This is a genomic window from Nocardiopsis sp. CNZ308, from assembly GCF_004217075.1.
On sequence record NZ_SHKJ01000001.1, the window covers coordinates 4,195,822 to 4,253,492 of the forward strand.

46 protein-coding genes, 3 tRNA genes and 1 riboswitch (2 of these 50 only partly in view) are annotated in these 57,671 nt (G+C 72.5%); of the genes, 27 read left to right on the top strand and 22 right to left on the bottom strand.

Annotation, left to right across the window (positions count from 1 at the left end):
- A protein-coding gene (locus EV372_RS18100; protein ID WP_130396936.1) for an endo alpha-1,4 polygalactosaminidase crosses the window boundary here: on the top strand, window positions 1–169 show its final stretch. 719 nt of this gene lie to the left of the window's left edge; only the last 169 of its 888 coding nucleotides appear in the window; its start codon lies beyond the left edge, outside the window; the stop codon is at window positions 167–169.
- 82 nt (window positions 170–251) lie between these two features.
- Here EV372_RS18100 and EV372_RS18105 read toward each other — a convergent pair whose 3' ends face one another.
- Both EV372_RS18105 and EV372_RS18110 read right to left on the bottom strand, forming a co-directional pair.
- Window positions 252–773, bottom strand: a complete 522-nt coding sequence (locus tag EV372_RS18105; RefSeq protein WP_130396937.1) for a hypothetical protein — start codon at window positions 771–773, stop codon at window positions 252–254.
- A complete protein-coding gene (locus EV372_RS18110; protein WP_013151819.1) occupies window positions 773–1,114 on the bottom strand; it encodes a hypothetical protein in 342 nt (113 codons plus the stop codon). Before EV372_RS18110 ends, EV372_RS18105 begins: the two co-directional genes overlap by 1 nt.
- 156 nt (window positions 1,115–1,270) lie before the next feature.
- Between EV372_RS18110 and EV372_RS18115 the strand changes: the two genes are divergently transcribed.
- From EV372_RS18115 to EV372_RS18125, 3 genes are all read left to right on the top strand, one after another.
- Window positions 1,271–1,343 (top strand) — tRNA-Asn (locus tag EV372_RS18115).
- A gap of 166 nt (window positions 1,344–1,509) precedes the next feature.
- A tRNA-Asn gene (locus tag EV372_RS18120) sits at window positions 1,510–1,582 on the top strand.
- A gap of 424 nt (window positions 1,583–2,006) precedes the next feature.
- Window positions 2,007–3,593, top strand: a complete 1,587-nt coding sequence (locus tag EV372_RS18125; RefSeq protein ID WP_130396938.1) for a glucuronyl esterase domain-containing protein — start codon at window positions 2,007–2,009, stop codon at window positions 3,591–3,593.
- Window positions 3,594–4,153: 560 nt separating this feature from the next.
- Here the strand turns inward: EV372_RS18125 and EV372_RS18130 are convergent.
- Window positions 4,154–5,041, bottom strand: a complete 888-nt coding sequence (locus tag EV372_RS18130) for an SAM-dependent methyltransferase (protein WP_130396939.1) — start codon at window positions 5,039–5,041, stop codon at window positions 4,154–4,156.
- Window positions 5,042–5,652: 611 nt separating this feature from the next.
- Between EV372_RS18130 and EV372_RS18135 the strand changes: the two genes are divergently transcribed.
- Complete coding sequence (locus EV372_RS18135; RefSeq protein ID WP_130396940.1) at window positions 5,653–6,357, top strand: RibD family protein; 705 nt, start codon at window positions 5,653–5,655, stop codon at window positions 6,355–6,357.
- The gene (locus EV372_RS18140; RefSeq protein ID WP_013151822.1) at window positions 6,354–6,824 is read left to right on the top strand and encodes a cytidine/deoxycytidylate deaminase family protein; all 471 of its coding nucleotides are present in this window, start codon (window positions 6,354–6,356) and stop codon (window positions 6,822–6,824) included. The genes EV372_RS18135 and EV372_RS18140 overlap by 4 nt, the downstream gene beginning before the upstream one ends.
- A 21-nt stretch (window positions 6,825–6,845) precedes the next feature.
- Here EV372_RS18140 and EV372_RS18145 read toward each other — a convergent pair whose 3' ends face one another.
- From EV372_RS18145 to EV372_RS18155, 3 genes are all read right to left on the bottom strand, one after another.
- Window positions 6,846–7,190: a hypothetical protein gene (locus tag EV372_RS18145; RefSeq protein WP_130396941.1), complete on the bottom strand. Its 345-nt coding sequence runs from the start codon at window positions 7,188–7,190 to the stop codon at window positions 6,846–6,848.
- A gap of 395 nt (window positions 7,191–7,585) precedes the next feature.
- The gene (locus EV372_RS18150) at window positions 7,586–10,078 is read right to left on the bottom strand and encodes a DEAD/DEAH box helicase (RefSeq protein WP_130398984.1); all 2,493 of its coding nucleotides are present in this window, start codon (window positions 10,076–10,078) and stop codon (window positions 7,586–7,588) included.
- A 156-nt stretch (window positions 10,079–10,234) separates the two neighbouring features.
- Entirely contained in the window at window positions 10,235–11,224 is a 990-nt protein-coding gene (locus EV372_RS18155; RefSeq protein ID WP_130396942.1) for a malate dehydrogenase, read from the bottom strand.
- A gap of 267 nt (window positions 11,225–11,491) precedes the next feature.
- Here EV372_RS18155 and EV372_RS18160 point away from each other — a divergent pair.
- Both EV372_RS18160 and EV372_RS18165 read left to right on the top strand, forming a co-directional pair.
- Window positions 11,492–11,565: transfer RNA gene (locus EV372_RS18160), tRNA-Ile, on the top strand.
- A 655-nt stretch (window positions 11,566–12,220) separates the two neighbouring features.
- Entirely contained in the window at window positions 12,221–14,161 is a 1,941-nt protein-coding gene (locus EV372_RS18165) for an SGNH/GDSL hydrolase family protein (protein ID WP_130396943.1), read from the top strand.
- Between the two features lie 47 nt (window positions 14,162–14,208).
- Here EV372_RS18165 and EV372_RS18170 read toward each other — a convergent pair whose 3' ends face one another.
- On the bottom strand, window positions 14,209–14,829 hold the full coding sequence (locus EV372_RS18170; protein WP_130396944.1) for a TetR/AcrR family transcriptional regulator: 621 nt from the start codon (window positions 14,827–14,829) through the stop codon (window positions 14,209–14,211).
- Window positions 14,830–14,912: 83 nt separating this feature from the next.
- Window positions 14,913–15,632: a glycerophosphodiester phosphodiesterase gene (locus tag EV372_RS18175; protein ID WP_130396945.1), complete on the bottom strand. Its 720-nt coding sequence runs from the start codon at window positions 15,630–15,632 to the stop codon at window positions 14,913–14,915.
- Between the two features lie 245 nt (window positions 15,633–15,877).
- On the opposite strand from EV372_RS18175, the gene EV372_RS18180 reads away from it, so the two are divergent.
- On the top strand, window positions 15,878–16,648 hold the full coding sequence (locus EV372_RS18180) for a DeoR/GlpR family DNA-binding transcription regulator (protein WP_013151829.1): 771 nt from the start codon (window positions 15,878–15,880) through the stop codon (window positions 16,646–16,648).
- Window positions 16,649–16,756: 108 nt separating this feature from the next.
- Here the strand turns inward: EV372_RS18180 and EV372_RS18185 are convergent, their stop codons facing one another.
- Window positions 16,757–17,224, bottom strand: coding sequence for a VOC family protein (locus tag EV372_RS18185; protein ID WP_130396946.1), 468 nt, complete (start codon window positions 17,222–17,224; stop codon window positions 16,757–16,759).
- A gap of 108 nt (window positions 17,225–17,332) precedes the next feature.
- Window positions 17,333–18,586: an MFS transporter gene (locus EV372_RS18190; RefSeq protein WP_130396947.1), complete on the bottom strand. Its 1,254-nt coding sequence runs from the start codon at window positions 18,584–18,586 to the stop codon at window positions 17,333–17,335.
- A 334-nt stretch (window positions 18,587–18,920) separates the two neighbouring features.
- On the opposite strand from EV372_RS18190, the gene EV372_RS18195 reads away from it, so the two are divergent.
- Genes EV372_RS18195 through EV372_RS18205 form a run of 3 tightly spaced genes read left to right on the top strand, consistent with a single transcriptional unit; the run spans window position 18,921 to window position 21,934 of the window.
- Window positions 18,921–20,531, top strand: a complete 1,611-nt coding sequence (locus EV372_RS18195) for a histidine kinase (protein WP_130396948.1) — start codon at window positions 18,921–18,923, stop codon at window positions 20,529–20,531.
- A gap of 40 nt (window positions 20,532–20,571) precedes the next feature.
- On the top strand, window positions 20,572–21,234 hold the full coding sequence (locus EV372_RS18200; protein ID WP_130396949.1) for a response regulator transcription factor: 663 nt from the start codon (window positions 20,572–20,574) through the stop codon (window positions 21,232–21,234).
- Between the two features lie 43 nt (window positions 21,235–21,277).
- Complete coding sequence (locus tag EV372_RS18205) at window positions 21,278–21,934, top strand: HD domain-containing protein (protein ID WP_130396950.1); 657 nt, start codon at window positions 21,278–21,280, stop codon at window positions 21,932–21,934.
- Between the two features lie 10 nt (window positions 21,935–21,944).
- On the opposite strand, the gene EV372_RS18210 is transcribed toward EV372_RS18205, so the two are convergent.
- Window positions 21,945–22,226: a DUF4031 domain-containing protein gene (locus tag EV372_RS18210; RefSeq protein ID WP_130396951.1), complete on the bottom strand. Its 282-nt coding sequence runs from the start codon at window positions 22,224–22,226 to the stop codon at window positions 21,945–21,947.
- A gap of 133 nt (window positions 22,227–22,359) precedes the next feature.
- The gene (locus EV372_RS18215) at window positions 22,360–22,833 is read right to left on the bottom strand and encodes an Lrp/AsnC family transcriptional regulator (RefSeq protein WP_061078383.1); all 474 of its coding nucleotides are present in this window, start codon (window positions 22,831–22,833) and stop codon (window positions 22,360–22,362) included.
- A gap of 208 nt (window positions 22,834–23,041) precedes the next feature.
- Here EV372_RS18215 and EV372_RS18220 point away from each other — a divergent pair, with 208 nt between their 5' ends.
- From EV372_RS18220 to EV372_RS18240, 5 genes are all read left to right on the top strand, one after another.
- Complete coding sequence (locus EV372_RS18220; protein ID WP_130396952.1) at window positions 23,042–23,929, top strand: tryptophan 2,3-dioxygenase family protein; 888 nt, start codon at window positions 23,042–23,044, stop codon at window positions 23,927–23,929.
- Between the two features lie 36 nt (window positions 23,930–23,965).
- Window positions 23,966–25,204, top strand: a complete 1,239-nt coding sequence (gene kynU, locus EV372_RS18225) for a kynureninase (protein ID WP_130396953.1) — start codon at window positions 23,966–23,968, stop codon at window positions 25,202–25,204.
- A gap of 725 nt (window positions 25,205–25,929) precedes the next feature.
- Window positions 25,930–26,814 (top strand): hypothetical protein, encoded by an 885-nt coding sequence (locus tag EV372_RS18230; RefSeq protein WP_130396954.1) that lies wholly within the window; start codon window positions 25,930–25,932, stop codon window positions 26,812–26,814.
- A 494-nt stretch (window positions 26,815–27,308) separates the two neighbouring features.
- Window positions 27,309–27,746, top strand: a complete 438-nt coding sequence (locus EV372_RS18235) for an Lrp/AsnC family transcriptional regulator (protein WP_130396955.1) — start codon at window positions 27,309–27,311, stop codon at window positions 27,744–27,746.
- Window positions 27,747–27,830: 84 nt separating this feature from the next.
- A complete protein-coding gene (locus EV372_RS18240) occupies window positions 27,831–28,622 on the top strand; it encodes a PhzF family phenazine biosynthesis protein (protein WP_130396956.1) in 792 nt (263 codons plus the stop codon).
- 542 nt (window positions 28,623–29,164) lie between these two features.
- On the opposite strand, the gene EV372_RS18245 is transcribed toward EV372_RS18240, so the two are convergent.
- The 6 genes from EV372_RS18245 to EV372_RS18270 form a co-directional block, all read right to left on the bottom strand.
- A complete protein-coding gene (locus EV372_RS18245; RefSeq protein ID WP_130396957.1) occupies window positions 29,165–30,388 on the bottom strand; it encodes a beta-ketoacyl-[acyl-carrier-protein] synthase family protein in 1,224 nt (407 codons plus the stop codon).
- Window positions 30,388–32,535, bottom strand: a complete 2,148-nt coding sequence (locus tag EV372_RS18250; protein WP_130396958.1) for an ABC transporter permease — start codon at window positions 32,533–32,535, stop codon at window positions 30,388–30,390. Before EV372_RS18250 ends, EV372_RS18245 begins: the two co-directional genes overlap by 1 nt.
- On the bottom strand, window positions 32,529–33,218 hold the full coding sequence (locus EV372_RS18255) for an ABC transporter ATP-binding protein (protein ID WP_130396959.1): 690 nt from the start codon (window positions 33,216–33,218) through the stop codon (window positions 32,529–32,531). The genes EV372_RS18250 and EV372_RS18255 overlap by 7 nt, the downstream gene beginning before the upstream one ends.
- Complete coding sequence (locus EV372_RS18260) at window positions 33,215–34,429, bottom strand: class I SAM-dependent methyltransferase (RefSeq protein ID WP_130396960.1); 1,215 nt, start codon at window positions 34,427–34,429, stop codon at window positions 33,215–33,217. The genes EV372_RS18255 and EV372_RS18260 overlap by 4 nt, the downstream gene beginning before the upstream one ends.
- Window positions 34,426–35,796, bottom strand: coding sequence for an aminotransferase class I/II-fold pyridoxal phosphate-dependent enzyme (locus EV372_RS18265; protein WP_197044277.1), 1,371 nt, complete (start codon window positions 35,794–35,796; stop codon window positions 34,426–34,428). The genes EV372_RS18260 and EV372_RS18265 overlap by 4 nt, the downstream gene beginning before the upstream one ends.
- A gap of 112 nt (window positions 35,797–35,908) precedes the next feature.
- Entirely contained in the window at window positions 35,909–36,910 is a 1,002-nt protein-coding gene (locus EV372_RS18270) for a glycosyltransferase (RefSeq protein ID WP_486483997.1), read from the bottom strand.
- Window positions 36,911–37,814: 904 nt separating this feature from the next.
- On the opposite strand from EV372_RS18270, the gene EV372_RS18275 reads away from it, so the two are divergent.
- The 3 genes from EV372_RS18275 to EV372_RS18285 all read left to right on the top strand — a co-directional run bounded on the left by EV372_RS18275 (window position 37,815) and on the right by EV372_RS18285 (window position 41,988).
- The gene (locus EV372_RS18275; RefSeq protein WP_130396963.1) at window positions 37,815–39,566 is read left to right on the top strand and encodes an ABC-ATPase domain-containing protein; all 1,752 of its coding nucleotides are present in this window, start codon (window positions 37,815–37,817) and stop codon (window positions 39,564–39,566) included.
- A gap of 329 nt (window positions 39,567–39,895) precedes the next feature.
- Window positions 39,896–40,822, top strand: a complete 927-nt coding sequence (locus tag EV372_RS18280) for a proteasome assembly chaperone family protein (RefSeq protein WP_130396964.1) — start codon at window positions 39,896–39,898, stop codon at window positions 40,820–40,822.
- Window positions 40,819–41,988 (top strand): quinone-dependent dihydroorotate dehydrogenase, encoded by a 1,170-nt coding sequence (locus EV372_RS18285; protein ID WP_130396965.1) that lies wholly within the window; start codon window positions 40,819–40,821, stop codon window positions 41,986–41,988. Before EV372_RS18280 ends, EV372_RS18285 begins: the two co-directional genes overlap by 4 nt.
- Before the next feature lie 154 nt (window positions 41,989–42,142).
- Here EV372_RS18285 and EV372_RS18290 read toward each other — a convergent pair whose 3' ends face one another.
- Both EV372_RS18290 and EV372_RS18295 read right to left on the bottom strand, forming a co-directional pair.
- Window positions 42,143–43,702: a polysaccharide deacetylase family protein gene (locus tag EV372_RS18290; protein ID WP_130396966.1), complete on the bottom strand. Its 1,560-nt coding sequence runs from the start codon at window positions 43,700–43,702 to the stop codon at window positions 42,143–42,145.
- Between the two features lie 281 nt (window positions 43,703–43,983).
- Entirely contained in the window at window positions 43,984–45,573 is a 1,590-nt protein-coding gene (locus EV372_RS18295) for a polysaccharide deacetylase family protein (protein ID WP_130398985.1), read from the bottom strand.
- Between the two features lie 281 nt (window positions 45,574–45,854).
- Window positions 45,855–46,015: riboswitch (cobalamin riboswitch) on the top strand.
- A gap of 161 nt (window positions 46,016–46,176) precedes the next feature.
- On the opposite strand from EV372_RS18295, the gene metE reads away from it, so the two are divergent.
- Window positions 46,177–48,477, top strand: a complete 2,301-nt coding sequence (gene metE / locus EV372_RS18300; protein WP_130396967.1) for a 5-methyltetrahydropteroyltriglutamate--homocysteine S-methyltransferase — start codon at window positions 46,177–46,179, stop codon at window positions 48,475–48,477.
- 81 nt (window positions 48,478–48,558) lie between these two features.
- On the opposite strand, the gene EV372_RS18305 is transcribed toward metE, so the two are convergent.
- Window positions 48,559–49,620 (bottom strand): DUF3558 domain-containing protein, encoded by a 1,062-nt coding sequence (locus EV372_RS18305; RefSeq protein ID WP_130396968.1) that lies wholly within the window; start codon window positions 49,618–49,620, stop codon window positions 48,559–48,561.
- Window positions 49,621–50,072: 452 nt separating this feature from the next.
- Window positions 50,073–51,122, bottom strand: a complete 1,050-nt coding sequence (locus EV372_RS18310; RefSeq protein ID WP_130396969.1) for a coiled-coil domain-containing protein — start codon at window positions 51,120–51,122, stop codon at window positions 50,073–50,075.
- A 656-nt stretch (window positions 51,123–51,778) separates the two neighbouring features.
- Between EV372_RS18310 and EV372_RS18315 the strand changes: the two genes are divergently transcribed.
- The 6 genes from EV372_RS18315 to EV372_RS29470 form a co-directional block, all read left to right on the top strand.
- Window positions 51,779–52,735: a methionine ABC transporter ATP-binding protein gene (locus EV372_RS18315; RefSeq protein WP_130398986.1), complete on the top strand. Its 957-nt coding sequence runs from the start codon at window positions 51,779–51,781 to the stop codon at window positions 52,733–52,735.
- The gene (locus EV372_RS18320) at window positions 52,732–53,472 is read left to right on the top strand and encodes a methionine ABC transporter permease (protein ID WP_013151857.1); all 741 of its coding nucleotides are present in this window, start codon (window positions 52,732–52,734) and stop codon (window positions 53,470–53,472) included. Before EV372_RS18315 ends, EV372_RS18320 begins: the two co-directional genes overlap by 4 nt.
- Before the next feature lie 72 nt (window positions 53,473–53,544).
- Window positions 53,545–54,405 (top strand): MetQ/NlpA family ABC transporter substrate-binding protein, encoded by an 861-nt coding sequence (locus tag EV372_RS18325; RefSeq protein WP_130396970.1) that lies wholly within the window; start codon window positions 53,545–53,547, stop codon window positions 54,403–54,405.
- Between the two features lie 233 nt (window positions 54,406–54,638).
- The gene (locus EV372_RS18330; RefSeq protein WP_130398987.1) at window positions 54,639–56,039 is read left to right on the top strand and encodes a GH1 family beta-glucosidase; all 1,401 of its coding nucleotides are present in this window, start codon (window positions 54,639–54,641) and stop codon (window positions 56,037–56,039) included.
- A gap of 245 nt (window positions 56,040–56,284) precedes the next feature.
- The gene (locus tag EV372_RS18335) at window positions 56,285–57,319 is read left to right on the top strand and encodes a LacI family DNA-binding transcriptional regulator (protein WP_013151860.1); all 1,035 of its coding nucleotides are present in this window, start codon (window positions 56,285–56,287) and stop codon (window positions 57,317–57,319) included.
- 142 nt (window positions 57,320–57,461) lie between these two features.
- Window positions 57,462–57,671, top strand: partial view of a hypothetical protein gene (locus EV372_RS29470; RefSeq protein ID WP_026337935.1) — the 5' portion only. Its footprint extends 9 nt past the window's final position; the window shows 210 of its 219 coding nt (coding positions 1–210); the start codon lies at window positions 57,462–57,464; its stop codon lies beyond the right edge, outside the window.

Below are 57,671 nucleotides of genomic sequence, written 5' to 3' on the forward strand. Positions count from 1 at the left end.
CGTCTACGGCGACGCCGTCCTGGCGGTGGAGTACCCCCACGCGCTGGAGGAGGCGGGGATGGCCTTCGAGGAGGCCTGCGCGGCTCCGGGCGCGCCCTCCCGGATGATCCTGCGCGACCTGAACCTGGTCGGCCCCGGCCACGGGGACTACGTCTTCGACGTCTGCTGACCGGCTGCCACCCGGCGCCGGGCGGAGGGGGCCGTCCCGCCGCCCGGCTCCGACCGGGCGGCGAGGGGTCCTCGGGCGCGGCTCACACGCCCATCTGGTCGTGGAGGGCGTCCAGGGAACGGGAGACGGCGTCGGGCAGGCGCGGGTCCCGCTGGTCCACCCCCTCGCCCAGGTGGATGCGCCAGGCCACGTCGGCGCCGCCGGGCGGCCGCCGCGCCACCAGGCGAAAGCCCGTGGAGGAGTCCGGATCGGGGAAGGGCACGAAGCGGTTGACCAGGATGGTCGCGGTGACCCGCTCGGAGACGGTCTCGGCCAGGCGGCGGTAGTCCACGCCGTCCGCGTCCGGGTCCGAGCGCAGCCGCACCGTGTGCTCGCCCGCGCCCTCCTCCATGAAGGTGAAGGCGTCGGGGCTCCAACTGGCCTGGTCGATGTCCTGCCAGGGCACCGCGCGCCCGTCGGGCAGGTGCAGGGCCCGGGTGGTGGCGGCCAGCACGGGCGCCGCCACCCCGGCCGGAGAGGCGACGGGCGCGTGGGCCAGCACGCGCTCACCCCGCTCCAGCCGGGCGCGCAGCGAGGCGGGTACGCCTCTGGAGAACAGGGCCACTAGCGGTTCCCGCCGTTGCCGGGGGAGCCGTTCTCCTCCGGAGGCTGGGTGCCGTTGGACCTGTGGCTCTCCCACTCGACGAGTTCGATCTCCTCGTCGGTGGGCCGCGCGAGGAAGTCGCGCACGGACGTGACCGGCATCTTGTCCACGGCCTTGTCGTAGACGGTGCGGCCCGCGTTGCTGACCTGGGCGCCGACCAGGCCGGCGACCTCCTGGACGACCGGGCTGTCGGCCACCTTGCGCGCGGTGCGCGCGAGCTGCTCGTAGCGGGCCCTGCCCGCCCGTGCTCCCAGGACGTAACCGATGGCGAGTCCGGCGGCGAACGTGATCCGGTAACGCATGGTCTACCTCTTCACCCTTTGGAGACGATCGGCGTGATCCGTGCTCGACGTTACCCCGTCGCGACCCCGCCACACATGCCGACACCGGTCACGAGCACTCCGCGGGGACGCTAGGCTTGATGTGTCGCCGCGGCCCCCGCCGCGGGGCGCACGCCATCCCGCGTAGCTCAATCGGCAGAGCAGCCGGCTGTTAACCGGCAGGTTATTGGTTCGAGTCCAATCGCGGGAGCGCCCGGAGGGCCCGTCGGAAGCATCCGGCGGGCCCTCGGCCTTTCGGGCGGTCGGGCGGGTGACCGGAGCCGGTGCGCGGGGGCGAAAACACGTCGCGAGCACCCTCCGGAAGGCGCTAGGCTAGGGGACGTCGCCGAGCCCCCGGGGTTCGGGGACCAGCGCGATCCCGCGTAGCTCAATCGGCAGAGCAGCCGGCTGTTAACCGGCAGGTTATTGGTTCGAGTCCAATCGCGGGAGCGGTGGGACAGGGTCCTTCCCCCACGGGGGAGGGGCCCTGTCCTTTTTTGTGCCCGGCCTTCGGGCCCACAGAAAGTATCGGTGTCCACAGAGGGCACTGCGGTTCCCGGAATCCCAGACGCCCCTGCCGTCTCACTCGTTCGCGCACGCGCGCCTCATTTTCCCGGGTATTCCGGAAAACTTCCGTTACTCCACTGGAAAAAACCCGAAAACCCTTCCTAGCATGGAGGCTCGCACCGCCGGTTCCGGCCCCCGTCCCACCGGAAGTCCGCATGCTGCTCCCCGCCGCCGCACGCGCGGCGGCGCCCCCGTCGGGCCGGACCGGCACCACCCCCCGTCCGGCGCGCACCGGCGGGTACGCGACCCGACGCCGTCCGGCAAGGGCCGTTCCGGCCGACCGCGCGCCCTCCCTCCGGAGGACCCCATGCGCTTCCACCGCCACCGATCCCGGGTGTGGGCGGCCACGGCCCTCGTGGCCGCGGCCGGTCTGGTCACCACCCTCCTCCCGCCGACCGGCGCCGCCGCGCAGGCCGAACCCGCCGCCGAGCACAACGGCGCCGACTGCGCGGTGCCCGACCCCGGCCGCCCGGCCGCCGACCCCCTGCTTCCCGACCCCTTCACCAGCCTGGACGGCACCCGCGTCTCCACCCTGGAGGAGTGGGAGTGCCGCCGGGCGGAGATCCACGAACTGGCGGAGCGCTCCGTGTACGGGGACAGACCCGCGCCGCCCGACAGCGTCACGGGCACGGTCACCTCGTCCGGCATCACCGTGAACGTGACGGACCAGGGGCGCAGCACCAGCTTCTCGGCGTCGGTGGACCTGCCGAGCGGTTCGGGCCCCTTCCCGGCCGTCATCGTCTACGGCGGGTTCGGGGCGGACACGGCCACCATCAACGCCGCGGGCGCCGCCGTCATCAGCTACGACCCCTTCGCTGTCGGGGCCGAGGGCACCTCGCGCGGCGACAAGCGGGGCGCGTTCTACGACATCTACGGCTCCTCCAGCGGCACGGGGCTGCTCATGGCCTGGGCCTGGGGCGCCAGCCGCATCATCGACGTCGTCGAGCAGTCGGGCGGCAGCGTCCTCCGGGCGGACGCGACCGGCGTCACCGGGTGCTCGCGCTACGGCAAGGGTGCCCTCGTGGCGGGCGCGTTCGACCAGCGCATCGACCTGACCATGCCGATCGAGTCGGGCACCGGCGGCGTCCCCGCCTTCCGCGCGGTCGCCCGGGAGAGCGGGGCCCAGCCCCTGAGCAGCGCCTACGGCGAGCAGCCGTGGCTGGGGGACTCCTTCGGATCCCACACGGGCGACCCGAGCACGCTGCCGGTGGACACACACCAGATCCTGGGCATGATCGCGCCGCGCGGGCTGTTGGTCATGGACAACCCCCACATCGACTGGCTGGGCGCCCGCTCCGGGAGCGTGGCGGCACTGGGCGGAGCGCAGGTCTACCAGGCGCTCGGCGCCCAGGACAACATCAGCTACTGGTCCGACGTCCAGGACGGCACCCACTGCGCCACCAGGCCCGAGTGGCGGGCCCCGCTGCGGCAGAGCATCGAGGCGTTCCTGCACGGGACGGGCGAGGCCCCCGGCGTGTTCCGGGTCGCCCCCGGCAGGTCCGGCGACCTGTCCGAGTGGCGGGACTGGCGGACCCCGGTCCTGACCGACGATGGCGGCGGTGACGACGGTGGCGGTGACGACGGCGCGGACGGTACCTGCACGGCCGACTACCGGACGGTCAACAGCTGGTCCGGCGGTTTCCAGGGTGAGGTGACGGTCCGCAACGACGGAGCCAGCGCGCTCGACGGCTGGAGCGTCGCCATGACCCTGGCCCCGGGGCAGTCCGTGGGCAACCTCTGGAACGGGGTGAACACCGGCACCAGCGGAGCCGTCACGGTACGCAACACCCCCTGGAACGGAGCCGTCGCGGCCGACGCCAGCGTCACCTTCGGCTTCGTCGCCACCGGCGACTCCTCCGCGGCTCCCAGCGGCATCAGCTGCACCAGCCCCTGACCCCTACCGCGACCCCACCGCTCCGCTCCGGCGTGCTCCGGCCCGCCGGGGCGGACCCCGAGGCGGACGGGACGTGCGCCGGGTCCAGGCCGGCAGGCGCCGACGGGGAGTAGGGGGACGGCACGCGCGTGGACGCCGGACCCCCGGTCCACCGGGGCGACGGGTCGTCGAGGAGAGCTGCGCCGGGTCCGGTCCGACCGGCTTCCCGGTCCGCCGGGACGGCGGCATGGTCCGTTGGACGGGACCGCGCTCGCAGGGCCGCGACCCGGGGCGGCACGCGTCCGGTCATCGGTGCGGAGAGCGGCTCCGGGTCCGCGCCCGTGCCCTGGGACGCCATCCGCCGGTGCCGGGGCCCGGTGACGGGGCGGCCGGGACGCCCCGCCGGACTTCCACCGTCCGCGCCAGCGGTTCGGGCCGCTGGAGTACTCCGAGGGTTCCCGTGGTCGGGACACGGGACCGCTCGGTGTCGGGGCCATGGGGCTGAGTGGCCTGGTGTGCGCGGCGGCGGACCTCGCCCGCTGCCGATCCGGGCGGCTGCGACGCGGGGCGGAGGTAACGCCTCAGATTCCGGCGACGCCGCCGATGAGCAGTCGGCGGTTGCGCTGGGGCATCTGGTAGCAGCCGGGTACCGGCGGGGCCACGGGCAGCGTGCGCCACCGCTGGACCTCGATCACGCCGGGTTCGGCGACGCGCCAGCCCTCGAAGAAGTCGAGGATGGCCCGCCGGGAGCGCCAGCGGCCGGACCGCAGGCGTTCGGCGAACACCTGCTCCAGCTGCTCGGCCCGCGCCGCGTCCTTGGGGAAGACCGCGGAGTCGGGACGGCAGTAGTGGCTGAGGACCATGTGGCTGCCGGGAGCCAGGGCGTCGCGCAGGGCGGCTATGTGCTCGGCCGGGTGGTCGGCGTCGGAGGTGTGCGTGACGGCACCGGTGAGCAGCAGGCCGACGGGCTCGTCCAGGTCGAGGAAGCTCCGGGTCTCGGAGCTGTCCAGGAGCTTGTCCGGGCGGGTGAGGGAGGCGCGCACCGCGGTGGTGGTGCGCCGGTCGCGGAGCAGGGCGAGGTGGTGGGTCAGGACCACCGGGTCGTCGGTGGCGTAGACGACGCGCGCGCGGGGATCGCTCTCGTGCGCGATCTCGTGCGGGTCGCCCGGTGCGGGCAGCCCCGCGCCGAACTGGATGAACTGCCGGATGCCCAGGTCCGCGCACAGGTGGCGGACGGCGCGCTGGAGGAAGGCCCTCTCACCCAGCACGAGGTCCTGGAACCCGGGCGCGGCCCGCTCGGCGCGGCCGGCCAGGTCCCGGTCCGCCTCGAAGTGGTCCTTGCCCTTGAGGTGGAAGGAGTGCAGCCGGGCCACGCTGGGCCGGGTCAGGTCAACGGCGGGCGGTGGGTGGGCGCGGACGTGTTTGCCCCCCGCCTGCCTCAGGAAAGGGGGGGAGGTGAATCGAGACATCGCCGTCCTCTTGTCTGAGGTGGGAAGAGTGGTCGACCACTGGATTGTATTCCGCGTGAGCGGTGTTGTTAACCGAGTCACAGACTCCGGTCATAAAAATCGGTGTTCGCGATGCCCGGGAAGTACTGCGGGGTGTGGCGAAGGGCGGACCTGGGTGGGCTAGGAGTTATATACCTAATGTCCATTATGAGGGGAATCAGGATGAGGTCCTGGAGCCTGTAAGCCTGTGGCTGCGGGCTTCCCGGGTTTCGTGGGTGCGCGCGTGTGACAGTGAAGACGTGTGGGTACGGGTGGTTGTGTCCCGTCCCCGGAGCGGAGCCGCGGGCTCCTTCACCGTGCGGGAACGGCGAAAAGCGTTCCCCGCGCATATCGGAGGGAAATTCCGCACACGTAGTCGCCACCTGCGGGAATTCCTTGGCGCGCCCCGGAATGCGGCGCAACCGGTGAACGGTGGAGCGGCGGTCCGAAAACACCGGAACCCCGTTGGGAGGCTGGCCCTCCCCGGCGCCGGCCCTCCCATCCGCAGACGCTTCCGGCCGAGGGCTCTCGCGGACGCGGACGCTCCCCGAGCGCGGACCGCCCGGCCCCGCGCCGTGGCCTAGCCTGGGGCCATGGACCGCCCGTACACCATCCTCAGCTGCGCCATGTCGGTCGACGGACGCATCGACGACACCGGGCCCGAGCGGCTGCGCCTGTCCAACGAGGCCGACTTCGCCGAGATCGACGAACTACGGGCGGAGTGCGACGCCATCCTCGTCGGCGCGGGCACCCTGCGCGCCGACAATCCCAGGCTGCTGGTGCGCTCCCCGCGGCTGCGCGAACGCCGCCGGGAGCGCGGGCGCACCGCGCACCTGCTCAAGGCCCTGGTCACCCGCAGCGGCGAGTTCGACCCCGCGGCCCGCTTCTTCTCCACCGGGGACGCGGGAGCCGTCGTCTACACCGGCGGCGCGGGCGTGGACACCGCCCGGCGCGCGCTGGCCGACCGACCCGCCGCGGACCCGCCCGCGGAGGTCGTGGACGCCGGGGACCCGCCCACCGTCCGGGCCGTGCTGGCCGACCTGGCCGACCGGGGCGTCGGACGCCTGCTGGTCGAGGGCGGCGGGCACGTCCACACCCTCTTCCTCACCTCGGGGCTGGTCGACGAGCTCCGGTTGGCGGTGGCCCCCTTCCTGGTGGGGCAGGAGGACGCCCCGCGCTTCGTCGTGCCCGGCGCCTTCCCGCAGACCCCCGACGCGCCGATGCGGCTGGTGGAGGCCAGGGCGCTGGGCGACGTGGCGGTCCTGCGCTACCGGCTGGACCCGGGAGCGCACGCGTGAGCGCCGGTCCGCCCCCCGCCGAGGGGGAGTCCGACGCCCGGTGGCTGCGCCGCACCGTCGAGCTGTCCCGCTCCTGTCCGCCCTCGGACACGGCGTTCTCGGTGGGCTGCGCGGTGGTCGCCGCCGACGGCACCGTCCTGGGCGAGGGCTACTCGCGCCGCGACGACCCGCACGACCACGCCGAGGAGGCGGCCCTGCGGGAGGTGGACGCCGACGATCCCAGGCTGGCCGGAGCCACCCTGTACTCGTCCCTGGAACCGTGCAGCTCCCGCGCCTCCCGGCCGCTGTCCTGCTCGGCGCTGATCCTGGCCACGCCCGTCGCGCGCGTGGTGTTCGCCTGGCGCGAGCCCTCCGTGTTCGTGGACTGCGACGGCGCCGAGCGCCTGCGCGCGGCGGGCCGGACGGTCGTGGAGCGGCCCGACCTGGCCGACGGCGTGCGCGAGGTCAACGCCCACCTGCTGGGCTGAGCGCGGCGGACGGCGGCCGCGTCATCTGAGCTTGCCCGCGTAGGAGTACAGGCGGCGCGTCCGGGCCTTGGTCTCCTCGTCCTCGTAGGGGTTGGTGACGCGGGCGTGCACCGCCCCGGAGAAGTCGTCCCACTCCTGGGCGCTCATCCGGGGCGCCCTGGCGTCGAGGTGGCGCATGGCGACGGACTCCTCCATCTCCAGGAGCCCGTCGAGTTCGTCGCTGGCCGACACCGACCTGCCGAGGGAACCGGCGATCTCGCGGACCCTTCCGGCGAACTCCTCGTCCCTGGACATCCGGCGGGCGACGTAGGCGGCGGCCGCGGCGCCTCCCGCGGCGACGGCCCAGGCGATGAGGGGAAGGGGCATGGTCGAACCTCCTGTGTGTGAAGGTCCGCACGACCGCTGGAACGGGAGGGGTCGGCGGGCGGGGGAGCGGGTCCGGCGGCACCGGACCCTGTCTCGTCCTTTCTACCCGCCGGAGGCGGCCCGACCCGGGTTGTCCACAGACCGGATCCGGTTGTGGCGCGGCCCGGGCCCGGGGGTGTTTCCTTGGTACAGGGGGCCCTTCCCCAGGGGCGGCACGGGCGTGCCCGGAAACGGCCGCTCCGGCACGGCCAGCGGTGCCCGCGGCCGACCGCGTACGCCCCGGTAGCCGGTCGAGCCCGTCAACAGGCCATACCTGTCAACCGGTCGCACCGCCGACCGGTCACCGTCCGCTGCCGCTGCCGCTGCCGCTGCCGCTGCCGCTGCCGCTGCCGCCCCTACAGCCGGTCCACGTCCGCCACGTGCACCACCGCGCGCCCCTCGGCGTCGGACGCGGCCAGGTCCACCTCGGCGCTGATGCCCCAGTCGTGGTCGCCCGCCGGGTCGGCGAAGATCTGGCGGACCCGCCACAGCTCCGGCTCCCGCTCGATGAGCAGCATCGCCGGGCCGCGCGCGTCCGGCCCCGTCCCGATCGCGTCGTGCTCCTCGAAGTAGGCGTCCAGGGCCTCCTCCCAGGCCTCGGCGTCCCACTCCCCGTCCTCGTCCAGCCGCCCCAGTTCGTCGTGGCGGCGCAGGGCGGCCAGCTCCACGCGGCGGAACATCTCGTTGCGCACCAGCACCCGGAACGCCCGCTCGTTGGTGGTGACGGGCCGCACCTTCTCCTCGGCGGCGGCCGCGTCCTCCGGCACCTCCGCCTCGGGGTTGGTCAGCTGCTCCCACTCGTCCAGCAGACTGGAGTCCACCTGGCGGACCAGCTCGCCCAGCCACTCGATGAGGTCGCGCAGCTCCTCGGTCTTGGCGTCGTCGGGCACCGTCTGGTTGAGCGCCTTGTACGCGCTGGCCAGGTAGCGCAGCACGAGCCCCTCCGAGCGGGCCAGCTCGTAGAAGCCCACGTACTCGGTGAAGGTCATCGCCCGCTCGTACATGTCCCGGGCCACCGTCTTGGGCCGGAGCGGGTGGTCGCCCACCCACGGGTGGCCGCGCCGGTACACCTCGTAGGCGTGGCTGAGCAGCTCCTCCAGCGGCTTGGGGTAGTCGACCTCCTCCAGCCGCTCCATGCGCTCGTCGTACTCGATGCCGTCCATCTTCATCTGCTGGACGGCCTCGCCGCGCGCCTTGTTGAGCTGGGCGCCCAGGATCTGCCGCGGGTCGTCCAGGGTGGACTCCACCACGCTGAGCACGTCCAGCGGGTACGCGGGCGACTCCTTGTCCAGCAGGTCCAGCGCGGCCAGCGCGAACGTGGACAGCGGCTGGTTGAGCGCGAAGTCGGCCTGGAGGTCCACGGTCAGCCGCGCGGTGCGCCCCTGCGCGTCGGGCTCGGGGAGCGCCTCCACGATCCCGCCGTCCAGCAGCGACCGGTAGATGGCGATGGCCTCGCTGATGTGGCGGCGCTGCCTGGGGCGGTCGTCGTGGTTCTCGGTGAGCAGGTGCTTCATGGCCGGGAAGCAGTCGCCGGGGCGGGCGATCACGCTCAGCAGCATGGCGTTGCTCACCCTGAACCGCGAGGTCAGGGGCTCGGGGTCGGACTCGATGAGCTTGGTGAAGGTGGCCTCGTCCCAGGAGACGAACCCCTCCGGTGCCTTCTTGCGCACCACCTTGCGCCGCTTCTTGGCGTCGTCGCCGACCTTGGCCAGCGCCTTCTCGTTCTCGATGACGTGCTCGGGCGCCTGGGCCACCACGTTGCCCACGGTGTCGAACCCGGCCCGGCCCGCGCGCCCGGCGATCTGGTGGAACTCGCGGGCGCGCAGGCGGCGCACGCGCACCCCGTCGTACTTGCTCAGCGCGGTGAACAACACCGTGCGGATGGGCACGTTCACGCCCACGCCGAGGGTGTCGGTGCCGCAGATGACCTTGAGCAGCCCCGACTGCGCCAGCCGCTCGACCAGGCGCCGGTACTTGGGCAGCATGCCCGCGTGGTGCACGCCGATGCCGTGCCGCACGTAGCGGGACAGGTTGCGGCCGAACTTGGTGGTGAAGCGGAAGTTGCCGATCTCCGCCGCGATCGCCGCCTTCTCCTCCTTGGTGCACATGTTGATGCTGGTCAGCGACTGCGCGCGCTCGACCGCCTGCGCCTGGGTGAAGTGCACGATGTACACGGGGGCGTTGCCGCTGCCGAGCAGCTCCTCCAGCGTCTCGTGCAGCGGGGTGACCCGGTAGTCGTAGTAGAGGGGGACGGGGCGCTCGGCCGAGGACACCACGGCGGTGGAGCGCCCGGTGCGCTTCTCCAGGTCCTCCTCGAAGCGGCTGACGTCGCCCAGGGTGGCCGACATCAGCAGGAACTGCGCCTGCGGCATCTCCAGCAGCGGCACCTGCCACGCCCACCCGCGGTCGGGCTCGGCGTAGAAGTGGAACTCGTCCATGACGACCGTGTTGATGTCGGCGTTCGCGCCCTCGGCCAGGGCGATCTGGGCCAGGACCTCCGCCGTGCAGCACACGATGGGCGCGTCGGCGTTGACGCTGGCGTCTCCGGTCATCATGCCGACGTTGTCGGTGCCGAAGATCTTGCACAGGTCGAAGAACTTCTCCGACACCAGCGCCTTGATGGGCGCGGTGTAGAACGCGCACTCGTCACGGGCCAGCGCGGCGAAGAGCGCGCCGGTGGCCACCATGCTCTTGCCCGAGCCGGTGGGGGTGTTGAGGATGACGTTGGACCCGGAGACGACCTCGATGAGGGCCTCCTCCTGGTGCGGGTAGAGGGTGAGGCCCCGCTCCTCGGCCCACAAAGCGAACGCCTCGAAGAGGGAGTCGGGTTCTGGTTCGGCCGGAAGCACATCGATGAGACTCACAGTCTCTATACTGCCTGCTTCCCGGCCCCCTTGGGGACGGCGGCCGCCGCACGCCGGGTCCGGGCCCCGAGACGGCGACGGGCGCACCCCGCGCGGGGTGCGCCCGTCGTGCCACCGGTCTCGCGGTGCGCGTCCCGGCGGTCAGACCAGACCGAGCTGCTTCACGGTGTCGCGCTCCTCGACCAGCTCCTTGACGGAGGCGTCGATGCGGGTGCGGGAGAAGTCGTCGATCTCCAGGCCCTGCACGATCTCCCAACTGCCGCCGCGCGAGACGACGGGGAAGGAGGAGATGATGCCCTCGGGCACGCCGTAGGAGCCGTCGGAGGGGATGGCCGCGGAGGTCCAGTCGCCCTCGGGGGTGCCGTTGACCCAGTCGTACACGTGGTCGACGGCGGCGTTGGCGGCGGAGGCCGCCGAGGAGGCGCCACGGGCCTCGATGATCGCGGCGCCGCGCTTGGCGACGGTCGGGATGAAGTCGTTCTCCAGCCAGGCCTGGTCGCCGACGGCCTTGGCCGCGTTGGCGCCGTTGACCTCGGCGTGGAACACGTCCGGGTACTGGGTGGCGGAGTGGTTGCCCCAGATCGTGAGCTTCTTGATGTCGTTGATCGACACGTCGAGCTTCTTGGCGAGCTGGGTGAGCGCGCGGTTGTGGTCCAGGCGGGTCATCGCGGTGAAGCGCTCGGCCGGGACGTCGGGGGCGTGGCTCTGCGCGATGAGGGCGTTGGTGTTGGCGGGGTTGCCCACCACCAGCACGCGGATGTCGTCGGCCGCGCCGGCGTTGATCGCCTCGCCCTGGGGCTTGAAGATGCCGCCGTTGGCCTCCAGCAGGTCGCCGCGCTCCATGCCCTTGCCGCGCGGGCGGGCGCCGACCAGCAGGGCGACGTTGGCGCCCTGGAAGGCCTGGGTGGCGTCGTCGAAGATGTCGATGCCCTGGAGCAGCGGGAAGGCGCAGTCGTCCAGCTCCATCGCCGTGCCCTCGGCGGCCTTGACGGCCTGCGGGATCTCCAGCAGGCGCAGCTTCACCGGGGTGTCGGCGCCGAGCAGCTGGCCGGAGGCGATCCGGAACAGCAGCGCGTAGCCGATCTGGCCGGCGGCGCCGGTGACGGTGACGTTGACGGGTGCTTTGGACATGACGTGAACTCTCCCTGACGACGTTTCGCGACCCGCGATGCTCACAACGGGTTCGACGCGGCTTCGGTACCGGGCGCTGGGGGCCGTCCAGGCTCGCGCCGCACCTCACCACCCTAGACCGCGCGCTCCCGCTTGCTGTGACCCAGGTGCGCGCTACGTGTCCCCGCGCCGTCCCGGGCGGGCGGCCGGGAGGCCCTGTCCGTTAACGGATTTAGGGCGGGGAAACGTCGGACCCACCCTGTTAGGATGGCGTTTGCCGATCACGGCGGGCCGGTAGCTCAGTTGGTTAGAGCAGGGGACTCATAATCCCTGGGTCGCGGGTTCGAGTCCTGCCCGGCCTACCCTCTCCGAACACGAAAGAAGCGCCTCCCACCTGTGCATACAGGCAGGAGGCGCTATCGCTTTCCCTACGGTCGGCTACGGGCTTCTACGGTCTGGTCCGGTTGCCCACGCTGAATACACGTTGAAGTCTCGGAAGCCCTCGAACCCGTCCGCCTCCCGGTCGGCGGCGCCGTTCCGCGGCGCGGCGGTCGTCCCTTCCCGCCGAAGGCGCCGGACACGCGCGCCACGTGCCCCGCCGTCCCCTCACCGCCCCGTGACCCGCCGTCTCGCGGGTGCGGGCCGGGTCGGCGGCGCCACGGGCCCGGAGGCGCGGCGTCCGTTTCTTCGTTTGTTTTTTGTCTACTTATAGTGCCTTTGGTATGTTCCTTCCTTCCGGGTGAGTCCTCACTGCGGTATCCGAATAACGGACGTCCGATTTCCCGGGCTGACATCGGACGAATATGGCGGCACTCCTTCCCGAATCCGAAGCTCCTGCGCGTTTTCCCGTTCCGTGCAGGTCGCAGGCCATACGACCCGCCGTCCAGTACATCCCGGAACCTCCGCGCCCGGCGGTGGCCGCTCGTTTACACTGGCGGCCGCTCCGAGGGGCGCGGTGGTCCACGTCTCAACAACCACGGCGCGCCCGGCGGCGTCCGACAGTCGGTGGACAGATGCATGCGGGGGGAGAGGCGAGCGTTGGGAGCGGACGGCACACGGCGGAGCGGAACCCACCGGCAAGGGGTGGACCTCCATCCCCGTCTGCTGTACGGCCTGGCCGCGGCGGCCGTGGCGGTGCTCCTCGTGGTCGTGGTCAACACCGCCGTCTCCCGGGACGACGGCGCCGGGCCCTCCGAGTCCAGGGAGCAGACCGTCCCCGCCGTGAACGCGGTCCCCTTCAGCGGCCTCGTCGACCGGATCGGCGTCTCCCGGGACACCTCCGTCGCCACCGTCGACCTCGACGGCTCCGGGAACAGCCTGTCCTCCCAGGCGCTGGCCGCCGCCGGGTGGACGCCCGGCCGCGAGGTGGTCCTGCTCGGCACGCCCCTGGAACTGCCCGACTACGCCCCCGGCCGTCCCGACCACCTGGTCTCGGACGGCCAGTTCCTGCGGCTCGCGGACGAGCGCTACCGGTCGCTCACCTTCCTGGCCACCGCGACTCGCACCGACGGCATCGAGGCCGAGGTCACCGGAACCGGCCGCGTCGTCTACGCCGACGGCCGGGAGCAGGAGTTCACCCTGTCCGTGCCGCACTGGACCGCCGGACCCGCGAGCGAGGCCGCGCTCACCCTGCCCTACGCCAACTCCGCGCGGCACGCCGGTCCCAGTCCCACCCTCGGCGCGGCGCGCCTGTACGCGCGCGGCGTCACCGTGGACCCCGCCCGTGAGATCTCCCACGTGGTGCTGCCCGAGACCGCCGACGAGGCGGGGCGCATCCACGTGTTCTCCGTGGGCGGGCGCGCCGCGGAGGCGGAGTGGACGGGCACCTGGGCGCGCGCCGCCTCCGGCTACATGGAGGTCGGCCCCTGGCGGGACCAGACCCTGCGGCTGTCGGTGCGCACGACCACCGGCGGACACACGGTCCGCATCCGCCTGGACAACACCTTCGCGGCCGCCCCCGTCACCGTGGGCGCGGCCTCCGTCGCGCTGCGCGGAAGCGGCGCCGCCTCCCGCGGCGCCGCGGTCCCGCTCACCTTCGAGGGGCGCTCCGACACCGTCATCCCGGCCGGGGGACAGGTGTTCAGCGACCCCGTCGAGATGCTCCTGCCTCCGCAGACCGACGTGCTGGTCAGCATCCACCTGCCCGAACAGGTGACCACCGCGCCGGTGCACTACGCCTCGGTGGACACCAACTACACCAGCGCGCCCGGAAGCGGCGACCTGACCCTGGACACCACGGGGGAGCCGTTCACCGGCCGGGTCGCGCAGTGGCCCTTCCTCACCGCGGTGGAGGTCTCCGGAGGGCAGGGCGCGATCGCCGCCTTCGGCGACTCCATCACCGACGGGATCCGCTCCACCCCCGACGCCCACGCCCGCTGGCCCGACGTGCTCAGCGCCCGCCTGGCCGAGCGGCCGGGGCTGCCCAACCCGGGCGTGCTCAACCTCGGCGTGGCCGGGAACCACGTGATCCGGGACGGTTACCCGGGTGAGGGCGTCTCCACCAACCCCACCGGGGTGGCGCTGACCCACCGGGTGCACCGGGACGTGCTGGCCCAGAGCGGAGTGAGCACCCTGGTCGTCTTCGCCGGGATCAACGACCTGCGCTGGAGCACCCCGCCCGAGTCGGTGATCGCCGGGATCGAGGAGATCGCGGGGCTGGCCCGAGAGAACGGCATGCGGGTGTTCGTGGCCACGCTCGGCCCCTGCGGGGGCGAGGCACGCTGCACCGAGGAGGTCGACCGAGCCCGCCAGCAGGTCAACGACCGCCTGCGGGCGCGGGCGAACGATCCCCTGTCGCCCTTCGACGGCGTGTGGGACTTCGACGCGGTCCTGCGCGACCCGCGGGAACCCAGCCGCATGCTGCCCGCCTACGACTCGGGCGACCACCTCCACCCGGGTGACGCCGGACTGCGCGCGCTGGCCGAGTCCGTGGACCTCTACCAGCTCGTCGGCGGCTAGCGCCGACCGCGGGAGCGCGGGGCGCGCGGCCCGCCCCGGCCGCCCGGTCAGCGCGGGCACCCCAGGTGGTGGTGGATCACGAGGTCGACGTAGACGGCGCCGAGGTCGTCCAGGCTCAGCCCGGCCCCGGGGTCGTACCAGTGCAGCAGGGAGTCGAAGGTCTCCAGCACCTCGTCGGCGACCCGCCCCGGCTCGCGCACCCCGAAGTCCCCGCGGGTCACACCGTCCAGGATGATGCCGCGCACGTGCTCGCGGTAAGCCCGGGTCAGGGAGGTGACCTCGCGGTGGCGGGCCGGGTGGATGGCGCGCAGCACCGGCAGCAGCTCGTGCCCCAGCGCGGTCGCCGCGCGGTGCCGCCAGCCGGTCTCCACGTGCCGCCTGACCAGCGTCGACATGCGTTCTGTCGCGGGCCGGTCCGGCCGGTCCGCGGCCAGCTGCCCGTGCACCCGCTCCCGGGTGGAGCGCAGCACGACGGCGTAGGCCAGGTCCAACCGGGTGGGGAAGGCACGTCTGAGCGCGGCGGGGTCGGTCCCGGTCTCGGCCGAGATCCGGGAGGTCAGTTCGGACATCGCCAGGCCTTGTGAGCCGTGCTGGGCGAACAGGTGCGCCGCGCAGTCCAGGACGGGGGCCGTGGTGCGGAGCGCGTGAGGGGATGTGTCGGCCGTCATGTGGTGTCTCATCGCTCGGAGTACGCCCCCGGAGAGGGGGAGGGCGTGCGGTCTTCGGCGGATCGGTTCCGCGACCCCCGCTCTCAGACCGGACCGGCGGCCGGTGCCCGCCGCTCACGGCTGCTGGTCAGCGGCACCAGGTCCTCGATCCGCTCGGTGGCGAGCGCGTCCACGCCCATGCCCACCACGCGCGCCATCTCGGGGAAGTCGTTCACCGTCCACGCCGTGACGAGGTGGCCGCGCAGGTGCATCTCCGAGACCAGGTCCCGGGTGAGCAGTGTGTAGTGCGTGCCGAGGAAGGTCGGACGCAGGGTCCGCACCACGTCCTCGGGAGGCGGGCCCGGCTTGTCCCAGGCCAGCATCAGCCGGGCCTCGGAGCTGCGGCCCCGCAGGGCGTCGAGGGCCTCGGCGGAACCGGTGAAGAGCACCTGGTCGCCGAACCCGCGCGCCCGCAGCAGGCTGTCCGCCGCCAGCGCCGCCTCGGGCGTGCTGGCGTCCACGATCAGGGGAGGGGGAGCGTCGCCGGTGTACTCGGCGAGCACCTCCATCAGGGTGGGCACGCGGTGCTCCACGTCGTCGCGGGCGGCGGCGATCTCGGCCAGGGTCAGATCCCCCACGGGGCGGGACGGGGAACCGGGAAGGGCCACGAGTCGTTCGTCCACCAGGACGGGATAGCCGTCGGAGGTGAGGTGGACGTCGATCTTGACCAGGTCAGCCCCGGCACGCGAGGCTGAACGCAGGGCCGGGAGGGTGTTACCCGGGAAGCGTGCGGTGTCTCCGCGCAGTGCGATGGACAACGTCATGTGGTCAAGGGTGGCAAAGACTTCCGCTTTACGTAGTGCAAACAGGAAAAACGCCCGCCGGGGGCGGGCGCGGACGGGCGCGCGGCGCCCCGCGCGGCCCGGTGTTGCCGTTACGTGGCGTCGCGATTGCGAGCGGACTCACGTCCTCGGGGACGCCGACGGGGTGCGGCGAGCTGGGAAACTTTGTTACACGGCGTCGTGACCGCACGGTGCCCCATGACCGTCCCTGGAGTGTGAGGCGAACGATGATTCCGGACCAGAGACGAGAGCACATCCTCAAGCTCCTTCAGGAGCGCCACGTGCTGAGCATCAACGAGCTCACGTCGATGCTGTCCGTGTCCCACATGACGGTCCGGCGTGACATCCAGGCGCTGGAGAACGACGGCAAGGTGCTGTCGGTCACCGGGGGGGTGCGGCTCGCGGCGCGGCTCAAGAGCGAGCCCTCCTACCTGGCCAAGGCGCAGCTGGAGGTACCCGCCAAGCGGGCCATAGCGCGCGCGGCGGCCGACCTGGTCCGGGAGAACTTCACCATCTACCTGGACGCGGGCACGACTACGCTGCAGATGGTCCCCCTGCTCACCGACAAGGTCGGCCTGACCGTCATCACCAGCGACTTCAACGTCGTGGGCCACCTGATGGAGTACCCCGGGATCGAGCTGATCCACACCGGCGGGGTGGTCTCGCACTCCGACCACTCCTCGGTCGGGCGCTTCACCGCCGACTTCCTGCGCCAGGTGAACGTCGACCTGGCCTTCATCGCCAGCAGCTCCTGGGACGCCGAGCGCGGCTCGACCACGCCCTCCGAGGCCAAGGTGGTCGCCAAGCAGGCGCTGCTGCGGATCGCCTCCAAGAGCGTGCTCACGGTCGACAGCACCAAGTACGGCAAGTTCGGCACCTTCAGGGTGGCGAGCCTGGAGGAGTTCGACCTGATCATCACCGACGACCGGCTCCCGCGCTCGGCCGTGGACGACCTCGCCGAGCGCGACGTGCGCCTGAAGCTGGTCGAGGTGGAGTAGAGGGGGCGCCCACCGGGCGCCCCGGCGGCTCAGGGCCGCCCGAGACCGCCGCTCCCCGCCTGGTCGGCGGCGCGCACGGCCCAGGCCCCGGCTACGGCTCCACGCGGCTCAGTCCTCGTCGGCGTCGAGTTCCGCGTGGGCGAACAGGGCCAGTTCGGTGCCGTCCGGGTCGTAGAAGAGCAGGGTGGAGCCCTCCTCGCGGTGCATCACCGGGGAGTGCTCCACGTCCATCTCCGCGAAGCGCTCCTCCCAGGCCTCCAGCTCGCCCAGGTTCTCCACGCCCAGGGTGAGCCGGTCCAGGCCGCAGTGCCTGCGGTCGAACCTGCCCTTGAAGTTGTCGCGGTGCTGGATGAGCGCCAGCAGCAGCCCGGAGGCCGGGTGCTGGCACTCGGTGCGCCGTGTGCCCTCGTGGTCGCTCTTGCCGAGGACCCGGAAACCCAGGACCGTGCGGTAGAAGCGCACACTCTCGTCGCGGTCGCGGACCGACAGGGTGACGCGGGCGAGCCCGTTGAGCTGGGGCACGGGCACCTCTCTGCGGCGGGGGCCGATGGTGGCCAGTAGATCGAGCACGATCATCGAGCCTAGGTCGGAGTCAGAATGATGGGTCCCTCTTTAACGCGGGTTTAACGCCTGATGTTCCCCGAATCACCCCGACACACTCCCTGACCTCCCCGGTCACCCCTCTCAGGCGCCCGGAGCGGAACGTGTCACCGTCGCCGGAGAGGACGGTTCGCCGCGCACGTACCAGCGGGCGCGCATCACCAGGACGGTCACCGCGAAGGAGACCAGGCCGCCCAGCGTGGCCAGCACGAACGCCCCCTGGTGGCCGTGCGCGTCGGCGAGGACGCCCGCGACCGACGACCCCAGCGCCTGGCCCAGGATCAGGCAGCTCAGGATGACGGCCATCGACTGCGACAGGCGGCTGGCCGGGGCGGCCCTCTCGATCAGCCCGAACAGGCTCACGATGTGCGGGCCGATGGCGGAGCCCAGGACGAAGATGGCCACCGCCAGAGCGGCCGCGCCGTGGGCCGCGTACAGCGGCAGGGTGAGCAGGAACAGCGCGCCCGCCGCGATCCGGGTCCGCGCCGTGAGCGGGAAACCCACGGGGACGGAGGCCATCATCAGGCCCGCGACGGCGCTGCTGGTGCCCATCACCGCGTACATCAGCCCGGACAGGTCCCCGTGCCCGGAGGCGGCGGAGAAGGCGGTCACGCCGGTGGACATGCCGCCGAAGAACAGGCCCTGGCAGAACATGGGGACGGCCAGCACCAGCAGCGCGGGCGTGGCGATGCGGCCCCCGGCGCCGCGCACCGGCGGGGTTCCGGGCGGCGCGGTGGGGTGCAGGGCGAACACGGTCCCGAACACGCCGATGAGCACGGCCGCGCCCAGCACGCTCGCCGCCGGGGAGAGCGTCACGGTGAGCAGGCCCACCAGGGCGGGGCCCAGGACGAACGCGGCCTCGTCCAGCACGCCCTCGACCGACATCGCCGCGGACACCGACCGCTCGCGCTCCTCGCCCCGGTGTGCTCCCCGCCGGATGAGCACCACCCAGCGCGTGCGCGCCATGGGGCCGATCTGGGGCATGCACAGGCCCGCCACGGCGGCGAGCACGGCCAGGACCGGGGCGGAGGCCTCCGCCAGGACGGCGGTCACGAGCACGGTGATGAGCACGGCGTCCACGAGCGAGGTGACCAGCACCGGGACGCGCTGCCCGCGCCGGTCGGCGAAGCGGGCGATGACGGGCCCGCCCACGGTCTCCCCGAGCGCGAAGGCGCCGGTCACCGCCCCGGCGGCGGCCACGCTCCCGGTCGTGGTGGTGACCAGGGTGAGCAGGCCGATCAGGGACATGGAGATGGGCAGGCGGGCGAGGAAGGTGCTCAGGAGCAGCGGCCACCCGGCGATGTGGTGCATGCGTCGCAGCGTGTCCAAAGGTGACATCCGGCCCCTGTCCGCGGTCGTGGTTGCCGACCCCCGGCTTCCGGCACGGCCGTAGGGCTCGGGCCGTCGCGGAAGGGCCAAAATTCATCCCATGATATGGCCGTCGTCGGCGGGCGGGGCCCTTCCGGCGCCCGCGCGGGGGGCTTTCGGAGCCCCCGCGGACCTCCCGGTACCCGGGCGGGGACCTCCGTGGCCCCGGCGGACCCCGCGGCGTTCCCACCGGACGCGCCGAGCGGGGGAGGGGCGGGCGCACGCGCCGACCGCCGGAGGGGGTGGCCCCACCCTGACTTTCGAGGGTGCCGCCGGCCCGCCCCCGGTGTGTAGGTTCACCGGTATGGACCTCTCCGTACCGCGCGCGGGCCTCCGGCGTGCGCTGACCCCGCTCGGGGGGTGGCCCACCCGGGGCGCCGTCTGGCGCGACGTGCTGTTCGGGGCCGCGATCGCCGTCCTGTGCCTGGGGGAGATGCTCATCCGCTGGCGCGCCGGTGAGACGTCGGTCGCCGAGGCGTTCGCCACCGCGTCCGCCGCGGTGGCGCTGACCGCGCTGACCGTGGTGCTCTGCCGCCTCTACCCCCTGCTCGCCCTGACCGTGGCGCTGCTCGGCTCGTTCTGGGTGTACGGCTTCGGCATCCTGCTGCTGTGCGTCGCCTACCTGGTGGGCCGCCGCGTCCCCACGGTGTGGTCGGCGCTGGTGCTCTTCACGTCCGTGACCGTCCTGTGGACGGCGGTCGGAGCGCTGTTGTGGCCCGAGACGCCCGCGGCGTGGCCCGCCACCGTGAGCACCGTCGTGTTCACCATCGTGCTCCCCTGGCTGGTGGGCGTCTACCGGCGTCAGCACGTGGCCCTGGCCGAGGCCGGGTGGGAGCACGCCCGCCAGCTCCAGCGCGAGCACCGCCTCACCGTCGACGAGGCCAGGCTCCGCGAGCGCTCCCGCATCGCCCAGGACATGCACGACTCCCTCGGCCACGAGCTCAGCCTCATCGCCCTGCGCGCCGGGGCCCTGGAGGTCAGCCCCGACCTGGACCAGGAGCACCGCCGCTCCGCGTCCGAGCTGCGGATCACCGCGGTCGACGCCACCCGCAGCCTGCGGGAGATCATCGGCGTGCTGCGCGCCGACACCGAACCCGCGCCCATGTCCCCCGCGGGCGAGGGCGTTCCCGCGCTGGTCGAGCGCGTCCGCGACTCCGGCATGCGGGTCGTGCTGGTGCGCGACGGGGACACCGGCGGCCTGCCGCCGATGGTGGACCGCGCGGTCCACCGGGTCGTCCAGGAGTCGCTCACCAACGCCGCCAAGTACGCCCCCGGCGCCGACGTGACCGTGTGGCTGACCGCGAGCGGGGAGCGGGTGGAGGCCAGGGTCACCAACTCCGCGCCCCCGGAGCCGTGCCCCGACACCGGTCCGGGCGGCAGGCGCGGACTCATCGGCCTGCGCGAGCGCGTCCGCCTGACCGGGGGCTCCTTCGCCGCCGGACCGAGCGGCGACGGCGGCTGGGAGGTCTGCGCGACCATGCCGCTGGACGGCACCGCCGGGGCGGGGCCCGACGAGGACGGGGAGGCGGCCCAGATCGACCAGCTCCAGCTCGCCGCCCACCGCCGGGTGCGCGGTTGGACGATGGTCCTGGCCCTGGTCCCGGTCACCGCCGCCGTGGCGCTCGTGCTCGGGCTGGGCTGGATCAGCGTCACGAACATGGAGAGCAGCACCCTGACCCCCGAGGAGTTCGCCGGCCTGACCGTCGGCGACCCCCAGACCGAGGTCGAGGAGGCACTGCCGCCGAACCCGGTGTACATGGACGCGAGCGTCCTGGCGCAGGACGCCGTCCCCCCGGGCGCCACATGCAGCTACTACCGCAGCAACGGCGTGTTCTTCAGCGAGGAGACGGTCTTCTACCAGCTGTGCTTCTCCGAGGGGCGCCTGCTGACCAAGGGCGAGGCGCCGCTACGGTGACCACGCGAACCCGCGGCGGACACAGGGAAGAGGGACACACGTGATCAGGGTGCTGCTCGCCGACGACGAGGCGATGATCCGCGCCGGGGTGCGGGCGATCCTGCGCAGCGACCCGGAGATCGACGTGGTGGCCGAGGCCGCGGACGGCCGCGAGGCCGTGGACCTGGTGCTCTCCCACCGCCCCGACGTGGCGCTGCTGGACATCCGGATGCCCCGGATGGACGGCCTCGCCGCCACGGCGGAGATCCGCAGGGTCGCGCCCGGGACCGCCGTGGTCATCCTCACCACCTTCGGGGAGGACAGCTACATCTCCCAGGCGCTCGGCGGCGGCGCCAGCGGCTTCCTGCTCAAGGCGGGCGACCCGCGCGAGCTGATCGCCGGGGTGCACGCGGTCGCCGACGGCGGCGCCTACCTGTCCCCCCAGGTGGCGCGCCAGGTCATCGCCCGGTTCGGCGGGCCCCGGGCAGCCCGGGAGGCGGCGGCCGTCGCCAGGGTCGGGGAGCTCACCCAGCGCGAGCGCGAGGTGCTGGCCCTGGTGGGGGCGGGCCTGTCCAACGCCGACATCGCCGACCGGCTGTTCCTCGTGGAGGGCACCGTCAAGAGCTACGTCAGCGCCATCCTCAACCGGCTGGAGATGCGCAACAGGGTGCAGGCGGCCATCCTCGCCCACGAGGCCGGACTCGTGGACACCTCCGCCACCTGACCCGGTGCCGGGCGGACCCGCCGCGATGGGGGAGACTGGGGGCATGGACGACGCGTGGCTGGAAACCGCCTGGCGCGGACTCGCCGGGGACGGCCCCGAGGCGGTGGCGGTCGGCGCCGAACTCCTGGGCCGCTGGAACGAGCCGCACCGCCGCTACCACACGCCCGCCCACCTGGAGGCCGTGCTGCGCGCGGTCGACCTGCTGCTCCGCGAGGAGAGGGTGCGCGACGCCGACCTCGTGCGCTACGCGGTCTGGTTCCACGACGCCGTCTACGAGGGGGCCCCGGGCCGCGACGAGCGCGAGAGCGCGGGGCTCGCCGAGCGGCTGCTGCCCCTGACGGGGATGGGGACCGCACGGGTCCGCGAGGTCGTGCGCCTGGTCGGGGTGACCGCGACGCACCGGCCGGGCAGGTGGGACGCCGACGGCGCGGTGCTCTGCGACGCCGACCTGTCGGTGCTGGCCGCACCGGCCGACGAGTACCTGGCCTACACCACGGCGGTGCGCGCCGAGTACCGGCACGTTCCCGACGAGGACTTCCGCGCGGGCCGGACCGCGGTGCTGCGGTCGCTGCTGGAGGCGCCGCACCTGTTCCACACCCCGGCCGGGCGGGCGCGCTGGGAGGCGCGGGCCCGGGTGAACGTGCTCGCCGAACTCGACCGGCTGAACGCCCCGCCCCCGGTGGAGCCGCCCCCGCCCTGAACCCGCTCTGTCAGGCCGTGCCGGTCAGCCGGGCGGCCTTGGGCCGCCGCAGCCCGGACGCGCGCAGGCGCGTGACCAGCTCGCGCCCGCTGACGTGCTCGGCGCCCAGTTCGAGGGCCCGGGCGTGCAGGTGCTCGGGGACGTCGTAGTGGTCGCGCTCGAACGCCCGCGGGCCCACCCCGAGCGTACGGGCGAAGGCGTGCAGCTCCTCGTAGGAGCTGTCGCTGACCAGGTGCGCGAACAGCCAGCCGCGCGGCCCCGGCCAGACCGGGGTGTCGATGAGAACGCTCATCTGGAAACTGTAGGGCCTGTCCGGGCGGGAGCGGTGCGGCCCGTCGCCGCCCGCCCGCGGCCGCCTCGCCACCGGCACGCGGCCCGGCGTCCCCCGGGAACCCGTGTGGGACGAGCCCTCGGGCGGTGTCCGGTCAGGGCCGCCCGGTCACCGGGGCGCTCACCGGGCGCCAGGGCACGGGGCTGGACATCACCATGGTGCTGGAGGGGCGGCCGTGCTCGGCGAGCCTGTCGATGACCTCCTCGAAGTGCTCCATGGAGCGGACCGCGATGAGCAGGACGCAGCAGTCGTCGCCGGTCACCCGGTGCACCTGGAGGATCTCCGGCATCTCCAGCGACGCCTCGTCGCGCAGCAGGCAGTGCGCGCCGAAGCACTCCATGCGCACCAGGGCGGTCACGGGCAGTCCGGCCGCGGCCGGGTCCACGTGCGCGTGGTAGCCGGTGATCACCCCGCGGTCGGTCAGGCGCCGTACCCGGTCGGCGACGGCGGGCGCGGACAGGTTCACCCGCCGGGACAGTTCGTTGAAGGACAGGCGCCCGTCCTGTTGGAGTTCGGCGAGGATGCGCTGGTCAACGCTGTCCAGCGGGGTTGCCAACCGTGAGGCCATGCTTTGCGTTCCCAAAGTCGAGAGTCACAACGACTTACGAATGCTAGGCCAATGTCCCCTTCGCGTGCCTGTTGGCCCTTCCTGTCCGGGGTGCGGGTGCCCGATGATGTCACCTCACGCGCCCGGCGGCCGTGCGCGGGGGCGGACCCCTCCGCCCGCGGCGCCGCGGACGCGCCGCCGTACACGCGATCGCGACAAGGGGTTTCGCATGCTCACCATGACCGCCCAGCAGTGTCCGTACGCCGGTGGCCCCGGCGGGGCCGAGGCGGCCCGGAGCGCCGGGGACGACAGCCCGACCCTGTCCTTCGACCGCGCGACCCCCTACGTCGACTACGCCGGTATCGACACCCTGCTGTCCCTGCAGAAGCCGCGCACCGCCGAGCCCGCCGAGCCCTCGTTCATCATCGCCACCCAGGTCATGGAACTGCTGTTCGCCCTGGTGCGGGAGCGCTGGGAGGCCGCACGCGACGCGCTGGAGGCCGACGACGTACCCGAAGCCCTGGCCTGGCTGCGCCGCGCCCGCAACGCCCAGGACGTGCTCAACGACTCCTGGGGCCTGCTCGCCGACATGACGCCCACCGAGTTCAACCGCTTCCGCGACTCCTTCGGCGAGGCCTCGGGCTTCCAGTCCTACGGCTACCGCAAGCTGGAGTTCCTGCTCGGCAACAAGTCCGCCGCCATGATCCGCCCGCACAAGGCCATGGACGGCGTCGTCGACGACCTCACCGCCCTGCTGGAGCGGCCCGGGCTCTACGACGCGGCGCTGCGGCTGCTGCACCGCCGCGGCCTGCCCGTCCCCGGGGACCGCGTCGAGCGCGACTGGACCCTGTCCTACGAGGCCAGCCCCGGCGTGGAGGAGGCCTGGAAGGCCGTCTACGCCCACGACGTGCCCGGCAACGAGCTGTTCCTGCTGGCCGAGGCGCTGCTCGACGTCGCCGAGCGGGTCACCCGGTGGCGCCAGCGCCACCTGGTCGCCGTCAAGCGCACCCTGGGCGGCAGACCCGGCAGCGGCGGCTCCAACGGCCTGAAGTGGCTGGCGCGCAATGCCGAGCAGGACGTCTTCCCCGAGCTGTGGTCCCTCCGCAGTACCGTCTGACCGTTCCCACCCGCCGCCACGAGGAAGCAGGACCCGATGACCCCCGCCACCCGCGCGGACTGCGCCGCGCTCGACGCGGCCGACCCCCTCGCCCCCTTCCGGGAGGAGTTCGTCCTCCCCGAGGGCGTGGTCTACCTGGACGGCAACTCGCTGGGCGCGCTGCCGCGCTCCACCCCCGGCCGGGTCGCCGACATGATCGAACGCGAGTGGGGGCGCGACCTCATCCGCAGCTGGAACGACGCCGGATGGTGGGACAAGCCGCGCGTCCTGGGCGCCAAGATCGCGCCGCTGGTCGGCGCGGCGGCCGACGAGGTGGTCGTCGGCGACGGGACCTCGGCCAACCTGTTCAAGACCCTGGTCGCGGCGCTGCGCATGTCCGACCGCTCGGTGGTGCTGGGCGAGGCGGGCAACTTCCCCACCGACCTGTACGTCGCCGAGGGGGCGGCCTCGCTGACGGGCGCGACGCAGCGGCGCGTGGACCCCGACGGCCCCGACCTGGCCCGGGACCTGGAGCGGGGCGACGTCGCGGTCCTGCTGCTCAGCCACGTGGACTACCGCAGCGGAACCCTGCGCGACATGCCCGGCATCACCCGCCTGGCCCACGAGCACGGCGCCCTGGTGGTCTGGGACCTGTGCCACAGCGCGGGCGCCGTCCCCGTCGACCTGTCCGGCAGCGGCGCCGACTTCGCGGTGGGGTGCACCTACAAGTACCTCAACGCGGGCCCGGGCGCCCCGGCGTTCCTGTACGCCGCCCGCCGCCACCACGCCGTGGCCGACCAGCCCCTGAGCGGCTGGCACGGGCACGCGCGCCCCTTCGACTTCACCGCGGACTACGAGCCCGCCGAGGGGGTGTCGCGCTTCCTGAGCGGTTCGCAGCCGCTGGTGGCCGACGCCGCCCTGGAGGCGAGCCTGGACGTGTGGGCACGGGCGGACATGGGCCTGGTGCGCGCCAAGAGCCTGGCCATGACCGACCTGTTCCTGGAGCGCGCGGCCCGGGCGGGGATCTCCTCGATCACCCCGGCCGAACACGCGCGGCGCGGCAGCCAGGTGGCCCTGGTGCAGCCGGAGGAGGGCGCCGGGTACCCGATCGTGCAGGCGCTGATCGCGCGCGGTGTGATCGGGGACTTCCGCGCCCCCGACGTCATGCGGTTCGGGTTCACCCCGCTCTACCTGCGCTACGTGGACGTGTGGGACGCCGCGCAGGCCCTGCTGGAGGTCGTGGAGACGGGGGAGTGGCGCCAGGAGCGCTTCTCCCGCCGGGGCCAGGTGACCTGAGGCCCGGCGGCCCGGCCCCGGGCCGGGCCGCCGCCCCGTCGCGGCGGCCGGGCGACCCTGCGGGACTCCTTCGCCCGTGCCCGGAGCCGGCCGGGGCGGCGCTGACCGTTCCCGAATGTGGGGTTTGCGTGGCCTTGACCACGTTCGTCGGTGACCGGCCTCCTCCGCGTCCGCCGCCGCGCCCCGTGCTCCGCGGCTCCTCCTGCCGCCCCGCGGCCGCCCGCGATCGGGTGGAGCCGAAACTATGACGAGGGCCACGGAAAAGCCCGTCCGCTGCCCCGGGACGGACCGTAAATCCCCTGCCACCGGGGCTTTTCGCGTTTTCGGCCCCTCGCTCGCCCCGTTTCGTAACGTATTGCGAGAGACACGCAAAGTCATTTTACCTCTGCGGATTGCGCGCTTTGCCTAAACGTGGGTTAGTGTCCTCGTGATCGGTTCGTTATTGCTGTTTGACGAACCGATGCCGAGCCCTTGACCGGCCGAGAGCCGCAAGGGAGTCGAGACCTCTTTCCCCGGGAACAGGGCCGCGCGAATCCACGCGCCTGCGCCAGCGGAGAAGCCGAATCCCATCGGTACATCCCGTTCCCGCCCGCCACTCGCCGCCAGCGACGCGGGAGAACCCTGCCTTGACCACGCCCTCGCGGGGGCGCACCGAGCGTGCCCGCATGCCGGACGAGTCATGCCCGCGGTCTTCTCGGCCCTGTCGTCAACCTGGCTTCCTACTTATGAGCAACGACACTCCCATTCAGCACGGCGAAGTTACCGCGACCTACTTCTGGGACGACGGTTCCGGCATCAACGGGGACACAGGAGCCCCCGCGAGCGGGGAACCCATGCAGAAGGGGCTTTTCTCCAGCCCCAGTTGGCCGCTCGGCACCGAGGGCTATGTCGTCCACGAGGGCAAGAAAGCCGAGTTCTTCATCGGCGACCGGGGCCCGGGCGCCCCCTCCGAGGGCTGTGACGTCCTCCTCGACATGGACGGCAAGACCTTCGCCGAGATCACGGGCGAGACCTGGAACGACAGCAACTACACCGTCAGCGGCGGCAACGGCCACCTCGAGGTGGAGTACTACATCACCAAGTGGGGCGACGGCGCGGGCACCGAGGGCGCACCGCACCCCTTCCAGCAGCCCGGCAACAAGTGCGAGGACGCGGTCTCCCCGATCCCCGAGGACGCTCTTCCCGAGGAGGAGGCCGAGGAGCCCGCCGAGGAGAGCGCGCAGAAGACCGAGGAGAGCGAGGAGCCCGCCCCGAAGAAGGCCGAGGGCGAGCCCGAGCAGAGCGCTAAGGAGGAGCAGCCCGAGGAGGGCGCCGCCGAGGACGGGGGCGAGGACGGCGACGGCGGCGTGACCGCCGAGACCGCGGTCAACGACCTCTCCGGCTTCCAGCTCATGGGCTCCGACGGTGTCATCAGCGGCACCGGGCTGCTGGCCCTGGCCCTCATCCCGGCCGTCCTGCTCGCCGTGTTCTTCGCCTGGACCCGCCGCCCGGCCGGCGCCCACGCCGGAGCCGAGGACGACGGCGGAAGCCTGACGGACGCGAGCAGCGGCCGCCACAGCCTGGGCACGCGGCTGAACTCCGTGATCGACAGGCTGCGCGGCGGGCGCTGACCCGCACCGGGACGGCCCGTCGGCCGGGACACGGGTTCCGGCGCACCGCGGGGGCCGCGGCCGACCGGCCGCGGCCCCCGTTCGCGTCCGCGGCGCCGCGCGGGCCCGCCCGGCGCGCGAGGGCCGCGAGCGTTCTGGCCCGGGGCTGTGGACGGGCCGCCGGTCGCCGTTGACCGTGGCGGCCCGTCCGCTCCTCGGGCGCGCCGACGCGGGGTCCGCGCGCCCCGTCCCGTACCGGAGGTCCGCCGTTCAGGCCTCCCTCGGCCCGTGGGCCGGGGGAGGGCTGCTCCGGTCCACGAGGCGCGCCGGCTCCGTCGAGGGGAGCGGAGGAGCCGGGGCGGATCGCTCATCGGTGTGCCTCATGTCTTGAATATGAGGTGAATCACCCCATATTGTCGAGAAGCCCATCCGGATACTGGACGAAATGCCCAGTAGTGCGGTGCGGCGGCCCGGATGTTCTCCGTCGATGATCGTGTGAGCGGTATGAGGTAAGTATGGCCGTGCAGCTGGACGACACCGACCGTCGCATCATCTCCCTGCTCCGCGACGACGGGCGCATGTCCATCCGCGCGGTCGCCGAGCAGGCGCACATCTCCCGCGCCAACGCCTACTCGCGCCTCGAACGCCTGCGCTCGGAGGGCGTCATCCGCGGCTTCACCGCCGTCATCGACCCCGAGAAGTACGGCACCGCCCTGTCGGCCTACGTGTCCGTGCGCATCGAACAGCACTCCTGGGAACGCTTCCGCGGCTACCTGCGCGACATCCCCGAGGTCGACCACGCCGCACTCGTCTCCGGGGACGTGGACCTGCTCCTGCTGGTCCGCGTCACCGACGCCGCGGCCCTGCGCACCTTCGTGCTCGAACGCCTCCAGCGCATCCCCGAGGTCAAGAGCACGCAGACCATGTTCATCCTCGACGAGCCCCCGCTCTAGACGGGGTCGGGGGGGAGAAAAGGGGCCACCGTTCCGGGAAGTGGTCCTTGGGGCGGCGCGGGGGAGGCTCCTAGTCTGGGCCCCATGCCTGAGTACCGCGTGGTCGACGCCTTCACCGACCGGCCCCTGGCCGGGAACCCCGCCGCCGTCCTGGTCCTGGACGAGGCCTACTCCGACGACTGGGCCCAGGGCGTGGCCGCCGAGTTCAACCTGTCCGAGACCGCCTTCGCCCGGCCCGTGCACGAGTCCGGCGCCGACTACGAGCTGCGCTGGTTCACCCCCACCGTCGAGGTCGACCTGTGCGGGCACGCCACCCTGGCCACCGCGCACACCCTGTCCGAACTCGGTGTCCCCGGCCCCTACCGCTTCACCACCCGCAGCGGCGTCCTCACCGTCACCGAGCGGGACGGGCGGATGTGGATGGACTTCCCCGCCGCGTGGCCCAAGCGCGTCGAGGAGCCCGGGGGACTGGCCCAGGCCCTGGGCTCGCGCCCCCTGTGGACCGGCCTGGGCCTCGGCGGCCAGGACCTGATGGTCGAGCTCGCCGACGAGGACGCCGTGCGCGGGCTGTCGCCCGACATCGCCGCGCTGGGGCGGATGCCGTACCACCTGGTCATCGTCACCGCCCGGGCCGACGAGGGCCCCGACTTCGTCTCCCGCGTCTTCGGCCCCAACGTCGGTGTGCCCGAGGACCCGGTCACCGGCAGGGCGCACACCGTGCTCACCCCGTTCTGGGCCGACCGCCTGGGCCGCAGTGAGCTGAGCGCCCACCAGGCCTCCGCGCGCGGGGGCGACCTGCTGGTGGAGGAGCGCAACGGGCGCGTGCTGATCGGCGGCGAGGCGGTCACCGTGGCCACCGGCACGCTGCTCCTCTAGGCTCCGGACGGGCCCCGCGCACCGCCCCGGGCGCGGGGCCCGGCCGTGCGGGCCTCGGGCGGGCGGCGGGGCCTGGCGGTGGCCCGATGCGAGCGCGGGGACGGAGGAATCCGGGTTTCCCCCTCACGGAGCCCCGAGTTCCGGTAGAACTGGTCCGAGGCACCTCCCCACCCCTCCCGGGGAGGTGCCCGCCGCGGCCCCTCCGGCACACCCCCTTGGTATCGGGGGGCCGCGGCGCACCCCCCGGAAGACCGGCCCCGCCGCCCCAGCGGGGCCGGTCCTCTCCGGCGGACGGCCGCCGTCACCGACGGAGCCGTCCCACCGGCGCTCCCCGCGTCCACTCCCGGACCGGGCACCCGCGCCGGGGCGCCGCGCGCCCGGGCGGGCGGGACCGCGGAGTTCAGGGCGCGCTGAACCCCCAGGTCCTCGCCCGGGCGTGCGGCGACCGGAGCACCCGGCGCACTCGTCCACGGGCCCCACGGCGGATCCGCGGAACACCCCTCCCCGGGGACCGGTCCCGCCGCCCCGACGGGACCGCTCCCTCACCCCGCCCGGGACAGCAGGAGCGAGGAGTTCTGCCCGCCGAAGGCGAAGGAGTTCGACAGGGCCAGCCCGTCGGGCATCGGCTGCGGGTCCCCCAGGAGCAGGTTGAGGTCGATGTCGGGATCCACGTCGTCCTTGCCCACGTTCAGGGTGGGGACGGCCACGCCCCTGTCGAGGCTGAGCAGGCACACGATCGCCTCCAGCGCGCCCGCCGCTCCGAGCGGATGGCCGTAGTACGACTTGGTCGACGACACCAGCGGCCGGTGCGGGAACAGGGACGCGATCGCCGACGCCTCCGTCCGGTCGTTGAGCTGCGTCGACGTGCCGTGCGCGTTGACGTATCCGACCTCGGACACCCCGTGGCCGGACCTCGGCGAGAACAGCCCCGCCATCGCACGGGTGACCCCGTCCAGGTCGGGGGCGAGCAGCGAACCCGCGTCCGAGGTGCCGTGGTAGCCCACCACCTCGCCGAGGACGGGGGCGCCCCGCCGCCGCGCGTGCTCCCACGACTCCAGGACGAGGACCCCCGCGCCCTCCGCCATCACGAACCCCGAGCGGTTCCCGGAGAAGGGCACCGACGCGCTGTCGGGATCGGACGAGGACGTCATGGCGCCCAGCTTCCTGAACGGTTCGAGGACCTGGTCGATGACACAGGCCTCGGCGCCTCCGGCGACGGCCACCTCCAGGTCGCCCGCGCGCACCCTCCGGAACGCCTCGCCGATCGCCACGCTGCCCGAGGCGCACGCGGAGGCGTAGCTGAGGGCCTCGCCCCGCAGCCCGAACTCGATGGAGATGTTCGCCGCGATCATGTTCATGAGCCCCTTGGGCACGATCAGGGGGGAGATCTCCCGCACCCCGTGGACGGCCCCGTCACCGAACTCGGAGGCGAGGGTCTGCACGCCGCCGATCGAGCTGCCCATGAACAGGCCCGCCCCCTGGAGCACCTCGGGCAGATCGAGCAGGCCCGCACCGGTCAGGGCCTCCTTCGAAGCGCGCAGCGCCAGGCGGGTGACCCGGTCGGTGTGGCGGCGGACGCGGGTGGGGAACCCCTCCTCCCAACCGTCGGGCACCCGGGCGACGAGGGTCACACCCTCGATGTCCGGTTCGGTGAAGTTCGTCCTGCCGTGGAGCAGCGATCCCCAGAACTCCTCGGTGTCAGCGCCGATCGGGCTCACCACGCCGGTACCGGTCACCACGACGCGTCGTTTCGTTTCGGACACCATCAACTCCTTCTCAGGCGGGATCGCGACCTGACGAGGACGACCGCGAACAGCACGAGCACGGTCGAGCAGGTCAGGGCGAACGGCAGATAGGACGTGCTCGCGGGGACGAAGGTGACGAAGGTGGACATGATCCGGTCGAAGAACGCCCGGACCACGGCCGAGGCGGCGAACGCGGTCAGAGCGACGAGCGACACGACCAGGGGGACCGTGTAGCCGAACACCGCCCGGTTGAGGACGCCGGGCGAGTAGCCGTTCATCCGCATGATCCGGACGAACTCGCCCTGGGTGGCGAAGGTGAAGCGGTAGATGGACAGGAGCATGATGGCCAGAAGGGCCACCGCGATACCGATGAGCAGCGACACCTGGATGTTGATGATCTCGACGATGCTCTCCCCGGAGGAGGCGATGCTCTCCCGCGAGACCGAGGGGACCGCGTCGTGCAGGTCGGGATGGCGCGACCCGGTGAACGCGACCGGGACGGACGGGGCCCGCGTTCCGGAGTCCTCGATCCGCTGGTCCTCGGGGACGTACACCAGCGCGGAGGTCGCGTTGTCGGTGACGGCGCCGACCTCCAGCGTGTACTCGGCCTCGCCCTCGATGTCGGTGAACCGGAGCTCGCTGCCCTCGCCCACCCCGTACTTGTCGGCGAACGCCTCGGTGACGGTGGGTTCGTCCACCTCACCGAAGAAGCGCGAGTCCGACGGTACGGAGAACACCATCTGCGCGACGTGCTCGTCGTCGTACAGGGTGGTGAGCCGGGCGAGTTCGTCCTCGTCCCGTTCCAGGCCCGCTTCGGCCACGGCGTCCGACAGCACGTACATGTACTCGTAGTCGGTGTCCGTTTCGAGCATCGCCACGTACTCGTCCACCGAGATCTTCAGCATGAACGAGAAGTTCACGAAGAGGCTGACGATCAGCACGAGCGCGACCAGGGACAGCGGCTCCCGGGGGTTGCGCAGGGCCTTGACCAGCCGCAGCCGCAGCCCGAAGTCGGGGATGAACCACAGCCCCGAGGTGGACACCCGGGGCTCCCGGCGTGCCCTGCGGCGCTGGCGGGGCCTTCGGTGGACCGTCCGGTAGCAGGCGTAGTCCACGAGGAGCAGCACGGCGAGGGTGACCAGGGAGACGGCGACCAGCACCGGGACGTCGACCGAGAGCGGCGGATAGTTGTAGAGCCTGCCGTTGATCGACATGATCGGTGTCGCAGCCACCGCCGTCAGGGCCGTGCACACGACCCAGGCCGCGACGAGCGTGAGCACCGTCTCGACCCGGTAGTGCCCGCGCAGGTGAGAGGCGAGCCCGAGCCGCTCGAAGGTGGCGATGTCGCGCTGTTCCCTCCTGCGCGTCTCGAAGTGGTACACGGACACCAGGGCGACGATGATGGCCGTGAAGATGACGAAGATGAGCGCGGCCAGGTCGCGCGGGGCGGCGGAGTCCCCGATGACCTGCTGGATCCGGGAGTTGTTGTCCGAGTCGCGTATGAGCGAGGGAGCGTACTCGTCGATGACGGAGGCGACGTCGGTGCGCTCGTCGAAGGAGAACTGCCGGGTCGCCTCGTCGAGGAACTCCGCGTCGAAGGTGCCGCCGGTGACGAACGCCATGCCGAAATCGTCCGCGTTCGGCTGGAGGACCAGTTCGCTGCTCTTGGTGGTCATGTAGTCGGGTGCGGTCGCGAAGCCGACCACTTCGAGGTCGAGGGACCCGACGGTGAAGCGGTCGCCGATCTCCAGCCCGTGGGCGTTGGCGTACTGCTCGTCGAGCAGCACGTCGTCGTCGGCCTCCAGGTCCCGCCCGGCGACCACCGCGTGCAGGTTGATCGACTCCCGGGGAGGGAACAGCCGCAGGGTGGAGTCGTCCGGTCCCGGCACGTCGGCGCTGAGCACCGACTCCACTCCGTCGGCCACCTCACCCCGTACCCGCTCCCCCTCCTCGCCGTCGGCGACGAGGAAGTACCCCTCCTCCTGGTTGTTCTCCTGGGCGAAGCGTTCGAGGTCGCCGAGCACGCTCGTGGACGCCACGAAGAAGGAGTTGCTCAGGGTGAACCCGATGACCGTGATGAGGAAGAGCGTCACGAGTTCGGGCCAGTTGCGTTTCGCTCGTCGCCGTACACGCTTGCGCAGCGTGTCGCGGAGGGCGGGGCTCACCATGCGACCGACGAGGCGTCCACGGGGGCCAGGCCCCGGTCGTCGGAGACGACACGGCCGTCGTGCAGGCGCACGACCTGGTGGGAGATCCCCGTGACCAGCTCGTTGTGCGTGATCATCACGATGGTGACACCGAACCGCAGGGTCAGGTCCTGGAGCACCGAGAAGACCTCGCGGGTCGACACCGTGTCGAGTGCGCCCGTGGGCTCGTCGCAGAACAGGATGGCGCACTCCTTGTTGAGCGCCCTCAGGATCGCGCACTTCTGCCGCTGGCCGCCGGAGCACTCACCGGGGAAGCTGTCCACCACGCCGCGCAGGTTCCAGCTGTCGATGAGCTCGTCCACCTTCGGGATGAGCGGCCGGTCGAGCACGATGTTCTCGTGGAGCGTCAGGTCCCCGACCAGGTTGTACTCCTGGAAGACGAACGCGATCTCGTCGCGGCGGAAGCGGTCGACCTCCCGGCGTGACAGGGAGTGGACGTCGCGGTCGGCGACGGTGACGGTGCCGGAGTCGACCCCCTCCAGACCGGACAGGCAGTTGAGGAGTGTGGACTTCCCGGACCCGGACGGGCCGAGGATGGTGCAGAGCGTCGCCTCCTCGATCTTCAGGGACACCCCCTTGAGCACGGTGGTGCCGTGCTCCCCGCCGACGGGGAACGACTTGACCAGGTCCTGCGCCGCGATCACGAGGCGTCCTCCGCCCGCCGCACGAGCAGGAAGTACGAGTAGTACATGCTGTCGGCCGGAATGATCTCCTCCACGGCCAGGCCGGCCTCCGAGAGCTGGTCCTGGAGTGTGCTCCAGTAGGCCACCGACCGGAAGTCCGACAGCACGCGGTTGAGAAGGGCCTCGGCCTTGACCAGGGCGTTGCCCACACCGGACAGGTAGAGCTGGGTGCCCGGCACCGGGGAGGTCGAGCGCACGAGGACCTCCTGGACGTCCTCGAAGTCGGGGAAGTACTGGCCGATGACGTAGGTGCCCGTCGGCGACAGGACCTCACGGACCCCGCGGAAGAACGGGACGCGCTCCTCCTCGGGCATGTAGAAGATCATGAAGCTGCTCAGGACCATGTCGAAGCGGTCGGTGGTGTCGTAGTCGGTGAACCGGACCGATTCCACACGTGTGTTCGGATGTCCGGACAGCCGCCGGCGTGTGGCGTCGGCGACCTTCACCTGGGGTTCCAGGCCGACCATCCGGGCGGTGGGCAGGGTGGAGAGCACCGAGCTCATGTGCAGGCCGTCACCGCAGCCGATGTCCAGGACGGACGCGGGGGAGAGGCGGCGGCAGAGCCGTTCGAACGAGCGCTTCGTGTAGAGCTCGTAGGCCAGGGCCCCGAGGTCGGAGTAGAACTTCTCGGAGAAGGAGGGCGCGACCTGGGCGTCGAACCTCATGCCCTCCAGTTCGAGGATGTACCGGCTGAGGACGATCAGGTAGCGCACGTCCGGCCGGTGGAGCGGCCCGGACTCCCCGTCCGCCTCGGCCTTGCGGATGAGCCCTCGGACGAACACGTAGTCCTTCTCGGCCTCGGCGCGCGGGCGCGTGGCCGAGTCGCCGCCGAAGCCGGCGAACCCGGTGGTGTAGGCGGGTTCGGGGACGACGGCGCCGTCCACCCGTGCCGCGACGCCCAGTTCCAGGGCGAGCCGGAGGAAGTCGTCCAGGATCCGGGGGTCGGTGTCCGGGCGCGCGGACAGGTCGCCGTCGGGGAACTCCCGGTCCATGAGGGTGAGCACGATGTGCCGGAGGAACCCCGGGAGCTTGGACAGCAGGAGGAGCTGGAGCAGGGGGCCGCCGCGCAGGCCCAGCCCGTTCGCCGCCGCCAGCGCCGCGCGGACGACGGGCGTCTGCCGGGAGCGGAGCGCCAGGTTGTGCCGCCTGAGGGCGATCTCGCTGTGCCTCATCGGGCGGCCTCCAGCTCGTTCAGGGCCTTGAAGGTCACCTCGAGGTCCTCCTCGGTGTGCAGGCGGGACAGGAAGAAGCGGAGCCTGGCCTCGTCCTCCCGGACCGCCGGGTGCAGGATGGGCGCCACGTTGATGCCGCTGACGTGCAGCTGTTCGGAGAACCTCAGGGCGAGGGCGGAGTCGCCGGTGATGAGCGGGACCACGGGCGTGCCCCCGCTCTTGCCCGTGTCCAGGCCCATGTCCCTCAGGGTGCCGAGGAAGCGCTGGGAGATCCCGTGCAGCTCGTCGATCCAGTGGGGGTTCTCCTGGCACAGGCGGATCGACTCCAGGGCCGCCGCGGTGTTGGCGGGGGTCATACCCACGCTGAAGACGAAGCCGGGGAGGTTGTAGCGCAGGTACTCGACGAACCCGCGGCTTCCGGCGATGTAGCCTCCGCAGCTGTTGAAGGCCTTGCTGAGGGTGCCCATGTGGATGTCGACGCGGCGCGGGTCGACACCGAAGTGGCTGGCCACACCGCGGCCCGCGCGTCCCACGGTGCCGATCGAGTGGGCCTCGTCGATCATGAGGAAGGCGTCGTGGTGCTCCTTGATCCGCAGCAGCTCCGGCAGGGGGCACAGGTCGCCGTCCATGCTGTAGACGCCCTCGACGACGATGACGACGTTGCGGAACCTGGGGCGCAGCCGTGCCAGCTCCTGCTCCAGGTTCTCCATGTCGTTGTGCTTGAAGGGCTTGCGCTTGGCGTCGGAGAGCAGCGCGCCCTGGATGAGGCTGTTGTGGGCCAGGGAGTCGTGGAGGATCAGGTCGTCCTCACCGAACAGGTTCCCGAGGACGTTGACGTTGGTGCTGTGCCCGCCGACCTGCACGAGCGCGTCGTCCACGCCGATGAAGTCGGCGATCGTGCGCTCCAGCTCCCCGTGGAGACCGATCTCGCCGCCGATGAGCCTGCTCGCCGAGACCGAGGTCCCGTGCTCCGCGACGGCTTCGTCGACGGCCTTGCGGATACGGGGGTGGCCGTTGGTGCCGAGGTAGTTGTAGCTGGAGTAGTTCACGAACGTGCGGGCGCCGACACTGATCCTGTTCGCGGCGATCCCGCGGTAGGCGGCGAAGTAGGGCAGGTCCTCCTGTCCGCGGAGGAAGTCCCCGAACTGGACGATCTTCTCCATCCGCGCGATGCCCTCGGGAGCCGCGGGGGCATCCGCCGGGGTGTCCTCGACCAGCGCGTGCAGACGGAGTTCGAGGTCGGCGTAGGTGATGTCGTCCTGGAAGTCCTCCCACGGGTCGATCGCGCGGATCTGGGGGTAGTTCTTGGCGAGGCTGGAGACGAGGTCCATGATCATGATCGAGTCGAACCCGAGGTCGTCGATCATGAGTTTTCCGGGGTCGATTTCGTGGGTTTCGTACGAGGCTATTTCGGCGACGGTTTTGAGTAGATCGGTACTCATGTTACTCATGTGGCTCATGGGGGCTCCAAGTCGTTCTTCACGGCTTCTGAGACACGTGTTCGTGAATGTGTTCCGCTGCTGACGCCGCCCCGTCGACTCCGGAGAGGAGTCCGCGGAGGGCCTGTGCGCGGGAACGGGTGCGGGGGTCTGTGAGGACCTTCTCCACGGCATTGCGGAAAGAGGTCCCGGAAACGTCCTTGGGGGAGACGGCGACGGCGTTCCCGAAGCGGACGCAGTCCGCCACGTTCCACCGCTGCTCCATCTGCAGACCGATTCCGACGAAGGGTTTTCCGGTCGTGACCGCGGTCTGCACGGTCCCCTCGCCCCCGTGGATCACGGAGGCGTCGATGAGGTCGCCGAGCAGGTGCGCGGGGAGGAGGTCGCGCACGTGGACGTTGTCCGCGACCTGGGGGAGGTCGCTCTCCTTGAGGTAGGAGGCGACGGGGGCGATGACGGTGACGGGCATCCGGGAGAGTTCGGTGAGGACCCGGAGCACCACCTCCCGGTTCCCGGAACTGCCCATGGCGAAGTAGACCACCGGGCGCTTCGCCCGCGCCGAGGCCTCGGCGACGCGGACCACGTCCGCGGGGACCTCCCGGTCGATCCGGGCGAAGACCGGGCCGACCAGGCGGTAGTTCGCGGGCAACCGGTAGGGGCGCAGGTAGCAGGAGAGGGAGGTGATCAGGTTGAGGTCGGCGTCGAGTGCCTGGATGGTGCGACCGGGCAGTCTGACCCCGTGCTCGCGCGCGACTGCCCGGAAGGCCGCGGGCTTGTAGGTGGTCACCCGGGCGACCTCCCGCAGGAGCGCGGCGGCGCCGGTGTTGACCGCCCGGGGGAGCGGGCCTCCCCCTTCGACGAGCGGCAGCGACCGCGTCTGGAGGATGTGGGGCCAGCTGTAGGCGAAGGGCTTGACGTAGACGAGCGGCACGCCGGCGGCACGGGCGGAGACGAACTGGCTGAGCGTCGTGCCGATCACGACCGCCGCCGGGCGGAGCGCGCCGATGAGGGCGAGTTCACTGGCGACGCGGGTGCGGAGCATCGCGGCGGTGAAGGGGTGCCGGACCGCCTTCCCCTGGTCGACGCGGATCAGCTGGTCCGCGTCCTCGTCGGTCAGCGCGGGGGCCAGGCGGTGAAACGTGAACCCGGCCTCTTCAATGAGGCCGGAGTACCTTTCGGAATACCCGGAAAAGACGCATTCATATGTTTCACGGAGGTGTTTCGCAACCTCGATGGACCGGGTTGTCTCCGCGAGATTGAATGTCTCGGGGGCGAACAATATAACGCGCACCAGTAAACGCACCTAAGCAAAATTTATGGGACGTCCATGAAAGTAGCATTGGCGAATATAAGCGTCAAATGTGACGCGGATCACACCAAAAGTCTCATGTTTTGGAGGTCCAGGTGGAGAAGGCGTGGGGCGGGGGTGCCGCATCAAGCCCGTGCGTGTTCCCTGGTGAAGGTTTTCCGTCCTCGGGGCGGAGGAATCGGTGGATTCACGTTCTGCTGTCACTTCTTGCAGTATTTCGACCACGAAGAGAAATGTTGGATTCGCGTTTCTCTCTTTTCTGCGGTCATGTTGCGCGCTTGTTACCGCGGGGCGGCTTCACTGTGCCACTGCCGTGGTTCGGGGCGTTCGCACCGGTGCGCCGCCCGGGCGGCGGGCGGGATCGCGGCGTTCGGGGCGCGCCGATTCCCCGGTTCTCGTCCGACCGGTCGGCCGCCGGGGCTCCCCTCGCGCGTCCGGCGGGGGCGAGGGGCCCGGACGGGTCCGCCCTCGGAGGGCCCGGAGGCGGGCGGGGCGCGTGGCGCCCGCACCGGACGGACCGGTGGGGAGGACCAGGGCTCCGAACAGGGCGGACGCGGCTGTCCACAGGCCCTCTGCGGAGAATCCGCCCAACGCCTAACCTGGCCGGAGCAGAGGAAACGACGTCTGGGGGACAGCGATGACGGGACGGTACGGGGGAGGCCAGGGGCGCCGGTACGGGGGCGGCGGGGGCCGCGGCGGCGGGCGCAGGCCCGAGCCCGAGCCGATCCGCGGAGTCCGCGACGAGGCCCGGCTCTCCGAGGAGCTCCTGCGCATGGACGGCGCCTCCTACGGCCGCTACAAGTCGCTCAGGGGCGACTGGGACTTCGGCGACTTCACCCTGACCGTGCAGCGGGTCCAGGCCGACCCCTTCGCACCGCCCTCGCGGGTGCGCGTGCTCATCCCGGACGCCGGCATCCCCAAGAGCGCCTGGGGCGACCCGGTGCGCCGCCGCGCCACCGCCGACTACCTGGGACGGCGCGCCCGCCGGCTCCTGCGCGGATCGCTGCTCAGGATCGACACCGGCGGCCAGGAGGTGATCGAACGCTCCTCCTGCCAGCTCACCGACGGCGGCATCGACCTGCGCGTGGGCATCGACCTGCCCGGCCACGGCCGCCGCATCGACGGACGCACCGCCGAGCGGGAGCTGTGCCGCACCCTGCCCGGCCTGGTGGACGACCTGGACTGGGAGGAGGTCGACGCCGAGGAGGCCGCGGCCTTCGCCGACACGGTCGCCGACACGGTCGCCCTGCGCTCCCAGCTGGAGGAGAGGGGCCTGGTGGCCTTCGTCGCGGACGGCGCGGTGCTGCCCCGGCGCAGCGGTGTCAGCGACGAACCCATGACCGGCGGCGCCGTGCCCTTCGCCTCCCCCGAGGGTCTGCGGGTCAGCGTCGACCTGCCGCACCGGGGCACGGTGAGCGGCATGGGCGTGCCCGAGGGCATCACCCTCATCGTCGGCGGCGGCTTCCACGGCAAGTCCACCCTGCTGCACGCCCTGGAGCGCGGCGTTTACGACCACGTTCCCGGCGACGGCCGCGAACTGGTGGTGACCAGGGGGGACGCCGTCAAGATCCGCGCGGAGGAGGGCCGCAGGGTCGAACGCGTGGACGTGAGCCCCTTCGTGCGCAACCTGCCCACCGGCGCGGACACCAGCGACTTCCGCACCGAGAACGCCTCCGGGTCCACCTCGCAGGCGGCCAACATCTGCGAGGCGGTCGAGGCGGGGGCGCGCACCCTGCTGGTGGACGAGGACTCCACCGCCACCAACCTGATGATCCGCGACGAGCGCATGCAGGCCCTCGTACACGGCGACCGGGAGCCGCTGGTCCCCTTCATCGACCTCGTCCGGCCCCTGCGCCGCGACCACGGGGTGTCCACGGTCCTGGTCATGGGCGGCAGCGGCGACTACTTCGACGTCGCCGACCACGTCATCATGCTCGACGCCTACCACCCGCACGACGTCACCGAACGGGCCCGCGAACTCGCCCACGAGCGCGTGGACGCGGCCTTCGCCCTGCCGCGCCCCCGCGTGGTCGATCCCGCCTCCGTGGACGACGGCACCTCGCGGGGCCGGGGCCGGATCAAGCGCCGCGACATGGACGTGCTGGTGTTCGGCGACCACGACGTCGACGTGCGCGCGGTGGAGCAGTTCGTCGACCCCGGCCAGATCACCGGGGCCGGGCTGGCCCTGCGCGAGCTGGTGGCCGGACGCCACCTGGACGGCAGCCGCACCCTCGCCGAGGCGCTCGACTCCCTGGAGGAGGCCCTGGACAGAAGGGGCGTCACCCTGCTGGGCTCCGACTTCGGCGGCGACTACGCCCTGCCGCGCCGCTTCGAGGTCGCCGCCGTCCTCAACCGGCTGCGCTCGCTGCTGGTGGCCGACCTGCACTGAGCCGCGGGGGCGGGGCCGGGGTGTGGCGGTCCTCTCATGCCCCGGTTGCAGGAAGCTCCCTCCACCGGTCGGGGTTGGTAGGGGTGTGGGTGAGCGTCCTCGCACGGCTCCACCGGTCGGGGTTCCCTCCACCGACCGGTGGCGGTGGTGTCGTGGGGCGTGAGCGCCCTCGCACGGCTCAGTCGGTGGGCTGGTGGGTCGGTATTCTGGAGAAGCAGGGCACAGCCTCCCAGGCGGTGCGAATCGGGCCTCCCCGGCCGTACCCCGGCGCCCGGCCGCCGCGCGAGCGCGGCCCTGTGATCCCGACCAGTTTTGGAGACGAGAACCCGGTGCGTGATTCCGCAGATCTGTACGAACTCCACCCAGGCTTCGAGGATGTCGCCGGCCTGGCGATGCTGGTCTGTCTGGACGGCTTCGTGGACGCCGGACACGCCGGGCGCCAGCTGATCACGTCGCTGTTCGAGAGGTTCACCGCGGAGGAGGTCGCGACCTTCGACGCCGACCGCCTCGTGGACTACCGCTCGCGCCGTCCGACGATGACCTTCGTCGAGAACACCTGGACCGCCTACGACGCGCCCAAGATCGCCCTGTACCGGATGCACGACGACGAGGGCGCCCCCTTCCTGGTCCTGCACGGCCCGGAGCCGGACCGCGAGTGGGAGGCCTTCGTCGCCGCCGTGGGCCGCCTCGTCGACCACTTCTCCGTCACGCTGTCCGTCAGCGTCCACGGCATCCCCATGGCGGTCCCGCACACCCGGCCGGTCACGGTCACCCCGCACTCCACCCGCCCCGAGCTGGTCGAGGGGCACACCCCGTGGATCGGCCGCGTCGAGGTGCCCGGCAGCGCCACCTCGCTGCTGGAGTACCGGCTCGGCGAGCGGGGCCACGACTTCGTGGGCTACGCCGTCCACGTGCCCAGCTACCTGGCCCAGGCCCAGTACCCGCGCGCGGCCATCGCCGCCGCCGAGTACGTGGCCGGGGCCACCGGCCTGGCCCTGGCCACCACGGAGATGGAGGAGGTCGCCGCGGCGACCGACGTCGACATCGCCGAACAGGTCATGGCCTCCGAGGAGATCCAGCGCGTCGTGGCCAACCTGGAGCGCCAGTACGACGACATCATGTCCTCGCGGACCGACCCCGAGGAGCGTCCCACGCTCCCGCTGGCCGACGACGACGCCCAGCTGCCCACCGCCGACGAGCTCGGCGCCGAACTCGAACGCTTCCTCGCCGAGCGCGAGGGCGAGGGAAACGGATGACCGTGTTCTACCAGATGCTCTTCCGCTCGGTCCTGCGCCACATGGACGCGGAGAAGGTCCACAGGCTCAGCTTCGCCGCGCTGCGCGGCGTGACCTCCCTGCCCGGCGTGGCCTCCGCCATGAACGGCGTGCTCGGGCCGCGCGAGCCGGAGCTGACCGTGCACGCCCTCGGGCAGGAGTTCCCCGGCCCGCTGGGGCTCGCGGCCGGTTTCGACAAGAACGCGGAGAGCCCCTCCGGGCTGGCGGCGCTCGGCTTCGGCTTCGTGGAGGTGGGCACCGTCACCGCCCAGCCCCAGCCGGGCAACCCGCGGCCGCGCCTGTCCCGGCTGGTGGCCGACCGCGCGATCGTCAACCGCATGGGCTTCAACAACGAGGGGTCGGCCCTGGTCGCCGAACGCCTCCACCACCGGCGCGGCGGCCGCCGTCCCGTGCTCGGCGTCAACATCGGCAAGACCAAGGTCACGCCCGAGGAGGAGGCCCCCGCCGACTACGCCCTCAGCGCCCGGCGCCTGGCCCGCTACGCCGACTACCTGGTGGTCAACGTCAGCTCGCCCAACACCCCCGGGCTGCGCAACCTCCAGGGCGTGGAGCGGCTGCGCCCGCTCCTGGCCGCCGTGCGCGAGGCCATGGCCGAGGCCGGCCGCCCGGACCTGCCCCTCCTGGTGAAGATCGCCCCCGACCTCGCCGACGAGGACGTCGACGCCGTCGCCGACCTCGCGCTGGCCGAGGGGCTCGACGGCATCATCGCCACCAACACCACCATCTCCCGCGAGGGTCTGACCACCCCGGCGGCACAGGTGGAGGCGGCCGGTGCGGGCGGCCTGTCCGGCGCCCCCCTCAAGCGGCGCTCCCTGGAGGTGCTGCGCCGCCTGCGCGCCCGTGTGGGCGACCGGGTGACCCTGATCGCCGTCGGCGGCATCGAGACGCCCCTGGACGCCTGGTTCCGTATCCGGGCGGGGGCCAGCCTCGTGCAGGGCTACACCGGCCTCATCTACGGCGGTCCCCTCTGGCCCCGCCGCATCAACCGCGGCCTCGCCCGGCTGGTGCGGGCCTCCGGCCACCGTTCCATCGACGAGGTCGTCGGGGCCGACGTCCCCGCCCCGGTCGCCCCGGCGGCCGACCCCGGACAGGGGGCGGACCCCGCCGCGGCCACCGCCAAGGGCTGAGCCCGCCGCCAGGGCCCGGATCCGCGGACCCGGCACCGACGACCGGTCCCGCGGCTCCGCCCCCCGGGGCCGTGTCCGCCGACGAGGGCCGCGACGCGGCGGCCGGTGGGGTCCCCACCGGCCGCCGACACGGGTGCCCCGCCGCCCGCGGACCTCAGGAACCGGCGGGCGCGGACAGCCCCTCGGGCGGGTAGCTCTTTCCGGCCTCCGGGCCGTCGTAGACCTGGCTGACGGTCGCGAACTCGTACCCGTCGGCCCGCAGCCGCTCGATGATCTCGGGGACCGCGGCCAGGGTCGGCTCCAGGGTGTCGTGCAGCAGCACCACGCCCCCGGGTCGGGCCCCCTCCACCACGCTCTCCACGACCTCGTCGCGGCTCATGCCGGTCCAGTCCTTGCTGTCCTGGCTCCACAGGATCTCTGCCATGCCCTGACGGCCGATCTCCTCCAGCACCTCCGGCGAGCTGTCGCCGAACGGCGGCCGGAACAGCTCCACGGTGTGCCCCGTCTGGCGGCGCACCATCGCGCTCACCGCGGCCACCTGGTGGACCAGTTCCTCACCCTCGAAGGCCTCGGGCATGCGTTCGTGCAGGTGGTTGTGGCTGCCGATCTCGTGCCCCTCGGCGTAGGCGCGCCGGATCACGCCGGGCCGGGTCAGCGCCGGGTTGCCGTTGAGGAAGAAGGTGGCCGCCACCTCCTCCTCCGCCAGCAGGTCCAGCAGCCGCGGAGTCGTCGCGACCGGTCCGTCGTCGAAGGTCAGCGCGATGCACTTGGCCTCGGCGCAGTCCAGGTCGGGATCTCCCGCCGAGACCACCCCCGGCACCGGCGGGTCGGCCGGGGGCTCGGCGTCGGGGGCCTCCACGGTCAGCACGGGCTCCTCCGCCATGGCGGCCTCCCGTGCCCGCTCACCCAGGTCGGACAGCAGGGGCGCGGCCTCCTCGGCGGGCACCACCGCGACCATCCGCCCCGGCTCCGAGGACGGGGGGTGGCCCTCCACGACCGGGGACAGGTGCCCGTCGTCGAACTCCACCACCAGGTCCCCGTCGGCGTTGAACCCCATCGAGTCGTAGGTGCGCATCACCGGGTGCAGTCCCCCCGCGTCCACCGCCTCCTCGTCGGCGAACGAGGCGCGGACGATCCCGTTGAGCTCCCGGAGCGCCGCGTCGTCGGCCAGCAGCTCCGCGGAGTAGGCGGTGCGGCCGGTGGACGCGTCGTACCAGTACGTCCCGTACCCCTGGCGCAGTCCGTGGAAGTCCTCCTCGGTGCGCACCAGGCGCACGCCCAGCACCCCGTTCCCGGCGGCGACCACCTCCCAGTCGACGCCCAGGCTCACCGGGTCCCGGCTGGCGCCCCGGTAGTCCCGCACCTCCTGGTCCACCCGGGCGGCCAGTTCCTCGGCGAAGGCGTCGGCACCCGAGAACACCGGGTAGGCGACGTCGATCGTGAGCCCCTCGGGCCTGTACGGGTGGTCCTCGAAGTCGGAGGCGTCCCCGCGCCACTCGGTGACCCCGTCCCCCGGCTCCGCCGCCACCACCGTGATCAGTTCCGGCTCCTCGCCGCCCCCGGAGGCGATCCCCTCGGTGCCGCACGCGGCCAGGGGCAGGACCAGCGCGGCCAGCGCCGCCCCGGGCCACCGGGTTCTGCGCTCCCACGGCCGGTTCCCCCCGGCCCCGGGACGGGGGGCGGCCTCGTTCGGGTGGATTCGAGTCGACGACAACACCGGACTCCCTCATCCCTCAGCGGGTGGCCAACACGGCTGCTGCTGGGAGCAACATAGGGGACGCCGTCACCCGTCCCGGGGCGGTGACCACATGTGGTCACCGCCCCGGGACGGGCAACGCGCCGGAGACCGGGAACACCCGCGCGGGGCGCCCTTTCCGGCCCCACCCGGTGCCCCGCACGGCTCTTCGTCCCGTGCGTCCCACCGGCCGCGGCCCCGAAGCCCTCCCGGGGCCATCCTCACCCGGGACCGCCCGCCGAGCCGTGACGCCGCGCCCTTCAGGCCCCCTCGGAAGCCTCCTCGGCCCCATCGGCGGGCTCACCGGCCTCCTCGGAGGGGTCGGCGCCCTCCTCCGGGGCGTCGGGGACCCCGTCCATGTGGCTCTGGCCGGGGGTCGTGGTCCCCAGCAGCTGGGACACCGTGACCATGGTGTACCCCTGCTCGTCCAGTTCCCGGATGGCCGTGCGGGAGGCGTCGACGGTGGTGCCGTGGATGTCGTGCATGAGGATGATCGCCCCGTCCGAAGCGCCCTCCAGCACCCGGTCGTGGATCACCGAGGCCTTGCGGTCCTTCCAGTCGAGGGTGTCCACGCTCCACAGGATCTGGGCCAGGCCCATGTCCTCGGTCACCGAGGCCACGCCCTCGTCGGTCGAGCCGTAGGGCGGGCGCATGAGGTCCATGGTGTAGCCGGTCTCGCGGTACACCAGCGCCTGCACGACGTCCAGGTCCGCGCGCACCCCTCCCGCGCCCAGACCGGCCAGGTCGGGGTGGTTCAGGGTGTGGTTGGCGATCTCGTGCCCCTCAGCATAGGCGCGCCGCACCGTGTGCGGGTGCTCCATGACGGGGTTGCCGGTGACGAAGAACGTGGCCCGCGCGTCGTACTCGGCGAGGACGTCCAGCAGTTCGGGGGTGCGCTCGCCGGGGCCGTCGTCGTAGGTCAGCGCCACGCACGTGGTTTCGGGGTCGGAGCAGTCGACGTCGGGGTCCACCGCGGGCACCTGTCCGGGCACGGCGCCCTCCTCCTGGCCGTCCTTGTCGGCCCGGGGCGGGGCGGCGATGGAGAAGTCCTCCACGCCCACGGTCGCGGCGTCGCGCACGCGCAGGCCCAGCTCGGACAGCAGGCCCTCGGCCTCACCGGCGGCGACCACCGCGCGCGTGCGGCCCTCCTCCGCCGGGGCCACCTGCCCGGCGTCGAACTCCACGATCAGGTCCCCGTCGGGGTTGAAGCCCACCGAGTCGTACAGGGAGCTGATCGGGTGGATGACGCCGGGGTCGGCCGGGCCCTCCCCGTCCTCCCCGCTTCCGACGGCGCCGCGCACCAGGCCGTTGAGCTCCTCCAGCTGCTCCTGGCCGCCGACCAGCGCGGCGGAGGGGTGGTGTGCCGCGGTCCCGGTGTCGTACCAGTAGGTGGTGTACCCCTCCCGGGACCCCTCGGAGTCGGTCTCCACCCGGGTCACGCGGACCCCCAGCAGGCCGTCGCGCGCCGCGGTCAGGTTCCACCCCGCCTCGAAGGAGACCGCGCCGGGGTTGGCGGCCTCGAAGGCGTGCACCTCGTCGGTCAGCTCACGCTCCAGGAAGTCGGCCAGCGGCTCGGCGTTGGGGATCACCGGGTAGGTCACCGCGACGGAGATCTCCCCGTCGTAGGGCAGCTCGGCCTCCTCCACGCCCGCCACCGCGGCCGGGTCCACCTCGGTGAGCCCGTCGGGCTCACCGGAGGCCGGGGGCGGCGGCTCGCTCTCGGAGACCGGCGCTTCGTGCGTCCGCGGCCCGGGCTCGGGCTCTCCGGAGGAGCGGGTGGCCAACAACACCATGCCCGCCAGGACCGCCAGGGCTACCACGACCGTGATCAGGGGGTGGTCCGGTGCCATGGCGAGGCGGGACTGCTTACTCACGAGGGAATCTCCACGTTCATCGCTCAGACGAACGTCCGCGGGGAGCAGAGGGGAGCTCACCCGCGCAACGCTTGACTTCGTGTGTGACGCCGGCCGAAGGACGGGGGTTCTCACCGTTCGGGCCGGGCGCATGGGGCCGCACGCCGGGTGCAGGGGCGAAGGGGGCCCTCCCTATACTTGCAGCCGTGGAAGGTACATGATCCACCCCCGCGTCCCGGGCCCGGCCCGGAACGGGCGGGGCGGAACCATGTCGCAAGAGGGAACCCGGTGTGAGTCCGGGACTGCCCCGCAGCGGTATGGGGGAACGAACGTCGCCATGAGCACTGGTAGTGCCGGTCGCGGAGACCGCACACCGGGAAGCGGCGGCCAGTAGGAGGAGCGGTGTCGACACCGCCCGCGCCCCCGAGTCCGAAGACCTGCCTCCACCCGGCGACGCACCCGCGGCGCCGGTGGTCCCGCGCCCCGAGGGAGGGCCGGAGGCGGTGGCAGGTCCGGTGCGCGCCCGCGGCGCGTCCGCCGGCGTGCCCGCCCTCTCCTCCTCGCGGCCGGTACCCGGCTTTCGACGAGGGAGAGAAGCTCATGACCACGACCCCCGCGCCGTCCGCGGCCCCGGGCGGACCACGCCCCTCCGTGCGCTCGACAGTGCACGGCTACCCGCGCATCGGCCCCGCCCGCGAGCTCAAGCGCGCCTGCGAGTCCCACTGGAGGGGCCGCACCACCGCCCGCGAACTGGACGCGGTCGCCGCCGGGCTGCGCCTGGGCGTCTACGCCCAGCTGCGCGAGGCCGGTGTCGACGACATCCCCTCCAACACGTTCTCCTACTACGACCACGTGCTGGACACCGCTGTCCTGTTCGACCTGGTCCCCTCCCGCTTCGCCCCTCCCGCCGCGGCGCCGGACCGCGAGGAGGAGCTGCGCCGCTACTTCGCGCTCGCCCGCGGCGAACAGGGCGCCCCGCCGCTGGAGATGACCAAGTGGTTCGACACGAACTACCACTACCTGGTCCCCGAGCTCTCGCCCGGCAGCCGTCCCCGCCTGGTGGGTGACAAGCCCGTCGCCGAGTTCCGCGAGGCCGCCGAGGCGGGTTTCCACACCCGCCCGGTCCTGGTCGGTCCGCTCACCTTCCTGATGCTGGCCAAGCCCGCCGACGGCGCCCCCGAGGGCTGGGAACCCGTCCAGCTGCTCGACCAGCTCCTGGAGGCCTACGTCCAGCTGTTCGGCGACCTGCGGGCCGCGGGCGCCACCGAGGTCCAGTTGGACGAGCCGATCCTGGCCACCGACGAGGGCCGCGCCGCCGTCGGCCACCTGGAGCGCGCCTACCAGCACCTGGGCGCGGTCACCGACCGCCCCTCCCTGCTGGTGTCCACCTACTTCGGCTCCATCGGCTCCGCCGCCCTGCGCGTCCTCAAGGACTCCGCGGTCGAGGCGGTCGGCCTGGACCTGGTCACCGACGACGAGGGCGTGGACGACCTGGTGCGGGTCTCCGGCCTGGGCGCCACCCGCCTGGTCGCGGGCGTGGTGGAGGGGCGCAACGTCTGGCGCACCGACATCCCGGCCGCCGTCGCCGTGCTCGGCACCCTGCTCGCCCTCACCGACGAGCTGACCGTGAGCACCTCCTGCTCCCTGCTGCACGTGCCCCTGGACCTGGACGCCGAGACCTCCCTGGCCCCCGAGCTGCGCGGGTCCCTGGCCTTCGCCAGGCAGAAGGCCCAGGAGACGGCCCTGCTCGGCCGCGTGCTGTCCGAGGGGTCCGAGGCCGAGCACACCGGACGGGGCGGCGTCCGTCCCCCCGCCTTCACCGACGCGCGCGTGCGCGCCCGCCTCGACGCCCTGGGCCCGGACGCCTACGAGCGCCCGCGGGAACGCGGCAGGCCCACCGACACCCCGCTCACCACGACCACCATCGGATCCTTCCCCCAGACCGCCGAGCTGCGCCGCGCCCGCGCCGCGCACCGCAGGGGGGAGCTGGCGGAGGACGCCTACAAGGCCGTCCTGCGAGAGGAGATCGACCGGGTCGTCGCGCTCCAGGAGGAGATCGGCCTGGACGTGCTCGTGCACGGCGAGCCCGAGCGCAACGACATGGTCCAGTACTTCGCCGAGCAGCTGGAGGGCTACGCCACCACCGAGAACGGCTGGGTGCAGTCCTACGGTTCGCGGTGCGTGCGCCCGCCGATCCTGTTCGGCGACGTCTCGCGCCCCGAGCCGATGACGGTCGAGTGGACCGCCTACGCCCAGTCGCGCACCGACAAGCCGGTCAAGGGCATGCTGACCGGCCCGGTCACCATGCTCGCCTGGTCGTTCGTGCGCACCGACCAGCCGCTGGCCGAGACCGCACGCCAGGTGGCCCTGAGTCTGCGCGACGAGGTCGCCGACCTGGAGCGCGCCGGGATCCGCCACATCCAGGTGGACGAGGCGGCCCTGCGCGAACTGCTGCCGCTGCGCTCGGAGCACCGGGCGCGGTACCTGGACTGGGCGGTGGGCTCCTTCCGCCTGGCCACGTCGGGGGTGTCGCCGTCCACGACCATCCACACGCACATGTGCTACTCGGAGTTCGGGCTGATCGTCGGCGGCATCGAGGCGCTGGACGCCGACGTCACCAGCGTGGAGGCCGCCCGCTCGCGCATGGAGCTGGTGCGGGACCTGGGCGAGCGGGGCTACGGGCGCGGGATCGGCCCGGGCGTGTACGACATCCACTCCCCGCGGGTGCCCTCGGTGGAGGAGATCGAGGGGTCGCTGCGGCTGGCGGTCGCGCACATCGACGCCCGGAACCTGTGGGTGAACCCCGACTGCGGCCTCAAGACGCGCGGTTACGCCGAGGCCGAACAGGCCCTGCGCAACATGGTCGAGGCGGCCCGCCGGGTGCGCGCCGACCTTCCGTGAGCCCTGCCACCGGGGGCTGAAACGCGGGAGGGGGCCGCGGCGCACGCCGCGGCCCCCTCGTGCCGTGTCCGGTCAGCCCCCTCAGGCGCCGACCAGGGCCAGCGCCTCGGCGCCGGCGTTGAGCATGATCTCCTCGACGTTGTCGGGCATGACCAGGTCCTCGGCGGAGGCGTCCTCGGTGAAGGGCGGGTGCATCTGGTACTGGACCTGGATGTTGAGGTTGGCGGTGCGGATCACCAGCGTGGCCTCGGGGATGTCCTCACCCAGGAAGTCGTACTTGGTGAGGACGTAGTGGGCCTCGTCGCCGAGGTCCACCTCCTTGTCCTCCTCCACGTTCGCGGCGTCGTAGAAGGTGTTGTAGTCACCCTCGCCCCGGAGCTCCTGGACCGCGGTCTGGAAGTCGGTGGTGGCGGCCTCGACGGAGTCGGCGGCGGAGTAGGGGACCTGGTAGCTGATCTCGAACATCGCGTAGCTCTCGGCCGGGTTGCCCTCCGGGGCGGCGCCTTCCAGGCTCTCGCAGTAGGAGTTGTTGTCCTGGACGTACTTGTCGCCCTCGTCCTGGATCAGGAAGTCGGAGAGCACCTGGTCGGTGAAGGCCTGGCAGGGCTCGGAGGGGACGGCGTAGGGGGGCTCGCCCGCGGGGGCCGCCTCGGGGGCGGGCGCGGTCGTCTCACCGCCGCCGGTGGTCGCCTCCGTGCTCGGGGCGGGCTCGGGTTCGGGGGAGACGGTCTGCTGTCCGCCGTTGTTGGTGACGAGCACGACCAGAACGGCGATGACCAGGACGACGATCACGGCGCCGCCGCCGATCACGACCCACAGGCCCGCCTTGCTGCCGCCGCCCTGGGGCTGCTGCGGCGCGGGGGCGTACCCGGGACCTCCGGGACCGCCGCCGTAGGGCGGCTGGCCGCCCGCGTACATCTGCTGGTCCTGGGGGCCGGGGAAACCCGCGGGGCCGCCGCCGTAGGGCGGCTGGCCGCCGGTGCCGGGGTCACCGTAGGGGCCGCCGTGGGGCGGCTGTCCTCCGGTGTTGGGGTCACCGTAGGGGGCGCCGTGGGGCGGGCCGTAGGGCGGCTGGCCCCCACTGTTGTCCCCACCGCCGTATGGGTTCTGCGGCGGCTGGTTGTATGGTCCGTTTTCGCTCATGGCTCCCCTCGCCCGTGTGTGATGACCGTGTTGTCTGGGACGCGTGTGTGCGCCGTTGGGTTCTCACGACTTCCCGTGCCGCCCCGGGAGGGGCACGGTGGCCGTGTGGGGGAGGCGCACCTGTCGCCACTGCCGTCCCGCGGGCGAGGGCGGGGGAGTGGGCGGGCGTTCCCCGCCTCCATGCGGAGGTTGCGGTGGACCGGGGGACCGGCCACCGGGGGCGGTGGCCGGGCGGAGCCGAAGGCGTCCTTCGGTCCGGGCCGGGACGTGTGCATCCTAGCTGTGAGTGGTGTCCCCTGGGCAGGTCAGACCGGGGGTAGCAGGGTGAATCGTCACTGTTTTGTGTCGGTTGTGCAGGAACTCATCCCGCACGTGACGCAATCGTGACGCCGTTCCCCGCGCGGTCGCGCCCCGCGCGGGGTAATGGGGCGTCCGTCGCGGGCGACGCCGGATCAGAACATCGAGATGTGCACGTGGTCGAAGTGGTTCTCGGTGATGCTGCCGCGGTCGGCCATGTCGCGCCAGCCCTCGTCGCCACGGCGGATGTCCCAGATCTGCTGCCGGTAGATGATGTACATGATGCCGAGGCGGTCGGCGTTCTCCTGGGCCCACTCGGCGATCGCGTAGCCGCGGTCGATCTGCTCCTGTGAGGGCGTGTTCCCGTTGGGGTCCACCATGAAGTCGCAGGCGCGGCCCTTGGGGTGCTCGCCGACCACCCAGCCGCCGACCTGCCGGTAGCAGCCCACGCCGCCCACGTCGGTGCCCTCGCCGAACTTCTCGATGATCAGCTCGCGCATCTGCTCGGTGCGCGGGGTGATGTTGTACTGGCCGCCCATCGGCTGCACGGGGTGGTCCGCGATCATCTCCTGGACCTCCTCGCGGCGCCCCTCCAGCTCGTCCAGGTCCTCCTCGGCCGCGGCCAGCTGCTCCTCGGCGTTCTGCTGCGCGGTCTCGTCGCGCTCCAGCGCCTCACTGAGCTGGTCGATCTTGTCCTGGTTGCTGGTGGACAGGTAGTTGATCACCACCGCGCGGTCGATGACCTCGTCGGGATCGGCCTCGACGAACAGCGACATGGACAGGCCGATCCCGCTGCTGGTGTAGGTGGCCACCGCCAGGGCGCGCACCTGCTCGCGCGCCTCCTCCACGTCCTCGCGGGTGCTCTGGGCCCGTTCCTCGGCGCGCTCGGCCTCCTGGATGACGCCCTCCATGTCGCGCAGCTCGCCGTTGAACTCCTCGCTCAGGGCCTCCGCGCGATCCTGGAGGGCGCCCATGTCCTCCGGCTCGGCGGGCACCGGCGCCGCCACCGCCGTGCCCTGGGGCGCGAACAGGAAGCCCCCCAGCACCGCCACCGCCAGCGCGGCCACACGCGCGCGTCCCGGGCGCGCCGCGGCGGCGAGGAACCCCGCCAGGGCCCGGGCGCGGTCCGGCCAGCTGAGTTCGGGAGGGTCGGGAGCCCAGAAGTCGGCGAATTCGTCCACTCGGCTCAGGTCGTCGGGCTGCACGGTGCGGTCGCTCCTCGGGCCCGCGCGGCCCCCTGGCACGGGAGCGGAGCGGGCGCTGTTTCTCGTCGTTTCCCCAGGGGGCCGACAGCCGCGGGAGCGGCCTCCGGCCCTGGCCTCCCGCGCACACCCGGGAGCCGGGGGCGGGAGTAAAGGGACCGTCATGAGTGTAGGCACTCGCGCGGTTATTCGGGAGGGACGGGACGAATCCACCGTGCCACGGGAGCCCCGATGTGGTGGAGGTAACCCGGCGCGAACAGTGAAATCGGGTGAACCGACCCTTTTCCCCGTGGTTGAGTAGGAAACGTGAAGGCTCCCGCGCACGACCCAGCGACCACCGCTCCCACGCGGTCGGACACCGCCGAGCGGTGTCTACCGCTGCCCGGCGGGCGCTGTCGTGTCCGCCCGGTCCCGTGGACCCGCCCGCAGCCCCCGGACACCGGGGAGTAGGGGGAGACCGCCGCTGGGAGCGGCGCGTCCCCCAACCGGCCGCCCCGCGCGGTCGAGCCGCCACCGGCGCCTGTCCGAGCCACCGGCGCGCCGCCGCCCGCGCCCGCGGGGCGCTCCGTACGCTCGGACGCGGGCGACGGACCCGCGCCGGATCCCCGCCGGGCGCCACACCACCGCCAGACGTCGATGGGAACACCGTGATTGACGCAGTGGGCCTCCACAAGGCCTACAGGTTGAAGAAGCACCGGGTGACCGCCCTGGACGGGGTCGACCTGCACGTCGAGCCCGGCGAGATCTTCGGTGTGGTCGGCCAGAGCGGCGCGGGCAAGAGCACCCTGCTGCGCTCGGTCAACCTCCTGGAGCGCCCCGACGCCGGAACGGTCCGGGTCGACGGCGAGGAGCTCACCGCGCTGCGCGGCGCGCGGCTGCGGGTCGCCCGCCGCCGCATCGGCATGGTGCACCAGCACTTCGCCCTGCTGTCCTCGCGCACCGTCGCGGGCAACGTGGCCTTCCCCATGGAGGTCTCCGGCGTCGACCGCGCCCGCCGCAGGAGGCGCGTGGGCGAACTCCTCGAACTCGTGGGCCTGGGGGACAAGGCGCGCGCCTACCCCTCCCAGCTCTCCGGCGGCCAGAAGCAGCGGGTGGGCATCGCCCGAGCGCTGGCCTCCGACCCCAAGGTGCTGCTCAGCGACGAGGCCACCTCCGCGCTCGACCCGGCCACCACCGACGCCATCCTCGCCCTGCTGCGCCGCCTGCGCGACGAACTGGGCCTGACCATCCTGCTGATCACCCACGAGATGGACGTGATCAAGCGGATCTGCGACTCCGCGGCGATCATGGACAGCGGCGCGTTCCTGGAGTCGGGCCGGGTGCTCGACCTCATCGGCACCCCCGGCTCGCTGCTGGCGCGCTCGCTCTTCCCGCTGCCCGCGCACGGCGGACCCGACACGGTCTACGTCACCTACCCGCGCTCCTTCGACGAGCCGCTCATGTCCGAGCTGACCCGCCGCTTCGACGTGGACGTCAACATCCTGGGCGGCGGCGTGGAGGAGGTCGCCGGGCAGTCCGTGGGCCGCCTGAGCGTGGACCTGCGCGGCGACCGCCGCGAGCAGGCGCTCGCCTACCTGTCCGAGCACGGCCTGCTGGTCGAGGAGGCCCGCAAGTGAGCACCAACCCCGCCGACGTCCTGCACCTGGCCGCCGCCACCGGGGCGGCCGGACCCTGGGACGCCGTCGTCGCGTTCGTCCAGGCCTGGCCCGCGATGTGGCCGGACCTGTGGCTGGGCACCCTGGACACCGTCTACATGGTGTGGTGGGCCACCGTCGTCAGCGTCCTGTTCGGCCTGCCGCTGGGCGTGCTGCTGGTGGCCACCGACCGGGGCGGGCTCATCCCCGCCCCCGCCGTGCGCGCCGTGCTCAGCGCCGTCGTCAACATCGGCCGATCCCTGCCGTTCATCGTCCTGATGGTGGCCGTGCTCTCCCTGACCCGCCTGCTGGTGGGCACCACCCTGGGCCCCACGGCCGCGATCGTGCCCCTGAGCATCGGCGCGATCCCCTTCTTCGCCCGCCTGGTGGAGACCTCCCTGCGCGAGGTGGACCGCGGGGTCGTGGAGGCCGCGCACGCCATGGGCACCCGCCGCGTCACCATCGTGGGCAAGGTGATGCTGCCCGAGGCCATGCCCGGCCTCATCGCGGGCCTGGTGATGACCGTGGTCACCCTCATCTCCTACTCGGCGATGGCCGGAGCCATCGGCGGCGGAGGCCTGGGCGACCTGGCCATCCGCGAGGGCTACCAGCGCTTCAACGACCACTACCTGTGGGCCACCGTCATCCTGCTCATCGTCATCGTGCAGATCGCGCAGAGCCTGGGCGACCTGCTGGTGCGCCGCCTGGCGCGGCGCTGACGCGACGGGGTACACACAGAGGACGACCCCCTCCCCCCACCAGTTGTCCCGGCGACACGGAGGGAGACGGCGATGACCGAGGACGCGAGGAGGCGCGCGGTGCGGGGCGCCGCCGCGGCGACGGCGGTGGCCCTGCTGGCGGCCTGCGGCAGCCCCAGCGAACGGGCCCGGGAGGAGACCGGCGGGGAGGACGTGACCGTCCTGAGGATCGGCGCCACGCCGATGCCGCACGCCGAGATCCTGGAGTTCGTCGACGAGAACCTGGCGGCCGACGCGGGGCTGGCCCTGGACGTGTCGGTGTACACCGACTACAACCAGCCCAACGCGGCGCTGGCCGAGGGCGAACTGCACGCCAACTACTACCAGACGCGGCCGTTCCTGGAGGAGTACCTCCAGGGCAACCCGGACGCGGACCTGAGCTACGTGACGGACGTGCACCTGGAGGCCTTCGGCGTCTACTCGCAGGAGCTGACCGACCTGGCCGACCTGCCCGAGGGCGCCCAGGTCGGCGTGCCCAACGACACCTCCAACATGGGCCGGGCGCTGGACCTGCTCGACACCGAGGGCGTCATCACCCTGGCCGACACGGGCGGGGAGGCGCCCTCGGTCGACGACATCGAGGACAACCCGCTCGACGTCACGGTCACCCCGGTGGAGGCCGCCCAGCTGCCGCGCTCGCTCCAGGACCTGGACGCGGCGGTGGTCAACGGCAACTACGCCCTGGAGGCCGACCTGGTCTCCACCGCCAACGTGCTGGCCTGGGAGGAGACCGAGGACAACCCCTACGCCAACGGGCTGGTGGTGGCCACGCACGACATCGGCGACGAGGAGATCGCCCGGCTCGACGAGCTCCTGCACAGCGACGAGGTGCGCGCGTTCATGGAGGAGCGCTGGGAGGGCGTCGTGGTCCCCGTCGGCGGGGAGGGCACCTGAGGGCGGTCCCGGGCGGCCGCGCGGGCCGCGTCGCGGGGTTTCGCCGCGCGGCCGCCGCGCCGGTTCCGGGCGCCCGGGCGGGGCGTTCCGGAACCGTCTCCGGCACCGCCTGCCCGTAACGTTTGGATTGCGGTGACAAGGCTGTTGATTGACATCAAGGTACTTCTCTGTTTCTTTTATGGGAGCGCTCCCAAAACGATGTCCCCTCGTCATGGAAGGTGCGTACACCAGCAGTGAACAACCGCAACGATTTCCCTGAGGGCTTCCTCTGGGGGGCGGCCACCGCCTCGTTCCAGATCGAAGGCGCCACGACCGCCGACGGCCGCGGCCGCAGCATCTGGGACACCTTCGCCGAGACGCCCGGCAAGGTCCTGGGCGGAGACACCGGCGACCCCGCCGACGACCACTACAACCGCTACGCCGACGACGTCGCGCTCATGACCCAGCTCAACCTGGGCGCGTACCGCTTCTCCGTCGCCTGGCCGCGGATCATCCCCGAGGGCACCGGCGCCGTGAACCAGGCCGGGATCGACTTCTACGACCGCCTGGTGGACACCCTCCTGGCGGCCGGGATCCAGCCCTGGGCGACCCTCTACCACTGGGACCTGCCCCAGCCGCTGGAGGACGCGGGGGGCTGGCCCCACCGCGACACCGCCTACCGCTTCCGCGACTACGCCCAGGTCGTGGCCGAGGCCCTCGGCGACCGCGTCAGCAACTGGATGACCATCAACGAGCCCTGGTGCTCGGCCTTCCTCGGCTACGAGAACGGTCACCACGCGCCGGGCCACAAGGACCCGGCCGCCGCCCTGGCCGCCGCCCACCACCTGCTGCTGGGCCACGGCCTGGCCGTCGAGGCGATCCGCTCCACCGGCCACCCCGCCCGGGTGGGCCTCGCCCACAACCAGGCGGTCATCCGGCCCCACGGCCCCAGCGCCGCGGACGCCCGCGCCGCCCGCCGCGCCGACGGCGTGCGCAACCGCATCTTCACCGACCCCCTGCTCAAGGGCCGCTACCCCGCGGACGTCAGGGAGGACCTCGCCGGCGTCAGCGACTTCTCCTTCATCCAGGACGGCGACCTGGAGATCACCTCGGCGCCCCTGGACTTCCTGGGCGTCAACTACTACTCGCCCGAGTTCGTCGCCGCCTCGGCCAAGGGTCTGGACCCCGCGCTGGTCAGCGGCGAGGGCGGTGCGTGGCTCGGTGCCGAGCCCGAGGAGGTGCACGTCTCGCAGGGGCTGCCCGTCACGCACATGGGCTGGGAGATCGACCCCACCGGCCTGTACGACGTGCTCTCCCGCCTGGCGGGGGAGAGCGGCGGCATCGACCTCTACGTCACCGAGAACGGGTGCGCCTTCGAGGACACCGTCACCGAGGCCGGCGAGGTCAACGACACCGACCGGATCGACTACTACGAGGGCCACCTGAGGGCGGCCAAGGAGGCCGTCCTGGCCGGAGTGCCCCTGCGGGGTTACTTCGCCTGGTCGCTCCTGGATAATTTCGAGTGGGCGTGGGGATACTCCCGCCGGTTCGGCATCGTGCACGTCGACTACGAGACGCAGCGCAGGATCATCAAGGACAGCGGTCACTGGTACGCCGAACTGGCCAAGACGGGTCAGTTCCCCGAGCGCCAGTAACGCGTCCGGCGGACGCCGCCCGCCGCGTGGCGGGCGCCCCGCCGAGCACGTCCTGGATTGCGCCGGACCGCCGCCGTGCACGCGGCGGCGGTCCGGCGAACCGCGGAAGGACCGTGGGGTGTCCCAAAGGGCACCCCACACAGTCGTTCCGGGCGGGTATGACCGTGGATGCCCGTCGCACACGCCGCCGCCCCGGGGAAGCAGCCCCCGGGACGGTGGGACACGATCCCAGAGGGAGCCTCGAAGTGGCCAAGACCGGTGCTGGTCGGAAGCGTCCGACCCTGGAGATGGTGGCGCAGCGCGCCGGGGTCGGACGAGGGACCGTCTCGCGGGTGATCAACGGGTCCGCGCAGGTGAGCCCCCGCACCCGGGAGGCCGTGCACGCCGCGATCGCCGAACTCGGCTACAGCCCGAACCAGGCCGCGCGCACCCTGGTCACCAGGCGCACCGACACGATCGCGCTGGTCGTCTCCGAGCCCCGGGACCGGCTGTTCTCCGACCCCTTCTTCGCCGACATCATCCGCGGAGTGAGCTCGGTCCTGCACGAGCGCGACCTGCAGCTCATGCTCACCACGGCCCGGACCGAGGCCGAGCACAAGCGCGTGGGCGACTACCTCAGCGGCTTCCACGTGGACGGCGCGCTGCTGATCTCCCTGCACAGCGACAACCCGCTCTCGGCCCGTCTGGACGAGGCCGGGGTGCCGGTCGTCCACGGCGGTCGCCCGCACTCGCCCGAGCAGCCCGCGCCCTACTGCGTCGACATCGACAACATCGGCGGGGCCCGGATGGCCATCCGCCACCTCCTGGAGCGCGGATGCCGACGGGTGGCCGCCATCACCGGTCCCCTGGACATGAACGCCGGTGTGGAGCGCCTGCGCGGCTACCGCGAGGTCATGGCCGCCGCCGGGCTGGAGGTGGACGACAGGCTCGTCGTGCAGGGCGACTTCAGCGTGGAGGGGGGAGCCGAGGCGATGGAGCGGCTCCTGGGTACCGGACTGGAGCCCGACGCGGTGTTCGCGGCCTCCGACATGATGGCGCTCGGCGGGCTGAGGGTGCTGCGCGCACGCGGCCTGAGAGTTCCGGAGGACGTGGCGCTGGTGGGTTACGACGACACCGTCATGGCCCAGCACAGCGACCCGCCGCTGACCACCATCCACCAGCCCACGGTGCAGATGGGGCAGGAGATGGCGCGGCTGCTGGTGGACGTGGCGATCCCGCGCACGACGGAGGCCGAGACCGTCATGCTCGGCACCCACCTGGTCGTGCGCGAGTCCGGCTGAGCCGCGGGGCCTCCCGGAGCAGCCGGGGCCCGCGCACACCCTCCCGCAGCGCTCTGACCCGCCCGTTCACGCCCTCCCGGGTGGACGCGGCGCGGTGACTGTGCGAGGCTGGTCGCGATTTCGCGGGAGACGGTGGGAGCGCATGGAGCGGGAACCGACACACAGCAGGTGTGCGATTTCCTCGTGCGGATGGTGCGAGCGGGACGGCGTCGAGTGCCGGTTCTGCTCCGGCACGGGCTGGTGGCGACCCGAGCGGCCGCACCGCGACGGCAGCGGGGTGATCGTCTGGCTCCGCGTCGACGAGCCCTGCCGCGGGTGCGCGGGCACGGGCAAGGAGCACAGTCCCACCGCC

Bases quoted from the DNA above. Each gene is read 5' to 3' on its own strand.
- EV372_RS18185 (WP_130396946.1), bottom strand. From the start codon at position 17,224: ATGATCGTGCTCGATCTACTGGCCACCATCGGCCCCCGCCGCAGAGAG.
- EV372_RS18165 (WP_130396943.1), top strand. From the start codon at position 12,221: ATGCGGGGGGAGAGGCGAGCGTTGGGAGCGGACGGCACACGGCGGAGC.
- EV372_RS18220 (WP_130396952.1), top strand. From the start codon at position 23,042: ATGCTCACCATGACCGCCCAGCAGTGTCCGTACGCCGGTGGCCCCGGC.
- EV372_RS18295 (WP_130398985.1), bottom strand. From the start codon at position 45,573: ATGGCACCGGACCACCCCCTGATCACGGTCGTGGTAGCCCTGGCGGTC.
- EV372_RS18190 (WP_130396947.1), bottom strand. From the start codon at position 18,586: ATGTCACCTTTGGACACGCTGCGACGCATGCACCACATCGCCGGGTGG.
- EV372_RS18230 (WP_130396954.1), top strand. From the start codon at position 25,930: ATGAGCAACGACACTCCCATTCAGCACGGCGAAGTTACCGCGACCTAC.
- EV372_RS18240 (WP_130396956.1), top strand. From the start codon at position 27,831: ATGCCTGAGTACCGCGTGGTCGACGCCTTCACCGACCGGCCCCTGGCC.
- EV372_RS18215 (WP_061078383.1), bottom strand. From the start codon at position 22,833: ATGGCCTCACGGTTGGCAACCCCGCTGGACAGCGTTGACCAGCGCATC.
- EV372_RS18210 (WP_130396951.1), bottom strand. From the start codon at position 22,226: ATGAGCGTTCTCATCGACACCCCGGTCTGGCCGGGGCCGCGCGGCTGG.
- EV372_RS18265 (WP_197044277.1), bottom strand. From the start codon at position 35,796: ATGATCGACGACCTCGGGTTCGACTCGATCATGATCATGGACCTCGTC.
- EV372_RS18110 (WP_013151819.1), bottom strand. From the start codon at position 1,114: ATGCGTTACCGGATCACGTTCGCCGCCGGACTCGCCATCGGTTACGTC.
- metE (WP_130396967.1), top strand. From the start codon at position 46,177: ATGACCACGACCCCCGCGCCGTCCGCGGCCCCGGGCGGACCACGCCCC.
- EV372_RS18155 (WP_130396942.1), bottom strand. From the start codon at position 11,224: ATGTCCAAAGCACCCGTCAACGTCACCGTCACCGGCGCCGCCGGCCAG.
- EV372_RS18260 (WP_130396960.1), bottom strand. From the start codon at position 34,429: ATGAGGCACAGCGAGATCGCCCTCAGGCGGCACAACCTGGCGCTCCGC.
- kynU (WP_130396953.1), top strand. From the start codon at position 23,966: ATGACCCCCGCCACCCGCGCGGACTGCGCCGCGCTCGACGCGGCCGAC.
- EV372_RS18180 (WP_013151829.1), top strand. From the start codon at position 15,878: ATGATTCCGGACCAGAGACGAGAGCACATCCTCAAGCTCCTTCAGGAG.
- EV372_RS18275 (WP_130396963.1), top strand. From the start codon at position 37,815: ATGACGGGACGGTACGGGGGAGGCCAGGGGCGCCGGTACGGGGGCGGC.
- EV372_RS18325 (WP_130396970.1), top strand. From the start codon at position 53,545: ATGACCGAGGACGCGAGGAGGCGCGCGGTGCGGGGCGCCGCCGCGGCG.
- EV372_RS18270 (WP_486483997.1), bottom strand. From the start codon at position 36,910: ATGCTCCGCACCCGCGTCGCCAGTGAACTCGCCCTCATCGGCGCGCTC.
- EV372_RS18305 (WP_130396968.1), bottom strand. From the start codon at position 49,620: ATGAGCGAAAACGGACCATACAACCAGCCGCCGCAGAACCCATACGGC.
- EV372_RS18245 (WP_130396957.1), bottom strand. From the start codon at position 30,388: ATGGTGTCCGAAACGAAACGACGCGTCGTGGTGACCGGTACCGGCGTG.
- EV372_RS18145 (WP_130396941.1), bottom strand. From the start codon at position 7,190: ATGCCCCTTCCCCTCATCGCCTGGGCCGTCGCCGCGGGAGGCGCCGCG.
- EV372_RS18130 (WP_130396939.1), bottom strand. From the start codon at position 5,041: ATGTCTCGATTCACCTCCCCCCCTTTCCTGAGGCAGGCGGGGGGCAAA.
- EV372_RS18235 (WP_130396955.1), top strand. From the start codon at position 27,309: ATGGCCGTGCAGCTGGACGACACCGACCGTCGCATCATCTCCCTGCTC.
- EV372_RS18170 (WP_130396944.1), bottom strand. From the start codon at position 14,829: ATGACGGCCGACACATCCCCTCACGCGCTCCGCACCACGGCCCCCGTC.
- EV372_RS18195 (WP_130396948.1), top strand. From the start codon at position 18,921: ATGGACCTCTCCGTACCGCGCGCGGGCCTCCGGCGTGCGCTGACCCCG.
- EV372_RS18135 (WP_130396940.1), top strand. From the start codon at position 5,653: ATGGACCGCCCGTACACCATCCTCAGCTGCGCCATGTCGGTCGACGGA.
- EV372_RS18125 (WP_130396938.1), top strand. From the start codon at position 2,007: ATGCGCTTCCACCGCCACCGATCCCGGGTGTGGGCGGCCACGGCCCTC.
- EV372_RS18205 (WP_130396950.1), top strand. From the start codon at position 21,278: ATGGACGACGCGTGGCTGGAAACCGCCTGGCGCGGACTCGCCGGGGAC.
- EV372_RS18285 (WP_130396965.1), top strand. From the start codon at position 40,819: ATGACCGTGTTCTACCAGATGCTCTTCCGCTCGGTCCTGCGCCACATG.
- EV372_RS18175 (WP_130396945.1), bottom strand. From the start codon at position 15,632: ATGACGTTGTCCATCGCACTGCGCGGAGACACCGCACGCTTCCCGGGT.
- EV372_RS18250 (WP_130396958.1), bottom strand. From the start codon at position 32,535: ATGGTGAGCCCCGCCCTCCGCGACACGCTGCGCAAGCGTGTACGGCGA.